General features: G+C 73.2%; 39 protein-coding genes (2 of these 39 only partly in view). 16 read left to right on the forward strand and 23 right to left on the reverse strand.

Going from position 1 to position 57,671, the window contains the following annotated elements:
* A protein-coding gene (locus AB0C27_RS14155) for a TetR family transcriptional regulator (protein WP_357842900.1) crosses the window boundary here: on the forward strand, nt 1-566 show its 3' portion. The gene continues 37 nt to the left of window position 1, outside the view; only the last 566 of its 603 coding nucleotides appear in the window; the start codon falls outside the window, past its left edge; it ends in the stop codon at nt 564-566.
* A gap of 154 nt (nt 567-720) precedes the next feature.
* Here AB0C27_RS14155 and AB0C27_RS14160 read toward each other — a convergent pair whose 3' ends face one another.
* Nucleotides 721-1,485 carry an SDR family oxidoreductase gene (locus tag AB0C27_RS14160; RefSeq protein ID WP_357842903.1) on the reverse strand — a complete coding sequence of 255 codons (765 nt, stop codon included), beginning with the start codon at nt 1,483-1,485 and terminating at the stop codon, nt 721-723.
* 52 nt (nt 1,486-1,537) lie between these two features.
* Nucleotides 1,538-2,506 (reverse strand): NADP-dependent oxidoreductase, encoded by a 969-nt coding sequence (locus tag AB0C27_RS14165; protein WP_357842906.1) that lies wholly within the window; start codon nt 2,504-2,506, stop codon nt 1,538-1,540.
* 158 nt (nt 2,507-2,664) lie between these two features.
* Here AB0C27_RS14165 and AB0C27_RS14170 point away from each other — a divergent pair, with 158 nt between their 5' ends.
* From AB0C27_RS14170 to AB0C27_RS14180, 3 genes are all read left to right on the forward strand, one after another.
* The gene (locus AB0C27_RS14170) at nt 2,665-3,048 is read left to right on the forward strand and encodes a helix-turn-helix domain-containing protein (RefSeq protein WP_357842910.1); all 384 of its coding nucleotides are present in this window, start codon (nt 2,665-2,667) and stop codon (nt 3,046-3,048) included.
* A 144-nt stretch (nt 3,049-3,192) separates the two neighbouring features.
* Complete coding sequence (locus AB0C27_RS14175) at nt 3,193-4,194, forward strand: NADPH:quinone reductase (RefSeq protein WP_357842914.1); 1,002 nt, start codon at nt 3,193-3,195, stop codon at nt 4,192-4,194.
* Nucleotides 4,151-4,756, forward strand: a complete 606-nt coding sequence (locus tag AB0C27_RS14180) for a hypothetical protein (protein ID WP_357842917.1) — start codon at nt 4,151-4,153, stop codon at nt 4,754-4,756. The genes AB0C27_RS14175 and AB0C27_RS14180 overlap by 44 nt, the downstream gene beginning before the upstream one ends.
* Before the next feature lie 76 nt (nt 4,757-4,832).
* Here the strand turns inward: AB0C27_RS14180 and AB0C27_RS14185 are convergent, their stop codons facing one another.
* The gene (locus AB0C27_RS14185; RefSeq protein WP_357842920.1) at nt 4,833-5,432 is read right to left on the reverse strand and encodes a histidine phosphatase family protein; all 600 of its coding nucleotides are present in this window, start codon (nt 5,430-5,432) and stop codon (nt 4,833-4,835) included.
* A 193-nt stretch (nt 5,433-5,625) separates the two neighbouring features.
* Here AB0C27_RS14185 and AB0C27_RS14190 point away from each other — a divergent pair, with 193 nt between their 5' ends.
* A complete protein-coding gene (locus AB0C27_RS14190; protein WP_357842923.1) occupies nt 5,626-6,354 on the forward strand; it encodes a VOC family protein in 729 nt (242 codons plus the stop codon).
* Here the strand turns inward: AB0C27_RS14190 and AB0C27_RS14195 are convergent.
* Entirely contained in the window at nt 6,276-7,385 is a 1,110-nt protein-coding gene (locus AB0C27_RS14195; RefSeq protein WP_357842927.1) for a radical SAM protein, read from the reverse strand. The genes AB0C27_RS14190 and AB0C27_RS14195 overlap by 79 nt on opposite strands.
* Entirely contained in the window at nt 7,382-7,588 is a 207-nt protein-coding gene (locus AB0C27_RS14200) for a hypothetical protein (protein ID WP_357842930.1), read from the reverse strand. The genes AB0C27_RS14195 and AB0C27_RS14200 overlap by 4 nt, the downstream gene beginning before the upstream one ends.
* A gap of 208 nt (nt 7,589-7,796) precedes the next feature.
* Here AB0C27_RS14200 and AB0C27_RS14205 point away from each other — a divergent pair, with 208 nt between their 5' ends.
* Nucleotides 7,797-8,123, forward strand: coding sequence for a sensory rhodopsin transducer (locus AB0C27_RS14205; RefSeq protein WP_357842933.1), 327 nt, complete (start codon nt 7,797-7,799; stop codon nt 8,121-8,123).
* Between the two features lie 84 nt (nt 8,124-8,207).
* Nucleotides 8,208-8,762: a helix-turn-helix domain-containing protein gene (locus tag AB0C27_RS14210; RefSeq protein WP_357842935.1), complete on the forward strand. Its 555-nt coding sequence runs from the start codon at nt 8,208-8,210 to the stop codon at nt 8,760-8,762.
* A 27-nt stretch (nt 8,763-8,789) separates the two neighbouring features.
* On the opposite strand, the gene hutU is transcribed toward AB0C27_RS14210, so the two are convergent.
* Both hutU and AB0C27_RS14220 read right to left on the reverse strand, forming a co-directional pair.
* Nucleotides 8,790-10,463 (reverse strand): urocanate hydratase, encoded by a 1,674-nt coding sequence (gene hutU, locus AB0C27_RS14215; RefSeq protein WP_357842938.1) that lies wholly within the window; start codon nt 10,461-10,463, stop codon nt 8,790-8,792.
* Between the two features lie 18 nt (nt 10,464-10,481).
* A complete protein-coding gene (locus AB0C27_RS14220; protein ID WP_357842941.1) occupies nt 10,482-11,909 on the reverse strand; it encodes a cytosine permease in 1,428 nt (475 codons plus the stop codon).
* Nucleotides 11,910-12,080: 171 nt separating this feature from the next.
* On the opposite strand from AB0C27_RS14220, the gene hutC reads away from it, so the two are divergent.
* On the forward strand, nt 12,081-12,842 hold the full coding sequence (hutC, locus tag AB0C27_RS14225) for a histidine utilization repressor (RefSeq protein WP_357842944.1): 762 nt from the start codon (nt 12,081-12,083) through the stop codon (nt 12,840-12,842).
* Nucleotides 12,843-12,860: 18 nt separating this feature from the next.
* On the opposite strand, the gene AB0C27_RS14230 is transcribed toward hutC, so the two are convergent.
* A complete protein-coding gene (locus AB0C27_RS14230) occupies nt 12,861-14,009 on the reverse strand; it encodes a macrolide family glycosyltransferase (protein ID WP_357843103.1) in 1,149 nt (382 codons plus the stop codon).
* Between the two features lie 108 nt (nt 14,010-14,117).
* A complete protein-coding gene (locus tag AB0C27_RS14235) occupies nt 14,118-15,122 on the reverse strand; it encodes an ABC transporter permease (protein WP_357842947.1) in 1,005 nt (334 codons plus the stop codon).
* Nucleotides 15,123-15,258: 136 nt separating this feature from the next.
* Here AB0C27_RS14235 and AB0C27_RS14240 point away from each other — a divergent pair, with 136 nt between their 5' ends.
* Nucleotides 15,259-15,735 carry a MarR family winged helix-turn-helix transcriptional regulator gene (locus AB0C27_RS14240; protein WP_357842950.1) on the forward strand — a complete coding sequence of 159 codons (477 nt, stop codon included), beginning with the start codon at nt 15,259-15,261 and terminating at the stop codon, nt 15,733-15,735.
* Between the two features lie 75 nt (nt 15,736-15,810).
* Nucleotides 15,811-16,479: a nitroreductase gene (locus AB0C27_RS14245; protein ID WP_357842952.1), complete on the forward strand. Its 669-nt coding sequence runs from the start codon at nt 15,811-15,813 to the stop codon at nt 16,477-16,479.
* On the opposite strand, the gene AB0C27_RS14250 is transcribed toward AB0C27_RS14245, so the two are convergent.
* Nucleotides 16,457-18,403 carry a BTAD domain-containing putative transcriptional regulator gene (locus tag AB0C27_RS14250; protein WP_357842955.1) on the reverse strand — a complete coding sequence of 649 codons (1,947 nt, stop codon included), beginning with the start codon at nt 18,401-18,403 and terminating at the stop codon, nt 16,457-16,459. The two genes, AB0C27_RS14245 and AB0C27_RS14250, sit on opposite strands and share 23 nt — an antisense overlap.
* Nucleotides 18,404-18,650: 247 nt before the next feature.
* Here AB0C27_RS14250 and AB0C27_RS14255 point away from each other — a divergent pair, with 247 nt between their 5' ends.
* From AB0C27_RS14255 to AB0C27_RS14265, 3 genes are all read left to right on the forward strand, one after another.
* Nucleotides 18,651-19,052, forward strand: a complete 402-nt coding sequence (locus tag AB0C27_RS14255) for a peptidase inhibitor family I36 protein (protein ID WP_357842958.1) — start codon at nt 18,651-18,653, stop codon at nt 19,050-19,052.
* A gap of 62 nt (nt 19,053-19,114) precedes the next feature.
* A complete protein-coding gene (locus AB0C27_RS14260; RefSeq protein WP_357842961.1) occupies nt 19,115-20,143 on the forward strand; it encodes a MarR family transcriptional regulator in 1,029 nt (342 codons plus the stop codon).
* 29 nt (nt 20,144-20,172) lie between these two features.
* Entirely contained in the window at nt 20,173-21,210 is a 1,038-nt protein-coding gene (locus tag AB0C27_RS14265; protein ID WP_357842963.1) for an LLM class flavin-dependent oxidoreductase, read from the forward strand.
* Here AB0C27_RS14265 and AB0C27_RS14270 read toward each other — a convergent pair.
* Nucleotides 21,200-22,258, reverse strand: coding sequence for a YafY family protein (locus tag AB0C27_RS14270; protein WP_357842966.1), 1,059 nt, complete (start codon nt 22,256-22,258; stop codon nt 21,200-21,202). The two genes, AB0C27_RS14265 and AB0C27_RS14270, sit on opposite strands and share 11 nt — an antisense overlap.
* 92 nt (nt 22,259-22,350) lie before the next feature.
* Here AB0C27_RS14270 and AB0C27_RS14275 point away from each other — a divergent pair, with 92 nt between their 5' ends.
* Nucleotides 22,351-22,749 carry a VOC family protein gene (locus AB0C27_RS14275; protein ID WP_357842969.1) on the forward strand — a complete coding sequence of 133 codons (399 nt, stop codon included), beginning with the start codon at nt 22,351-22,353 and terminating at the stop codon, nt 22,747-22,749.
* 17 nt (nt 22,750-22,766) lie between these two features.
* Here the strand turns inward: AB0C27_RS14275 and AB0C27_RS14280 are convergent, their stop codons facing one another.
* The 10 genes from AB0C27_RS14280 to rfbB all read right to left on the reverse strand — a co-directional run bounded on the left by AB0C27_RS14280 (nt 22,767) and on the right by rfbB (nt 53,281).
* Nucleotides 22,767-24,062, reverse strand: coding sequence for an MFS transporter (locus AB0C27_RS14280; protein WP_357842972.1), 1,296 nt, complete (start codon nt 24,060-24,062; stop codon nt 22,767-22,769).
* Nucleotides 24,040-28,095 (reverse strand): amino acid adenylation domain-containing protein, encoded by a 4,056-nt coding sequence (locus AB0C27_RS14285; protein ID WP_357842975.1) that lies wholly within the window; start codon nt 28,093-28,095, stop codon nt 24,040-24,042. The genes AB0C27_RS14280 and AB0C27_RS14285 overlap by 23 nt, the downstream gene beginning before the upstream one ends.
* The gene (locus tag AB0C27_RS14290) at nt 28,095-34,724 is read right to left on the reverse strand and encodes an amino acid adenylation domain-containing protein (protein WP_357842978.1); all 6,630 of its coding nucleotides are present in this window, start codon (nt 34,722-34,724) and stop codon (nt 28,095-28,097) included. Before AB0C27_RS14290 ends, AB0C27_RS14285 begins: the two co-directional genes overlap by 1 nt.
* Nucleotides 34,721-37,855 (reverse strand): amino acid adenylation domain-containing protein, encoded by a 3,135-nt coding sequence (locus AB0C27_RS14295; RefSeq protein ID WP_357842981.1) that lies wholly within the window; start codon nt 37,853-37,855, stop codon nt 34,721-34,723. The genes AB0C27_RS14290 and AB0C27_RS14295 overlap by 4 nt, the downstream gene beginning before the upstream one ends.
* 12 nt (nt 37,856-37,867) lie before the next feature.
* On the reverse strand, nt 37,868-38,062 hold the full coding sequence (locus AB0C27_RS14300; RefSeq protein ID WP_346111874.1) for an MbtH family NRPS accessory protein: 195 nt from the start codon (nt 38,060-38,062) through the stop codon (nt 37,868-37,870).
* A gap of 1 nt (nt 38,063) precedes the next feature.
* Nucleotides 38,064-43,625: an SDR family NAD(P)-dependent oxidoreductase gene (locus AB0C27_RS14305; RefSeq protein WP_357842984.1), complete on the reverse strand. Its 5,562-nt coding sequence runs from the start codon at nt 43,623-43,625 to the stop codon at nt 38,064-38,066.
* Nucleotides 43,622-48,730: an amino acid adenylation domain-containing protein gene (locus AB0C27_RS14310; protein WP_357842987.1), complete on the reverse strand. Its 5,109-nt coding sequence runs from the start codon at nt 48,728-48,730 to the stop codon at nt 43,622-43,624. The genes AB0C27_RS14305 and AB0C27_RS14310 overlap by 4 nt, the downstream gene beginning before the upstream one ends.
* A 14-nt stretch (nt 48,731-48,744) precedes the next feature.
* Nucleotides 48,745-50,205 (reverse strand): thioesterase domain-containing protein, encoded by a 1,461-nt coding sequence (locus AB0C27_RS14315; protein WP_357842990.1) that lies wholly within the window; start codon nt 50,203-50,205, stop codon nt 48,745-48,747.
* Between the two features lie 957 nt (nt 50,206-51,162).
* Complete coding sequence (locus AB0C27_RS14320; RefSeq protein ID WP_357842993.1) at nt 51,163-52,155, reverse strand: linear amide C-N hydrolase; 993 nt, start codon at nt 52,153-52,155, stop codon at nt 51,163-51,165.
* Between the two features lie 157 nt (nt 52,156-52,312).
* Nucleotides 52,313-53,281 carry a dTDP-glucose 4,6-dehydratase gene (rfbB, locus tag AB0C27_RS14325; protein ID WP_357842996.1) on the reverse strand — a complete coding sequence of 323 codons (969 nt, stop codon included), beginning with the start codon at nt 53,279-53,281 and terminating at the stop codon, nt 52,313-52,315.
* Between the two features lie 176 nt (nt 53,282-53,457).
* On the opposite strand from rfbB, the gene rfbA reads away from it, so the two are divergent.
* Entirely contained in the window at nt 53,458-54,342 is an 885-nt protein-coding gene (gene rfbA / locus AB0C27_RS14330) for a glucose-1-phosphate thymidylyltransferase RfbA (RefSeq protein ID WP_346111865.1), read from the forward strand.
* A gap of 7 nt (nt 54,343-54,349) precedes the next feature.
* On the opposite strand, the gene AB0C27_RS14335 is transcribed toward rfbA, so the two are convergent.
* Nucleotides 54,350-55,135: a TetR/AcrR family transcriptional regulator gene (locus AB0C27_RS14335; RefSeq protein ID WP_357842999.1), complete on the reverse strand. Its 786-nt coding sequence runs from the start codon at nt 55,133-55,135 to the stop codon at nt 54,350-54,352.
* Nucleotides 55,136-55,503: 368 nt separating this feature from the next.
* On the opposite strand from AB0C27_RS14335, the gene AB0C27_RS14340 reads away from it, so the two are divergent.
* Nucleotides 55,504-57,048, forward strand: coding sequence for an MFS transporter (locus tag AB0C27_RS14340; RefSeq protein ID WP_357843002.1), 1,545 nt, complete (start codon nt 55,504-55,506; stop codon nt 57,046-57,048).
* A gap of 233 nt (nt 57,049-57,281) precedes the next feature.
* On the opposite strand, the gene AB0C27_RS14345 is transcribed toward AB0C27_RS14340, so the two are convergent.
* Nucleotides 57,282-57,671 carry the end of an AAA family ATPase gene (locus AB0C27_RS14345; RefSeq protein WP_357843005.1) on the reverse strand. The gene runs 2,538 nt beyond the window's last position, so only the last 390 of its 2,928 coding nucleotides appear in the window; its start codon lies off the right edge, out of view; it ends in the stop codon at nt 57,282-57,284.

A 57,671-nucleotide genomic window follows, 5' to 3' on the forward strand; every position in this document is an offset into this window, starting at 1 on the left:
ACGCCGCCGCCACCCGGCAGGCCATCCTCGACGCGGCGGTCGTCGCCTTCACCCGGCACGGCTACGACGGGGTGGGGGTCCGCGACATCGCCGGGAACGCGGGGGTGACCGCGATGCTCATCAACCGCTACTTCGGCTCGAAGGAGCAGCTGTTCGCCGAGGCGGTCGACGTGGCCTTCGCGCCGCGCACCGTCATCACCGGCACGGGACCGGAACTGGCCGCGAGCACCGCCCGCACGCTCGTGGCACGGACGGCGCCTGAGGCCGAGGAACTGGGTCCGTTCCTGCTCATGCTCCGATCGGCCGCCAACCCGCGGGCGGCGGAGATCATGCGCGAGGCGATCGCCCGCCACGCCGGCCGCCACCTCACCGAGGAGTTGTCCGGCGCCGGGGCCGAGGTGCGGGCGGAGCTGATGCTCGCGGTGCAGGCGGGGGTGTGGCTGCTGCGCCGCGTCATCGGCACCCCGGCACTCGCCGAAGCCCACTCCGACGACCTCGCCCAGCTCATCACCACCCTGTTCCGGTCCCTGAACCCCACCCCAGCCGACCCCGTCCCACAGGCGTAGCCGGCCGCGGGCTGACGTCGGGTGCTGGACGTGGACGGGTGCAGGCTGATGTCGTGCGCCCGGCCTGGATGGACGCGGGCTGATGTCGCGTACCCCGTCTGGACGGGCGCGGCGCTGACGTCGCGTACCCGGCCCTGGCCTGGACGGGGTGTCGTCAGCCGGCGGTCACGCCGCCGTCGATCGCGAGTGCGGCGCCGGTGATGAAGCCGGCCTCGTCGCTGAGCAGGAACGCCACGAACGCCGCCACCTCCTCCGCCCGGCCGACCCGCCCGATCGGGTGCATCGCCGCCCCCACCCGCAGCGCCTCCTCCGGCGTCGGGCCCATGCCGGCCCGCAGCAGCGGGGTGTCGATGCCGCCGGTGACCAGGGCGTTGACCCGTACGCCCGCCGGGGCCGCGTCGAGCGCCGCCGAGCGGGTGAGACCGATGACGCCGTGCTTGGCGGTGCTGTAGGCGGCCATGCCCGCCTGCCCGGTCACGCCCAGGATGGAGGCGTTGTTCACGATCGCGCCCCCGCCGCTCGCACTCAGCGCGGGGATCTGGTGCTTCAGTCCGAAGAAGACGCTGTTGAGGTTGAGCGCGAGGTCCCCTTGCCAGGCGTCGCCGTCGATCTCGGTCACCGCTCCGATCGCCGTAGCGGCGCCGACGTTGTTGAACACGCCGTCGAGCCGGCCGTACCGTTCGACCGCCTGCCGGACCAGCTCCGCCACCTGCCCTTCCTCGCGTACGTCGGTGGGGACGAAGGTGGCCTCCTGGCCGGCGAGCCGAAGGCCGGCCACCAGCGCCTCGCCCGCTTCCTTGCCTCGGGCGGCGAGAACGACCTTGGCGCCCTCACCCGCCAGCCGCTCGGCGGCAGCGCGGCCCATGCCGGAGGTGGCGCCGGTGATCAGGATGACTTTGCCGGTGAAACGCGTGGACATGATGATTCCTCAGTTCAGTGTTGTCGGGGTGATGTCGATGGCCAGATCAGGCTCAGAAGGTGAGGACGATGCGGCCGCGGACGCCGCCGGCTTCGAGTCGCCGATGTGCTTCTGCCGCCGCGGCCGCGGGGAGGGTCGCCGCGACGCGCGGGGTGAGCACGTCCTGCTCGGCGAGGTCGCGGATCTGGCGCAGTTTGTCCGTCCGGCCCGCGTAGTCCGGGACGAACGGCGTCAGCACAGTGACCCGGCCGCCGTCGTTCGACGTGTGGCCGCCGGGCAGCTTCTCGTCACGGAAGCGGGCGTAGGTCCCGCCGTCGCGGACGGCGTCGAGCAGCCCGGGCCCACCCAGCGCGGCATCGGCGAGGGCATCCACACCGTCCGGATACAACTCCCGAATCCGAGCTGCGGCGTTCGCTGTGGCGCCGTCGCGGGGGACGACGTCGGTCGCGCCCAGGTCACGGACCAACGCCTCGTCGGCGGGGGCGGCGTCGGCGACCACCGTGAGGCCCGCGTGTTTGCCGAGCTGCACCAAGTACCCGCCGACGGCCCCGGCGGCCCCGATCACCGCCAGGACCGAGCCGGGCGCGAGTGCCAGCTGGTCGAAGGCCAGCAGGGCGGTGAGGCCGTTCATCGGCAGTGTCGCCGCCGCCACGTGATCCAGGCCGACGGGCGCGGGAACGACCCAGCCGGCCGGCAGCACCACGTGCTCGGCGTAGCCGCCGGCGGCCTGGCCGACCGGGATCACCATCGCCATCACCGCATCGCCCACGGTGAGGCCGGTCTCGGTGTCTGGGCCGAGCTCGTCGATCACGCCGGCGATGTCCATCCCGGGCACGTACGGCCCCGGCACCCCGGCGAGCACCTGGGCGTTCACGCCGGAGCGCAGCAGCGTGTCGGCCGGGTTCACGGCCGCCGCGTGCACCCGCACCCGGACCTCGCCCGGCCCGGCATGCGGATCCGGCCACTCCATGACCCGCAGCACGTCCGGCCCGCCGAAGTCGGAAAAGCCGATGACTCGCATTGTCGCAGCTCCCGTACGGTTCTCTTTAGTTACCTGGTACGACGTTCGTACCCTCGCATTTCGGGATAAAGGCGACAAGAGAGCACTTTTATGTGCCCAGGTATCACCGAGAGAACCGTTCCGGAACGGAACCAGGTATCGTCCGTATACTTAGCCCTATGGCGGAACCGCTCCCGATCCTCGACGACGACGGCCTGTGCGAGGAAGGCCGCGACCTCATCCGCGGCGTGCTCGAACGCATCGGTGACAAGTGGTCCGTGATCGTCATCTGCCAGCTCGCCGACACCACCCGCCGCTTCAACGAGCTGCGCCGCATGAGCGCCCCCATCACGCAACGCATGCTCAGCGCGACCCTGCGCGGGCTGGAACGCGACGGCCTGGTGACGCGGACCGTCCACGACACCAAACCCCCGAGGGTCGACTACGCGCTCACCCCGCGCGGCACCAGCCTGCTCGAAGTCGTCCGCGCCCTGGCCGGCTGGGCGGAGCGCAACGCCACCGGCATCCTGGACTCCAGAACCGCCTTCGACGCCGCCGGGTGAGTCGAGGCTCGGCTGATGCCGGTCAGGGGCCGGTTCGCCGTGGGTTTCGGCGGGCGCGATCCGCGCTTGACCTGCGCGGACTTCGCCGCCGAACGGCACGTCCCTGCGGTTTCGCGGCCGGGCCTCGTGGACAGGAACGTTCGGATGGAGAACGTCCCTGCGGTCATGACGGCCGCGTACATCACCGGCCTCGGCCCGGCCGACCGGATCACGATCGGTGAGCTGCCGGTCCCGGCGCCCGGCCCGACGGACGTGCTCGTACGCACGGAAGCGCTGGCCGCCAACCAGGTCGACACGTTCGTCCGCTCAGGCGCCTATCGCACCCACACCCCGTTCCCGTTCGTCATCGGCCGCGACCTGGTCGGCGTCGTCGCCGCGCACGGCACCGGGGTCTCGGGGTTCCGGCCGGGGGAGCGGGTGTGGTGCAACAGCCTCGGTCACGGCGGCCGGCAGGGGTCGTTCGCCCAGTACGCGGTGGTGCCCGCCGACCGGCTGTACCGGCTGCCGCCCGATGTGCCGCCGGACCTCGCCGTGAGCGTCCTGCACACCGCCGCCACCGCCTGTATCGGGCTGTTCCGCGAGGGCGGGCTGCGGGTCGGCCAGACCGTCCTCGTCAACGGGGCCGCCGGCGGGGTCGGCAGCGCGGTCGTCCAGCTCGCCGTGGCCGCGGGCGCGCGAGTCGTCGCCACCGCCTCCGCGCGGGACGCCGACTGGTGCCTGTCCCTCGGCGCGAGCGCCGTCGTCGACTACCGCGACCCGCACGCGCTCGAACGGGTCAGGGACGCGGCTCAGGACGGCGTGCACCTCGTCTGGGACAACTCCGGCGTCAACGACCTCGAAACCACGCTGCCGCTGCTGGCCCAGGGAGGGCGCGTCATCGTCATGGCGGGGCTGCGCTCTCGCCCGGTGCTGCCGGCGGGCGACCTCTACCCGCGTGACCTGAGCATCCGCGGCTTCGCCATCAGCAACGCGTCGATCGCCGACCTCCGGTCCGCCGCGACGACGATCAACAGCCTGCTCGCCCAGGGCCGGCTCCGGGCCCGCATCGGGGCGCGGCTGCCGCTGCCGGACGCCGCCGAGACCCACCGCCTCCTGGAACGCCATGGGCCCGACCGGGTCAGGGGACGCGTCGTCGTCCTGCCGTGACTACCACTGCGGTCAGCGGGCTTCAGCGGGCCGCCCCGACGAAGCCGCCGCCTACGTCATCGAGGCCCTGACCGAAACCCTGGAGACGGGTTCAGTACCGTTTGAACGGCGCGCCCGCATGCTGGCCGGCTACCTCGCCGGTGAGCTGACCGAGCGGGCCTGCGAACACCCGCTGCGCGTCCACGTCGCCGCCGAACCGGGCGGCACCCCGCTCGACGACGAGCTGCACCTCCTCGTACGCGATCACGATGGTGAAACGTGCCGCCTGTCCGTGGCCCCGGCCACCACAGTGCCGCCGGCCGGGCCGGACGAGCGGATCGCCTGGGTCACGACGCTGCTCAGCGAGTTTCTCTGGATGAGCAACAACGACGCGGTCCGCTTCGAGGTGTCCGTCGAGCCCCACGGGGACACCGACGCCGCTTCCCGCACGTGGAGAGGTGACGACCTGCGACCGCTGGACAGCGCGGCGCTGGCCGCTGTGCTCGCGGAGACCGAGGAGACCGCCGCCCTCATCGTCGGCCCCGAACGGGCCGCCGTGATCGACGTCCACGACTACTGCTGACGGTCGCCTTGCCGGGCGTCGCGGAACTGCCGCGCGCATCACGCCGCGTCGCGCGCGTTCCAGCGAGCTGAGGGGCTCACACGTGCTGGTCGGGTGGGAAACCGGTCCAGCGGAGGTCCGGCGGCAGGTGGCTCATGTCGTTGAAGTACGCGACCGAGGCGGGCCGGTCCGAGTCGTAGCGGATCACGGTCAGGGCGGCGTTGGCGTGGTTGAGGCCGAGCCAGCGCCACTTCGGCGCGTCGAGCGCGGCGCGAACGAGCCAGCCGATCAGGAAGTTGTGCGTCACGACCAGCTCACGGCGGGTCCCCTCGTCCGCCGGGCCGGTGAACTCGGCGAGGGCCCGCGCGGCGAGGGCGTCGCCGCCGTCGGCGGGAAAATGCTCCAGGAAGGACAGGTAGCGGGCGGCGTGCTCCGGCGGCAGTTCGTCCGCGGTGGGGCGGTACGGGACGTAGTCGCCGGCGGCCTCCGACAGCCGCAGCGGAACGCCGGGCAGGTGTTCGCCGATGAGCGCGGCGGTCTGCGCCGCCCGGGGAAGCGGGCCGTGGTGGACGGCGGACAGGGGGACGTCGCGCAGCCGCTTCCCGAGCAGGCCGGCCTGGCGGCGGCCGTTCGCGGTGAGGCCGCTCTCGTCCGGCGTGGCCTCGCCGTGACGGGTGAGATACAGGTAACGGGTCATGATTCGGTCATTCATAGCAGAAGACCGCCACGGGGCCACCGGGAATGCTGCCAGGAAGGTCGCGTGGAGGTGTTGCGGGAACGCCGCCAGGACGTGAGGCCGTGCGAAAACGGTTGGCGGCGGCGCCGGCGGGCGGGCTAGCGTGGCCTCGGTCCCCGCGCCCAGAGGGGCCGTGGCGGATGGGAGATCCGGGATGCCTGCTCAGCTCATCGCACTCTGCTTCGACGCGAACGACCCCAAGGGGCTGGCCCGGTTCTGGGCCGGAGTGCTGGGCTGGGAGACGGCCGACGATCCGCACGACGGCATCACGCTGCTGCCGGACGACGACACCGGGTTCCGTGTCCGGTTCGTCCCGTCCGATGCGGAGAAGATCGGCCAGAACCAGATGCACTTCGACCTGACCAGCACGTCCCGGGAGGATCAGGAGCAGACGGTGGCCAGGGCGCTCGCGCTCGGCGGGCGGCACATCGACGTCGGGCAGCGCCCGGAAGAGGACCACATCGTGCTGGCCGACCCCGAGGGCAACGAGTTCTGCGTCATCGGCCCCGACAACAAGTTCCTTGCCGACTGCGGGTTCGTCGGAGCCCTGGCGAGCGACGGCACGCAGCGGGTCGGCTACTTCTGGAGCGAGGTGCTGGGCTGGCCGCTGGTCTGGGACCAGGACGAGGAGACCGCGATCCGCTCGCCGCACGGCGGCCCCAAGATCACCTGGGGTGGCCCGCCGGTGGCGGCGAAGCCTGGGAAGAACCGGTTGCACTTCGACCTCGTCCCCTCCGCCGGCCAGGACCGGCAGGCGGAGGTCGACCGCCTCGTCTCGCTCGGGGCGAGGCGGGTGGACATCGGTCAGGGCGAGGTCGGCTGGGTCGTCATGGCCGACCCCGACGGCAACGAGTTCTGCGTGTACGACCGCCCGGAGGCCTGATCGGCTGAGCGCGCCGGCCGTTCCGTCAGCTGCAGCAGCTTCGGGCCCTTCTTCGTGAACGCCTCGTACGGGCAGGCGGTCAGCTCGGGGTCGCGCGACTCCCACCCCTGCAGCCACAGGCGCAGACGCGGGTTGTCGACCTTGAGCGTGCCGTCGGGCAGTAGCCGGCCGACGGTGTTGGCCGGCTCCGACAGCCCGACGGTGCACTTGCCGAGCCGCCCGTCCGCCCGGACCATCAGCGAGTTGGCGCGGGCGGCGTAGCAGACCTCTTCCGGCTGGAACAGGCTCTCCTCCGCGTGGACGATCTGCTCCAGCGCGGCGAGCCGCGCGTCCGCCTCGTCGAGCACCTCCATGGAGGCGTCGCCAGGGCCGCCGAGCCGTACCACCCGCTTGAGGAACACCCGGAACCGAGGATCGGCGAGGAACGTGTCGCGCACCCGGGTGAGGAACTCCGGCATCACCGCCAGGTTCCCCGGCGTGAGATGGACCCGCAGCAGCATCCGCACGTCCGCCGCGCCGTCGCGGATCGACGTCAGGTTCCGCCAGATGCGCTCGAACGTCCCCTGCCCGTCAGCACGGACCCGCGTGTGGTCGTGGTGCCCGGCGGGCCCGTCCAGCGACACCTGGAAGCTGCGGATCCCCAGCTCGGCCAGGCGCCGCGCGGCCGCGTCGTCGAGCAGGTAGCCGTTCGTGGTCATGTCGCTGTCGTAATCGAGGCCGGGCGTGCGCCGCCGGGCCTCGGTCGCGTGGGCGGCGACCTCCTCGACGATCGGCCGGGCCAGCATCGGCTCCCCGCCGAACCACGAGAGCTGCAGGTGCGTCAGGTCGCCGCGGCGCCGGTCGATGAGGTTCTTCACGCCCTCGACGACCTCGGGACGCATCCGCCCGATGGCGAAGTCCTCGTAGCAGTACGTGCACCGGAAGTTGCACTGCTCGGTCGGGAAGAGGATGAGGTGGAGCCGGTCACTGCGGAACGAGGTGACCAGCTCCCGATCGAACGCGGAGACGCCCGCCGGCGCGGCCGTGCTCACTTGGGCGCGCAGCCGGCTGAGCAGTTGCCGCCGTGGCAGTTGTTGGTGACGTGACCCCCGTGTCCCGGGTTCGGGGTCAGTCGCGCTTGGAGGGCGAGGTCCTGGAGCGCCTTGGCGGTCTGCGGGTCGGCGATCGTGACTCGGCCCTCGTCGTCGACACTCACGTGCTCGGCGCGGACGGGCACGGCGGATTCATCGGCCATCGTGAACTCCTGAAGTCATTCCCCGCCGGTGCCGCGTGACGGCTGGGGGGACGGCCGGATGTGCGTGGCGCGGCGGTGGTTGCCTGCGGCTACGCCGAGCATCTACCCGAGCCGGTTCGCGGCGATAGCAAAGCCGGCGCCAACTCCTCTGATAGATCCCGCCCGGCCGGGGTAGCGGGACGGCCGGCGCGGCAGACGGGAGTCACGGATGAGCACGATGGCGGGAGACCGGAAGATGACGATCGTCGACGGGTGCCTGCCCGGCGACCAGCTCAGCCTGCTCAACGTCAGCGCGGGCACCGCCCGGGTCGAGCTGACGCTGTGCTCGGAGGGCGGCCGGCCGCTGGGGCCGTTCCGCCTGGTCATCCCGCCCCGGCGGACCCGCTCCTCCGTCCTGGCGGACCTGGCCGCCGGGCTTCCCGTACGGGACGACCGGCGGTACTCGGTGGTGGTCGTGGCGGACGCGCCCGTCCTCGTCCAGCCGCACCCGGCGGACCTGGACGAACCGGACACGGTACGACGGCCGGCGGCTTGACGGAGCCCTTCCGCAGAGGGTTCTGCAAGTAATCCTCTGCAGAGTCGTTCTGCACAATTGTCTCGGCATCGGTAGGCTGGGCGGATGTCAACCGACCCGGTCACGCACTCCCCGGCGGCGATGAAGGCGCTGGCCAGCCCGCTACGGCGGGAGATCCTGCGCCACCTGGCCAGCCACGGGCCCGCCAACTCGACCACGCTGGCCAAGGCCATGGGGCAGAACACCGGGACCACCAGCTACCACCTGCGGCTGCTCGCCGACACCGGCTTCGTGACCGAGCTGCGCGAGCGGGCCAAGGGGCGCGAACGCTGGTGGGACGTCGTCAAGGCCGACCGGCGGATGCCCGCCCGCGAAGACCTGACCGACGCCGAGCAGGACCTCGCCGAGCGGCTGGGAGACTCCCGGCTGGCCGAGGACCTGCGCATGCTGGCGGCCTTCGTCCGCGACCGGGACGAGGACAGCGACTGGCAGCAGGGCTCACGCGCCAGCACCTTCATGACCAAGGAGCGGCTCAAGGAGTTCCATGAGGAATACCTCAAGCTGGTGCACCGCTTCGGCTCCGACCGCGACGACGCGCCGGAGGGCGCCCGGATGATCCTGCTGCGCTGGATGGGCTTCCCCGGCCCCCGCGGCTCCTGACAACGGCCTCGGGGGCCGGCGGGCTGCTCAGGAAGCCTGCGGGTTGGAGGACTCGCGCATGGGCACGCGTACGCCGCTGGCCTGGGCGACCTCCGCGGCGTGATCGTAGCCGGCGTCCACGTGCCGGATGACGCCCATGCCCGGGTCGTTGGTGAGCACCCGGCGGATCTTCTCCCCGGCCAGCGCGGTGCCGTCGGCCACGGTCACCTGGCCCGCGTGGATCGAGCGCCCGATGCCGACCCCGCCGCCGTGGTGGATCGACACCCACGAGGCCCCCGAGGCCACGTTCACCATCGCGTTGAGCAGCGGCCAGTCGGCGATCGCGTCGGAGCCGTCCAGCATGCCCTCGGTCTCCCGGTACGGCGAGGCCACCGACCCGCAGTCGAGGTGGTCGCGGCCGATCACGATCGGGGCGCGCAGCTCGCCGCTCGCCACCATGTCGTTGAACCGCTCGCCGGCCCGGTCGCGTTCGCCGTAGCCGAGCCAGCAGATGCGTGCGGGCAGGCCCTGGAAGTGCACCTTCTCGCCGGCCAGGCGGATCCAGCGGGCCAGCTGCTCGTTGCCGGGGAACAGCTCCAGGATCGCGCGGTCGGTGGCGGCGATGTCGGCCGGGTCGCCCGACAGGGCCGCCCACCGGAACGGGCCCTTGCCCTCGCAGAACAGCGGCCTGATGTACGCGGGCACGAACCCGGGGAAGTCGAAGGCGCGCGCGTACCCGGCCAGCTGGGCCTCGCCCCTGATGGAGTTGCCGTAGTCGAACACCTCCGCCCCCGCGTCCATGAACCCGACCATGGCCTCGACGTGCCGGGCCATCGACGCGCGGGCCCGCTCGGTGAAGCCGGCCGGATCCTTCTCGCGCTCGAACGTCATGTCCTCGAACGCCATCCCGGCCGGCAGGTACGCGAGCGGGTCGTGGGCGCTGGTCTGGTCGGTGACGACGTCGACCGGGGCGCCTTCGGCCAGCATGCGCGGCAGCACCTCGGCGGCGTTGCCGAGCAGGCCGATCGACAGTGGGCGTCGGGCGTCCCTCGCCTCGGTGGCCAGCCGCAGCGCGTGCGCCAGGTCGTCGGCGCGCACGTCGAGGTAGCCGTGGTCCAGGCGGCGCTGGATGCGCGACGGGTCGCACTCGACGCAGATCACCACGCCGCCGTTCATGGTGACGGCCAGCGGCTGGGCGCCGCCCATCCCGCCGAGCCCGGCGGTGAGCGTGATCGTCCCGGCCAGCGAGCCGCCGAACCTCTTGGCCGCGACCGCGGCGAACGTCTCGTACGTGCCCTGGAGGATGCCCTGGGTGCCGATGTAGATCCACGAACCGGCCGTCATCTGGCCGTACATGGTCAGCCCGGCGGCTTCGAGGCGCCGGAACTCCTCCCAGTTGGCCCAGTCGCCGACCAGGTTGGAGTTGGCGATCAGCACGCGCGGCGCCCACTCGTGGGTGGTCATGACACCGACCGGCCGGCCCGACTGCACCAGCATCGTCTCGTCGGCCTTGAGCGTGCGCAGCGTGCGCTCGATCGCGTCGAACGAGCGCCAGTCGCGGGCGGCCCGCCCGGTGCCGCCGTAGACCACCAGCTCGTCGGGATGCTCGGCCACCTCGGGGTCGAGGTTGTTCTGCAACATCCGCAGCGCGGCCTCCTGCTGCCAGCCGAGGGCCGTCAGCGTGCTGCCGCGGGCGGCCCGGACCGGGCGTGCGCCTTCCATGATGTTCGGTTCCTTTCGTCAGCGGGCCGGTACGGCCTCGGCGGCGGGGTAGATCATCTCGGCGGGCGGGTTCGAGGTGCGCCTGGCCCAGGGGTAGTAGAGCACGGCGGTCGCCACCAGCCCGACGATCCACGAGATGTCGGCGCCGCCGAGCAGCTCGGTCACGGGCCCGGTGTAGAGCTTCTGAGCCAGGAACGGGATCTGGATCACCACGCCGAAGGCGTAGCAGACCAGCGCGGGCACGTTCCAGCGGCCGTAGCGGCCGGCCGGGTCGTACAGGGCGGGGATGTCCACCCGCTCCTTGGAGATCCGGTAGTAGTCGGTGAGGTTGATGGCGCTCCACGGCGTGAACACCATGAGCAGCACCAGCACGAAGTTCTTGAAGTTGTTCAGGAAGTCGGCGCTGGCCATGATCGCCACCGCGACCGACACGGCCGTGAAGCCGGCGATGTAGAGCGCGCGGGCCACCGGCGAGATCCGCGTGCGGCCGTTGAACGCGGTCACGGTCGTCAGCAGGCACATGAAGCCGCCGTAGGCGTTGAGCGTGTTGACGGTCAGCTTCCCGACCACGATCACGAGGTAGATCAGCAGCGCGACGGCCGCCGGCCCGGCCAGCTGACCGACGAACCCGACCTGGTCGCCGACGAACGCGTCACCGGAGACGGCCGCGATCAGCGCGCCCAGCGTCATCGCCCACTGCGAGCCGATCACGCTGCCCGCGAACGTGCCCCAGAACGTGGCCGACTCGGGGGTGCTGCGGGGCAGGTAGCGCGAGTAGTCGGCGACGTACGGGCCGAATGTCAGCTGCCAGGCCGCCCCGAGCCCCACGGCCAGCAGGAACGTCGGAGCCTCGAACGGCTTGACGCCGATGACCGCGCCCACGTCGTACGTGGTGAACACGGCGACCAGCAGGTAGCCGAGGCCGCAGACGCCGACCACGGTCGCGATCCTGCCGACGGTGTGGATGAGCCGGTAGCCGGTCACCGCGACGATCACCGTCAGCGCGCCGAAGACCAGGATGCCGGCGGTGGCGGGCACGTGCAGGATCCGCCCGAGCGCCTGCCCGGCCAGCACGCTGCCGGTCGCGGCGAAGCCCAGGTACATCAGCACGACCAGGACGAGCGGCACGACCGCGCCGAACACGCCGAACTGGGCCCGGCTGGAGATCATCTGGGGCAGGCCGAGCCGCGGCCCCTGGGCGGAGTGCAGCGCCATCACCACGCCGCCCAGCACGTTGCCGATGAGCAGGGCGATGATCGCCCAGAGGGCGTCGGCGCCGAAGACGACGGCGAGCGCGCCGTCCACGATCGCCGTGATCTGCATGTTGGCGCCGAACCAGAGGGTGAACTGGCTGCGCGGCGTGCCGTGCCGTTCGGCGTCGGGGATCACGTCGATCGTCCGGCGCTCCACGGCGGGGGCCGCGCCCGGGGGTCGGTCGTGCTGCATGTGGCGGTCCGCCTCTCGCGCGTCTCGCGCCCTGGGGGATACAGGGGATGGGGGAAATGTACAGTCCTGTATATACAGCTCGCTACCCTGGGGAGGAAGATAAACTTCCGGCCATCGGCCAGGAGAGCTCCTCCGTCCCGCCGTCCCCCGAGCCCTGAGGATCGCCAGGCCATGGTGCCCATCACGGTGGTCGAGTCCGAACTCGCCGCCCAGTTCCAGCAGGTCGGGCCCGCCTCCGCGCCCGCGTACGAACGGGTCAAGACCCTCATCGCGACCGGCGTGCGGTCCGGGCGGTGGACTCACGGCCAGCAGCTCCCGTCGGAGCACCAGCTCGTCAGCGCGCTCGGCCTGTCCCGGATGACGATCAACCGGGCGCTGCGCGAGCTGACCCACGAGGGCCTCGTCGTGCGGCGGGCGGGGGTGGGCACGTTCGTCGCCGCGCCCAAGGCCGCCTCGGCCCTGCTCCAGGTCAGGAACATCGCCGACGACGTACGGCGGCACGGCCACCGGCACCGCACCGAGGTCGTCTACGCGCGCGAGGAGCCGTCGGGCGCGGCCGACCCCGAGCTCCGCGCGGCGGCCGGGCCGACCGTGTTCCGCACGCTCATCGTGCACTTCGAGGACGACACCCCCATCCAGCTGGAGGATCGCCTGGTCAACCCGGCCGGCGCGCCCCACTACCTGGAGCGCGACTTCACCCTGCAGACCCCGCACGCGTACCTGAACGAGGTGGCCCCGCTCACCCGCGGCGAGCACATCGTCGAGGCGGTGCTCGCCGACGCGGCCGAGCGCCGCCTGCTGCGCATCGGCCGCCACGAGCCGTGCCTGCTCGTCCGCCGCCGCACCTGGTCGGGCGACGTGCTGGTGAGCACGGCCCGCCTGCTCCACCCGGGCTCCCGCCACCGCCTCGAAGGCACCTTCGGCAACGAGTGAACGGCCGGTGCCGCCCGGTCAGGTCAGCATGGCCTCGATGAGGTCGGCGGCGCGGGTGGTGCCGCCCTCGGCCAGCGCCTCGGCCCGCAGCCGGGCCGAGCGGCGGGCGACCTCGGGATCGGTGACGAGCTCGTGCAGCGCGGTCCGCAGCCTCTCGGCCGTGGCGTCCTCGGTGTCGATCCGGCGGGCGATCCCCAGCTCCACGAGCCGGTCGGCGTTCGTGAACTGCTCGGCGCCCTGCGGAACGGCGATCATCGGAACGCCCGCCAGCAGCCCCTCGCCGCACCCGCCCATGCCCGCGTGGGTGACGAAGGCGTCGGCCTGCTCCAGGATCGCCCGCTGCGGCACCCAGGGGTGCACCTCGACGTTGGCCGGGATGTCGCCCAGCTCGGCCGCGTCGGTGTGCCGGCCGATCTGCAGCACGACGTGCCAGCCGGGCAGGTCGCCGAAGGCCGCCAGGCACTGGCGGTAGAACTCCGGCCGGCGCGTGTACGCCGAGCCCAGCGAGATCAGCAGCACCTTGCCGGCATCGGCCGGCCTCGTCCAGGTGTCACCCTCGCCCGACAGGTCGAAGCAGGGGCCGACGAACGTCACCGCGCCGGTGTCGACCTGGTCCGCGTACGGCTGCATCGCCCGGGAGATCAGGGCCAGGGCCCGCGCGGGCCGGCCGGAGAAGGCGTCCACGTCGAGGGTGGTCGCCCCGCAGCCGGCCAGCCAGTCCGCGAACTTCGCGCGGTAGGCGCCGGCGCCCGGCAGCTGCCACAGCTGCGCCGCCACGTCCTCCTCGTACCCCTTCCAGGCCACGAACGTCGGCGACAGCTGCAGCAGCGGGCGGCCCTGCCGTTCGGCGAGTGCGCGGGCGGCGTAGCCGGCGATGTCGTACAGGTAGAGGTCCGCGGGATCGTCGTCGTAGGTGGCGCGCAGCTGCGGCAGGGACTGGACGGCGTTGTCGAGGAACAGGCCCATCGCGGCGATCGGGTCGTCGGGCCAGGTGTTGTCCGCGACCGGGAGCGTGGAGGTGCAGGTGACCAGTTCGGCGCCGGCGCCGGTGACCAGCTCGGCCACGGCCGGGTCGTTGGCGTAGGTCACCCGGTGGCCGCGGGCCGCCAGCTCGCGGATGATCTCCAAGCTGGGCAGGACGTGGCTGACGGCGGGAATGCCGACCATGGAGATGTGGGCACGACGACGGGACACACAAATCACTCATTTCAGTACTCAGGATGAAACGTCCATGCTGCCCCAGCGCGTACGATCACGCGAAGCGCAGGACGACGGTCATGGGGGGTCCTGCGGCGCGCGCCGGCGCCGGACCAGGAAGACGGCGGACGACACCAGCCCCCAGGCGGCCAGCACCAGGAACGGCAGCACCCGCTGATGGCCGCCGAAGTAGACCGCGGTGTGCTGGGCGTTGACCGAGGCCCCCGGCGGCAGCCAGCGCCCGATGGTCCCCAGCGGCGAGGGCAGCAGCGGCCAGGACACCGCCCCGCCCGACGACGGGTTGCCGAGCAGCACCATCAGCCCCCACGTGGGCACCATCGCCCAGCGCCCGACGATGGTGTGGAACATGGCGAACACCATCCCCGAGGCGAACATGGTCAGCGCCAGGATGAACCACGACTCCAGCAGCGGCAGATTCAGCGCGCCGAGCCCCCAGTCCACGACGGCCACGATGGACAGCGCGCCGAGCGCCGCGTACGCCACCGTGAAGCCGATCTGTTGCCACGCCGACAGGCCCGCGGCGTTGACGTTGAGCTGGACGGCCCCGATGAAGCCGATGACGACCGCCGCGAGCGTGATGTAGAACAGCGCCAGCCCGCGCGGGTCGCCCCGCTGCAGCGGGTTGATGTCGCGCACCGTCAGCCGCACGCCGACCCGGGGCGCGACCCGCGGCGCCGCCTCGCTGAGCAGCAGCGCCACCGACGCGCCCGACGCGCTGGACACGTTCAGCGTGACGTCGTCGCCGCGCACCACGATGACGGCGAAGACGCGCTGCTCCTCGACCGCCTGCCAGGCCTGCTCGTACGAGCGCTCGAAGGACAGCGCGAGCGAGGCGTCGAGCGCCCGCTCCAGACCGGCGGCGAACGCCTTGCCGCGCACGGTCTGGTGGCTGACCCCGACCACGGCGACCGGGACGCGGTGCGGGGCCGGGTTGGCCATGGCGTAGGTGTACGAACCGGCGAAGAGCCCCGCGCCGGCGGAGAGGATCAGCACGATCACGGTCGCGGGAAGGAACGGCGACTCCTTGAAGGCCTCCCAGCGGCGGCCGATCCGGTCGTCCATGCGCACACGCTAGGGGCGCGACCTGCGGGGCCCGCCCGGTGACACGCGTCGCTGCCGCAGGCTTGGCCTCGTGATGACGGACAGTTGTTTCATTTGATACCGTATCGAGTGAGAGGGTGCTGGTAGGATTACGTTCATGAGCGCCGACGTACCTTCCGCGGTTCCGCCGCGGGCGACCGACCGCCCGGGGGACGCCTCGCCCTTCGCCCTCGGCCTGCTGCTGCGCCAGGCCCACTGGCGGGCGGCCGCGGTGATGACGGAGGCGCTGCGGCCGCTCGGCATCGAGCTGCGGCACTTCGCCGTGCTGATCGTGCTGACCGATCGGGGGCCCACGGTGCAGCGCGACCTGGCGGCGGCGACGGGGTCGGACAAGGCCGGGATCATGCGGGTCGTGGACGACCTGGAGCGCAAGGGGCTGGCCGTGCGCAAGGCCGTGCCGGGGGACCGGCGGGTGCGCGCGGTGGAGATCACGCCGCGCGGCGTCGAGCTGTTCGACGCGGCGCACGTCGCGGCCGAGCCGATGGCCGAGCGCCTGGTCGCCGGCCTCGGGCCGGGAGAGGCCGAGCAGTTGCGGGATCTGCTGACCAGGTTCGCCTATCCCGTGGGCGGGTAGGTAGGCCGGATTCGCCGCCCGTCCCCCCGGAAAGCTTCACATACCGTCACGAAAGTGCGGGGGAGATGGTGATTCATGGACGTCTACGAGGCCGTCACCAGCCGGCGGGCGGTGCGCGGGTTCACGGGACGGCCTGTTCCGCGAAAGGTGCTGCAGCGGGTGCTGTCCGCCGCGGCCTGGGCGCCGTCCGGGTCGAATCTGCAGCCCTGGCACATCTACGTGGTGACCGGTGAGCCGCTGGCCGAGATCAAACGCCGGGCCGGAGCGCGGCTGGCCGCCGGCGAGCCGTGGGACGAGCGCGAGTACGAGATGTATCCGGCCGAGCTGAAGCCGCCGTACCAGGAGCGCCGGGCCGCCTTCGGCAGAGAGCGCTACAGCGCGCTCGGCGTCGCCCGTGAGGACTGGGAGGCGCGCCAGCGGGCCGCCTCCGGCAACTGGGAGTGCTTCGGCGCGACCACCGCCCTGTTCTGCTACATCGACCGCGGCCTGGGCCGGCCGCAGTGGTCCGACCTCGGCATGTACCTGCAGACCGTCATGCTGCTGCTGCGCGCGGAAGGGCTGCACAGCTGCCCGCAGATGGCGTGGTCGGTCTACCGGAGGACCGTCGCGGAGATCGTGCGCCCGCCGGAGGAGCTCATGCTGTTCTGCGGCATGTCGATCGGGTTCGAGGACGCCGCCGAGCAGTACATCCGCACGGGCCGGGCGCCGCTCGACGAGACGGTCACGTTCGTCGAAGGCCGATAGGGTCCTCCGATCGCGTGCCCTCGGCGGCCAGGCCGGCGTGGTGGGCGAGCAGGCGGGCCAGAGCGGCCCTGCGCTCGCTCGCGTTCACCGTCGAGGCCGCCTGGGTGGCGTGGGCCCGGACGAGCTGGTGGAAACGGTAGCGGCCGGGCGCGGGCTCCTCGATGAGGTGCGCGTCGAGCAGCTGCTCCAGCAGCCGCTCGGTCCTGACGGGGTGGGTGTTCAGCAGCGCGGCGGCGGCGCCGACGGCGTGGTCGGCGGCCGGATCCAGGCCGAGCAGCCGGTACGCCTGCCGCTGCGGCTCGTCGAGGTTGCGGTAGGACAGGTCGAGGGCCGCCGTGACGCTGCGCTGCCCCGCGCGCAGCGGCTGGCGGGGGTCGCCGAGGCGGTCGAGCAGGTGGGTCAGGCGCCAGGTGGGGTGGGAGCGCAGGCGGGCGGCCGTCACGCGGATGGCCAGGGGCAGCCGGCCGCAGTGCTCGACGACGGCGGCCAGGAGGTGCCGGGGCGAGCCCGCCACCCGGCCGGCTCCGGCGGTGCGGGTGAACAGGGCGATCGCGTCGGCGGCGGGAAGCGGGTCCAGCGACACGGCATGGGTGACGTCCAGCCCCGACAGGCGGCGCCGGCTGGTGATCAGCACGTGGCAGCCGCCGCCGCCCGGCAGCAGCGGCCGGACCTGGGCCTCGCCGGCGGCGTCGTCCAGGACGAGCAGGACGCGCCGCTCGGCCAGCAGGCTGCGGTAGAGCGCGGCACGGTCGTCCAGCCGCTCGGGGACGTGCTCGCCGGGCAGGCCCAGGGCGCGCAGCAGGCGGTCGAGGGCGTCGGCGGGGTCGAGCGGGGGGTCGTCCTGGCTGTGGGCGCGCAGGTCGAGGAAGAGCTGGCCGCCGGGGTGGTGCGGGGCCAGCAGGTGCGCGGCGTGCACGGCCAGCGCGGTCTTGCCGACGCCCGGCATGCCGTCGATCGCGGTGACCGTCACCCCGGCGGTGCCCGTTCCGGCGGCGGCATCCGTGACCGCGGCGTCACCCGTCCCTGAGATGGCACCCGTCCCTGCGGCGGCATCCGTGATCGTCGCGGCGCCCGCTCCGGCGGTGAGGGCGGACAGTTCGTCCGTCCGCCCGACGAACGCCGGCACGCCGGCCGGCAGCTGCCTGGGCGGGACGGGCGCGGGCGGCTCGCCCGCGTCGTCCGTGACCTCCACCGGTGACTGCGCGAGCATGGCCTGGTGCAGGCGGCGCAGCTCGGCATTGGGGAGGATGCCGAGCTCGTCCTGCAGCAGCCGGAAGACGGTCCGGTACGTCTCCAGCGCCTCGGCCTGCCGGCCGGTGCGGTAGAGGGCGGTCATGAGCTGGGCCCAGAGCCGTTCCCTGAAGGGATGCTCGGCGGTCAGGGCCCGCAGCTCCGCGACGAGCGAGGCGTGCTCGCCGAGACCGGCGTCGAGCTCGATGCGCCGTTCGAGGGTGTGCACGTGAAGCTCGGCGAGCGGCGGCACGTCGATCTGCTGGAGCGTCTCCGACGCGACGCCGGCGCACACGGGGCCGCACCACAGGGCCAGCGCCTCGTGCAGGAGCCGCCGCTCCGTCAGCGGGTCCGCGGCCCGGCCGGCCTCCTGGAGCAGGGCGCGGAACCGCAGCAGGTCGAGCTGGTCGGTCCGCAGCCGGGCGAGGTAGCCGTCCGGCATGGTGACGATCACGTCCCTCGCGCCCAGGGCCTGACGCAGGCGTACGACGTACGTGCGCAGGACCTTGCGCGGGTTGACCGGGACCCGGCGGCCCCACAGCCGCTCGGCGAGCAGGTCGGCCGGGACGACCTCGTTCGGGCGCAGCAGCAGGGTGGCGAGCAGGACGCGCAGCTTGCCGACCGTGACAGGGACCTGAGCCCCGTCCTGGACCGCCGTCAGGGGACCCAGCACCGAGAACCGCACACTGGTCACCGGCCTCGCTCCTCGCTCTCGTCTCCGCCTCCGGCCGCTCCGGGCACCTCCGTAGTGTGCGGCAGGCCGGAACGCGTGATCGAGGACATGGGGCGGGCATTGTCCGGACATTCCGCCGGGCCCCGGCCGTCGATCGCGCCTCTTCACGCCTCTGACGTCGGTGTTCCGTTCCTGGGTGGAACACGGCGACACCCCGTCCCCCGGCTCTGTGTACTGGGTGCGCAACGGAGACGGAGAGGAGCGGATCTTGGGAATCAGACGAGCGGTGTCCGCCGGCACGGTCACTCTCATGGCGGCGTTCTGCCTCACCGGGAACGCGGGCGTCGCGTCGGCTCAGGACTGGCTGGGGGACTGCCCCAAGGGCAGCATCTGCGCCTACAGCGGCGTGAGCGGGTCGGGCAAACGGTGCAACTGGGAGGGGAACGACGCCAACTGGGCGGGCGGGGGACGGCCGTGCTCGTTCAGCCACAAGGTGAAGTCGCTGTGGAACAACGGCCGCAAGGGCAACCTGGACGACGTCCATCTCGTCACCTGCGGCGGCGCCCATTGGGCGCTGCTCTACGGCCAGCAGGAGGCCTGGACCAACCCCACAGAAGACCCTGGTAGGGGGCATATCTGTATCAAGTCCCATAAATGGTTCAACAGATAGCGCCGGCGCGTGTCCACCGGGCGTTGATCGCCTGATGATCCGTCCGGGCCAGCATGGGGGGCATGTCCGGCGGAATTTTGCGCATCGTCTTCACCGGTGAGGACCTGGCCCGCGTACGCGTCGCCTCTCGCGTCGACGAGCCGTGGGAGACGGTGATGAGCCTGCACGTGCTGCAGCGGCCCGGCGGCGGGGCGGACCTGACCGCCTGGCGCCGCCGGGCCCGCGCGGACCTGGCCGCCGCCGGCCTGCTGCGGCCCGTCCGGCGCACGCTGGCGCCGCTGATGCCGATCAAGGCGTACTGGCCCGACTTCCTCACCCCGCACGAGGCCCAGGCGGGACGCGAGGCCGGCCTCGACGCGCTGGCCGCCACCTCCTGCGCACGGGTCCGGCGCGAGGTGGACCAGCTGCGCCGGCACACCGCCCTGCCCGGCACCCTCGACGACCTCGCCCGCGGCGACCGGCGCGCCATCGCCGGCCTGGCCCGCCTGGCCGGCCACTACGGCCGGGCCGTCCTCGCCCCCCACCGCACCATGATGGAGCACGCACTCGGACGCGAACGCGCCCGCCTCGCCCGCTTGCTCACCGACCAGGGCGTGGAGGCCATGCTCGGCGCGCTGCCGCCCCGCATGCGGTGGCGGCCACCGGTCCTGGAGGTCGACTACGCCGCCGGCCGCTACGAGATCCCGCTGCGTGGCAGGGGTCTGACCCTCATCCCCTCCTACTTCTGCCGCTACACCCCCGTGGCGCTGGCGGACCCCGGGCTGCCGCCCGTACTGATCTATCCGGTGCCGCGGCGTGCCCCGGAGCCCGACCCCGGCCAGGCGCTGTCGGACCTGCTCGGCGCGACCCGCGCCCGCGTTCTCTGCCACATCGCCGCCACCGCCGGCTGCACCACCAGCGAACTCTCCCGGCGCACCGGCGCCTCGCTGTCCTCGGCCAGCGCGCACGCCCAGGTCCTCCAGCGGGCCGGCCTGATCACCAGCACCCGCCACGCCAACATGGTCATCCACCGCGCCACCGAGCTCGGCGCCACCCTGATCCGTCCGGTCGCCGCCGGCCCTGGTCTCGGCAGGGCTTCTGCGGGAGAGTAAGGACAAGATCGGATCGTGAGGAGGCGGCAGTGCGGCTCGGATTCAGCCTTGGCACCCTCGGCCCCGTGGCGGCCACCCATGAAGCCCAGCTGAGGCTGGCACGTGAGGCGGAGCGGCTCGGATACGACTCGGTGTGGGCCTCTGAGGGCTACGGGGTCGATCCGGCGACCACGCTGGCCTGGCTCGCGGCCGGCACCGAGCGGATCGGGCTGGGCAGCGGCGTGATCCAGGTGACGGGCCGCACGGCGATCTCGGCGGCGATGGCCGCCACCACGATCGACCGGGTGTCGGGCGGCCGGTTCCTGCTCGGGCTCGGCGCCTCAGGCCCGCAGGTGGCCGAGGGGTGGCACGGTCAGCGGTACGAGCGGCCGCTGGCCCACCTGCGCGACTACGTGGCCGTGGTACGGACGGCGCTGGACGGCCGGCCGGTCGAGCACGACGGCCCCGAGATCGTGCTGCCTCTGCCCGACAGCCGCGGCAAGGCGCTGAGCATGACCGTCGCCCCCGTACGCAAGCCGCTGCCCGTCCACCTGGCGGCCATGGGGCCGAAGGCGGTGGCGCTGGCCGGGGAGATCGCCGACGGCTGGCTGCCGATCCACTTCCCGCCCGAGCACGTGGCCCAGAGCATGGAGCACCTGCGGGCCGGGGCCGCCCTGGCCGGGCGCGACGCGGCCACGGTGGAGGTCTCGCCGATGGTCATGGCCATGGTGGACGACGACGCCGACTACGCCCGCGACCTGATCCGGCCGATGCTGGCCCTCTACCTGGGCGGCATGGGCACCCGGGGGGTCAACTTCTACAACCGGCTCGCCCACCGCCTCGGGTTCGGCCCGGCGGCGGCGCGCGTCCAGGACGCGTACTTCGACGGCGACCTGGGCGAGGCGATGGAGGAGGTGCCCGACGACCTGGTGGACGCCCTCGCCCTGTGCGGCACGCCCGCGCGGGTGCGCGAGCGGCTGGAGGCCTACCGCAAGGCGGGCGCGACCCGGGTGATCGTCGGACTGAACGCCCCCACCGTGGAGGACCGCGCCGAGCAGCTCGGCTGGCTGGCCGAGCTCAACGCGTGACCCCGTCGCTCCCGTCATTGCCCCCGTCATTGCCCCCGTCATTGCCTTCGCCGCCCGCCGGGCTTCGCCGGGCCGATCGGGTGAGCCGGTCGGCGAACGCGACGACGAGGTCGCGGAGCTCGTCCGGCCGTTCGATGACGAACGGCAGGTTCATGGAGGCGAGCATGGCCGGCACCCAGTCGAGCCGTTCGGCCCGCAACTCGACGCGGGACCAACGCATGACGTCCTGACCCGAACCGCTCACCGGTGCTGATTCCGTCACGAGCGCGATGCCGGCGGGGAGCCGGGTGCGGATCTGTTCGGCGCTGCCCTGGACCAGCAGCGTCACCTCGTGCCGGTACGGCGCGGTGGCGAGCCCCGTCAGCACCCGCTCCGCCGGGCCGGGCCCGCCGGGCGGGTCGAACGAGCCGGGCAGGGTCCGCGCGCCGGCGATGCGATCCAGCCGGAACGTCCGGTCCTCGCCGATCGCGGGATCGGCGCCCGTCACGTACCACCGGCCCGAGTGGGCGACGAGCCCGTACGGGTGCAGCGTGCGCTCGCTGCGCCGCCCGCCGGCGTCGGTGTACCGGATCGAGACCGGCCGGTGGTGACTCACCGCGTCGGCGATCGCGAGCAGCACCGCCGTCTCCGGGACGGCCGGCTCACCGGCGGGAGCGGTGAAGGCGAGGGAGCCGAGCACGGCGTCGAGCCGGCGGCCGAGCCGCTCGGGCAGCACCCGCCGGATCTTCGCCGCGGCCGTCTCGCTCGCCGTGCCCGCGGCCGTCAGCAGGCCGGTCCTGCGCCCCGCGACCAGGCCGAGCAGCACGGCGAGCGCCTCGTCGTCGCCCAGCATGAGCGGCGGCATGCGGTAACCGGGGGCGAGCCGGTAGCCGCCGTAGCGGCCCCGCACCGATTCGACGGGCACGTCGAGGTCGATGAGGTGGCCGACGTAGCGCCGTACCGTGCGCTCGTCCACGCCGAGCCGGTCGGCGAGCTCGGCCACGGTCCGCAACCCTCCCGACTGCAGGAGCTCCAGCAGGGTGAGCACGCGAGCGGTGGGTCGGGTCATACCGAAAGTCTGCCGCAGATACCGGGCGGGTTTCGCCCGGTATCCGGCGTAGCGTGCGGTCGTACCCAAGGAACGACCAGGGAGAACCACCCGTGAACTTCGTCTCGATCCGCATCATCACCGCCGACGTCGCCCGCCTCGTCGGCTTCTACGAGGCCGCCACCGGAGTGGAGGCGAGCTGGGCCAACGACGACTTCGCCGAGCTGCGGACCGCCTCCGCCACGCTCGCCATCGGCAGCACCCGCACCGTCCCGCTGTTCGCGCCCGGCTCCGCGGAACCGGGCGCGAACCGCAGCGTCATCGTCGAGTTCCTGGTCGACGACGTGGACAGCGTCTACAAGAACCTGACCGACCTCGTGCGGGACTTCGTCAACGAGCCCACCACGATGCCGTGGGGCAACCGGGCGCTGCTCTTCCGCGACCCCGACGGCAACCTGGTCAACTTCTTCACCCCCGTGACCCCGGAGGCCATCGAGAAGTTCGGACGCTGACCGGCCCCTGGAAAAGCTCAGGTGGCCGGGGCCTGGGGCATCTCGCGCATCCGGGGGATCGGCGACAGCGCCAGCACGATCATCGGCACCACCGCGCCGATCACCGCCGCCGTCAGGACCACCGGCCACATGCCGATCGCCTCGCCGACCAGCCCGGCCACCAGCGCGCCGATCGGCGCGGGCACCAGCCCCATCGCCCAGATGGTGGCGATGACCCGGCCGACCAGCTCGCGCGGCGTCGCCGACTGCAGCACGGTGATGTTGTTCACCACGAACACCTGCGTGCACAGCCCGACCAGCAGCTGCGAGACGGCCAGCACGCCGATCGCCAGCCAGAGCGGCCCTCCGGCCAGCGGCACCAGGATGAGCGCGCTGTTGCCGATCACCGTGGACCAGAACATGGTCGGCCCGGGGCCCACCCCCTTCATGAGCCGCACCGACAGCCACGCGCCGGCCACGGCGCCGACTCCGCCGACCGCGAGCACGGCCCCGACCCAGCCGGCCGGCACGCCGGCGCCGTCGATCACGTACGGGATGTAGAGGGTCTGCAGGATGCCGATGTCGAAGAAGGAGTAGACGGCACTGGCGATGGCCAGCGGGCGGACGACCGGGTGGGACATCACCCAGCCGAAGCCCGCGCGGATGGCGCCGATCATGCTGCCGCCGCTGTCCGGCGGCGGCGGGTCCTCCCGCTTGCGGATGGAGATCAGGAACGCCGCCGACAGCACGTAGCTGACCGCGTCCACCAGGATGACCAGCGGCGCCGAGCGGGTCGCGATGAGGAACCCGGCCAGGCTGGGCCCGACCGCCTTGGAGACCGAGTCGCTGAGCTGCAGCTTGCTGTTGCCGTCACCGAGGTGCTCGGGGGCCACCAGGGCCGGCAGGTACGACCGGTAGGCGATCTCGAACAGCACCCCGAAGACGCCCATCACGAACACGACCGCGTACAGCCACCACAGCGTCAGCAGGTCCATCACGAACAGCAGCGGCACGGTGGCCAGCATGAACGCCCGGATGACGTCGCTCCAGATGAGCACGGGCCGGCGGCGCATCCGGTCCACCCACACGCCCACCACGAAGAACAGCACCATCGGCAGCCTGGACAGCGCGCCGAGCACGCCCATCTCCGCGACCGAGGCGTTCAGCCACAGGTAGGCGACGATCGGCATGGCGAGCACGGTCACCTGGGAGCCGACCAGCGACAGGCTCTCGCCGCTCCACAGCTTGAGGAAGTCGCGGTTCTTCCACAGCGTGGGCGGTTCCGCCGCGGCGGGGCCGGGCGTGGGGGGCTCAGTCGTCGGAGGTGAGGCCATGGTCGATGCTGCTCCTCAGTTCGGCGGCCGCGAGGGCGACCCGGGGTTCGTACATGACGGTGAAACGCTCGCCGTGGATGGGCGAGATGCGCAGGCGGCCGGTGACGACGTCCCGCCAGCCCATGTCGTCGGGCGGTACGCCCTCGGCGGCGGGCGAGTACAGCAGGACGTCCCCGTCGTACGGGGCGTGCCGGTAGTGGCCGACGGCGTGCGCGTTGGCGCGGAACACGTCCACGAAGCGGCGGGCCTGGCGCAGGTCGGCGGTGTCGGGCTGCAGCGTGTCGGCGCGGGCGGCGGCGTCGATCACGGCCAGCAGCCGCTCGTCCGGGCTCATCCGGTGCAGGTCGTCCAGGTTCACCTGGACCTTGCCGCCGGCCAGGGCGTGGGTGAGCAGGACGGCGTCGTCCTCCAGCGAGGCGCGCAGCACCGGCTCGTTCGCGTCGGAGTAGAACAGCACGACGAGCGGCACCTCCTCACCCAGCTCGCGCAGCCGGCGGGCGGTCTCCAGGGCGATGTTGCCGCCGATGCAGTAGCCGCCCAGCACGTACGGGCCGTGGGGGCGGAGGTCGAGCAGGTGGGCGGTGTAGTCGTCCACCATCTCCGCCAGCGTGGCGTGCGGTTGCTCACCGGGGGCCAGACCGGCCGCCTGGATCGCGTACACGGGCTGGTCGGGGCCGAGATGGCGGGTCAGCGGCAGATAGCGGAAGACCTGGCCGCCGAGCGCGTGGAACAGGAAGACGGGAGCGCGGTCGCCGGTGGGCCGCAGCGGCACGATCCGGCGCGGCGCGCCGTCGTTGTCCTGCGGGCGGCGCAGCTCGGCGGCGAGCCCCGCGACGGTCGGCGCGGTCAGCACCGACGACAGCGGCACGTCGCGGCCCAGCTCCTTGCGCAGCCGCATCGTCAGGCGCAGGGCCAGCAGGGAGTGGCCGCCGAGGGCGAAGAAGTCGTCGTGCACGCCGATGGCGTCCACGCCGAGCGTCTCCTCCCACAGCGTGGCCAGCCTGGCCTCGAACGGGTCGCGCGGCGGCAGGTACGGGGCGCGGGCGGCGTCGCCGGGGTCGGGCAGGGCGGCGCGGTCGAGCTTGCCGTTGGCGGTGACGGGCAGGGCGTCCAGGGGTACCCAGGCGGCGGGGATCATGTGCTCGGGCAGCCGCTTGCGCAGCGCGGCGGCCAGATCGGGCATCCGCCCGGCCGCGCCGACATGGCCGTCGCCACCGTCGTTGCCGCCGGCGTCGGTGCTCGGCGCGCCGCCTTCGCCGGCGGCGTCGTTCTCGGCGTCGTTCCCTGGGCCGTTCGCAGCGTCGTTCTCGGGGACGACGTAGGCGACGAGGCGTTCGCCGCGCAGCACGACGACGGCGGCGCGGACGGCGGGCTCGGCGGCCAGCAGCGCCTCGATCTCGCCGAGCTCGACCCGCTGGCCGCGGATCTTGACCTGGAAGTCGGTCCTGCCGAGGTACTGGACCTCGCCGGTCGGCAGCCGGCGGGCCAGGTCGCCGGTGCGGTAGAGCCGGGCGCCGGGCGGGCCGTACGGGTCGGGCACGAACCGCTCGGCGGTGAGCCCGGGCCGGCTGACGTAACCGCGGGCCAGTTGGACGCCGCCCAGGCAGAGCTCGCCCAGGGTGCCGACGGGGACCCGCCGGCCGCCGGCGTCCAGGATCTCCAGGCGGGTGTTGGCCACGGGCCGGCCGATGGGCACCAGGGGCTCGCCAGGCTCGCAGGAGTGCCAGGTGACGTCCACGGCCGCCTCGGTCGGGCCGTACAGGTTGTGCAGCTCGGTCTGCGGGAGACGGTCGTGGCAGCGGGCGGCCAGCTCGGCGCCCAGCGCCTCGCCCGAGCAGATGACGCGGCGCAGCGCCGGCAGGGCCGGCTCGTCGAGGAAGAGCTCCAGCATGGACGGGACGAAGTGCATGGTGGTGACGTCATGGGCGGTGGCCAGGGCGGCCAGGCGGGCGCCGTCGCGGTGGGCGTCCGGCTCGGCGACCACCAGCCCGGCACCGGTGATGAGCGGCCAGAACAGCTCCCACACCGACACGTCGAACGACAGCGGCGTCTTGTGCAGCACCCGCTCGTCCGGGGCGAGCCCGAACGTGTCCTGCATCCACAGCAGCCGGTTGACGATCGCCCGGTGCGAGACGCCGACCCCCTTGGGGCGGCCGGTGGAGCCGGAGGTGAAGATCACGTACGCCAGCGAGTCGGGATGCACGCGCGTCGGCGCGCCGGGCACGTCCGGGACGCTGTCGGCGGGATCCGGGGCGAGGCCGGAAACGGCGAGGGCGGCGGGATCCGGTTCGGAGTCGGCCAGGGGGAGTGCGACGCCGTCCGGGAGGACCGTCGTGCCCTCCGGGCCGGTCAGCACCGTGCGCGCCCGCGCGTCCTCGATCATGTACGCCAGCCGCTCCGGCGGCAGCTCCGGCTCAAGGGGCAGGTAGGCGGCCCCCGCCCCGAGCACGCCGAGCAGGGCGGGCAGCAGGTCGGGGCCGCGTTCGAGGCAGACACCGACGACGTCGCCCGGCCGCGTGCCGGCCGCCGTGAGCCGGGCGGTGACGGCCCCGGCCCGCTCGCTCAGCTCGCGGTAGCTGATCCAGGTCCCGTCGTAGCAGACGGCGGGCGCGGCGGGCGTGCGCGCGGCCTGCTCGGCGATCAGCTCGTGCAGGGTCGTGTCCGGGTAGGTCCTGGCGGTGGCGTTCCAGCCGTCGATCGCGGCGGCGTCGCGCTCCAGGTAGGGGCCCTCGGGCCGAGGGTCGTTGCCGGGCTCGGCGGCCTGCCGCAGCGCGATGAGATACAGCTCGCCGAACCGAGCGATCTGGCCGGCGTCGAACTGGGCCCGGTCGTACGTGATCGTCAGGTCGAAGCCGCCGTGCTCGCGCGAGCGGCCGAACGCGGCGGCGAACGGCACGTCGGTCTGCTCGAAGAAGTCCTGGCCGACGATCTCGACGCCGGGCAGGCCCCGGTAGACGTGGAAGTCGCGGAAGTCGAACAGCACGTCCAGCAGCGGAGAACGTCCGGCCGCCCGCTGGATCTCGAACAGCGGATAACGCCGGTGCGGCAGCAGCGCCACCTCCGCCTCGAACACCTCGCGCACCAGCTCCGCCCAGGTCGGGGCGGCGGACACGTCCAGGCGCAGCGGCACGGTGTTCAGGAACAGGCCCAGCACCTCCTCGCCGGCCTCGCTCTCCGGCCGGCTGTGCGTGACCAGGCCGGTCATCACCTCGCTCTCGCCGGTGACCAGGGCGAGCACGCGCAGGTGGGCGGCCAGCAGCAGGGTGCGCAGCGGCACCGCCAGCCCTCTGGCCGCCGCGCCGAGCCGTTCGAGCAGCTCGGCCGGCAGCGGCAGCCGCAGCACCTCCGCCCCCGGCTCGCCGTGCGGCCCCGGCAGGCGGGGCAGCTTCGTGCCGGGCGCGTCGGCCATCCTGGCCTGCCAGAAGTCGCGCGTCTCCGGCGCGGCCACCGCCGCGCGTTCCGCCGCCACCAGCTCGCGGAAGGCCGCGCCCGGGCGGGTGAGCGGCACAGGTTCACCGGTGAGGTGCCCGTGGTAGCGCCGTAACAGCTCGGTGACCAGCGCCGCCACGCTCCAACCGTCGAGGATCGCGTGGTGGAAGCTCAGGCTGAACGCGAACGTCTCGCCGGGCAGCACGTGCACGTGCGCGCGAGCCAGCGGCGGCGACGCCCAGTCGAACGGCCGCCGCTTCTCCGCCTCCGACCACTCCGCCAGCCGCCGCCCGGCCGCCTCCGAGTCGCCCGACAGGTCCGTCACCTCCAGCGGCAGCGTCGCCGCGCGGTGCACGATCTGCAGCGGCTCGCTGAACCCGGTCAGGTCGATCGAGGTGCGCAGGACGGGATGCCGGGCGGTCACCTCGGCCAGCGCCGCCTCGAACGCCCCCGCGTCGAACCGGCCGCGCAGGGTGATCGTGGTCAGGTCGTGGTAGGTGGCCACGTCCGGCTCGTACGCGCTGTGGTAGAGCATCCCGGCCTGCAGCGCGGCCAGAGGATAGGCGTCCTCCAGGCCGCGCGCGGCTCCCGTCGTCACGGTCATCACGCCTCGCCTTCCAGCAGTCGTGCCAAATCGTCGGGATTGAGCAGGCCGAACGGCGTCTGTGGCGCCTCGGGTGGTTCCTCCGCCGGGGCGGGCACCAGCCGTTCGGCCAGCTCCCTGACCGTCTGGTGGCGGAAGAGCTGCTCCAGCCGTACGGCGTAACCGGCCTCGCGCAGGCGGGAGACCACCTTGAGACTGCGGATGGAGTCGCCGCCGGCGGCGAAGAAGTTGTCGTGAGCCGAAACCCGCTCCAGCCCCAGCACCCCCCGCCAGGCCTCGGCGACGGCCACCTCGGCCGCCCCTTCCGGCTCGGCGTGCCCGGCTGTTTCGCGGGCGCGCGGGTCGGGCAGAGCGTTCCGGTCGAGCTTGCCGCTGCGGTTGAGGGGCAGCTCGGGGAGAACGGTCCAGGTGCTGGGGATCAGGTGATCGGGGAGGGTGTCACGCAACCTCCGCTCCCACCCACCCATCACGTCCGCACCGACCGCTGGGGGGTCGTCCATCGCGAGGTCGGTCGGGACCACGTAGGCGGCCAGGCGTAGGCCGGCGCCGTCCTCGATGGCGCGGACGGCGGCGGCGCGGACGCCTGGCAGGGCCGCCAGGGCCGCCTCGATCTCGCCCGGCTCCACCCGCATGCCGCGGATCTTGACCTGGTGATCGGAGCGGCCCAGGTACTCGATCTCGCCGTCCGGTCGCCACCGGGCCAGGTCGCCGGTGTCGTACAGCCGCCCGCCCGGAGGGCCGTAGGGGTCGGGGACGAAACGTTCGGCCGTCAGCGCGGGACGGGCCGCGTACCCCTGCGCGAGCTGCACGCCGCCGATCCACAGGTCGCCGGGCACGCCGACGGGGACGCGGTTCATCCTGGCGTCGAGGATCTCCAGGCGGGTGTTCGCGACCGGCCGCCCGATCGGGACCGTGGCCTCGCCGGGCCGGCACGCGTGCCACGACACGTCCACCGCCGCCTCGGTCGGCCCGTACAGGTTGTGCAGGCCCGCCCCTGGCAGCGCGGCGGCGAACCGGGCGGCCAGTTCGACGCCGAGCGCCTCCCCTGAGCAGACCACGGTACGCAGCGCGCCCAGCCGCCTGCCCAGGTCGGGCTCGGACAGGAAGGCGTCCAGCATGGACGGGACGAAATGCACGGTGCTGACCGACTCGCGCTCCAGCAGATCGGCCAGGTAGGAGGGGTCGGCGTGCCCACCGTGCCGGGCCACGACCAGCCCCGCCCCGGTGATCAGCGGCCAGAACAGCTCCCACACCGACACGTCGAACGAGAACGGCGTCTTGTGCAGCACCCGGTCGTCCCCGGTCAGCCGGAACGCGTCCTGCATCCAGCGCAGCCGGTTCACGATCGCCCGATGCGAGATCCCGACCCCCTTGGGGCGGCCGGTGGAGCCGGAGGTGAAGATCACGTACGCGAGGGAGTCGGGGTGCGGCCGGATTCCGAGCGGCCCGCCGTCCTCGCCGGCCACGGCCGCGGCGTCGCGATCGAGCAGCACCGTCACGACCCCGGCCGTGGGGCCGGGTAGGTGGGTGGCGAAGCGTTCGGTCGAGATGGCCAAGTGTGCGCCCGCATCGGTCATCATGCCCGCCAGGCGCTCGGACGGATGGTCAGGTTCCAGCGGCAGGTAGGCCGCGCCGGTGGCGACGACGGCGTGCACGGCGACGACCAGGTCGGCGCTCCGCTCCAAGCACACGCCCACGACCTCGCCGGGCCCGGCTCCGAGCGCACGCAGGCGCCTGGCCAGGCGGTTCACCCGGCCGCCGAACTCCGCATAGGTGAGCCACGCCCGGCTCCCGTCCGCGGCCTCGAACCCCAGGGCGGGCGCGTCCGGAGTACGGGCGATCTGCTCGGTCACCAGGGCGAGCAGCGTGGTGGATGCGTCAGGTCCGAGTGTCTCCGTCTGCTCGGCCGCAAGCGCGGGCAGCGTGGCCGACGCGTCGAGAGTGGGTGTGGCCGTGTCGTTGGCTCGCTGGATGATGTCCAGCTCGGCCGGGGTGAGCAGTGGCAGGTCGGTCACCGGCCGGTCCGGTTCGGCTGCGGCGGCGGCCAGGAGCGAGCGGAAGTGGTCGGCGAAGCGCTCCATGCGGTCGTGCTCGAACAGGTCCTTCGCGTAGTGCAGCACCCCCGTGAGCGTGTCGCCGGACTCCTCGATCACCAGGTGCAGGTCCGCCTGCGTCACCCCCGGGTCGACGTCGAGGGTGCGCAGGGCGATCCCCGCCACCTCCGGCGGCGCCGGCGGCACGTTCTGGTAGGCGAGCATCACCTGGAACAGCGGGTTGCGGGCCAGGTCGCGCTCCTCGGCCAGCTCCTGCACCAGCACCTCGAACGGCAGCTCCGCGTGGTCGTGCCCGTCCAGGACGCGCTCGCGGGTGCGGGCCAGCAGTTCGGCGAAGGACGGCTCGCCGGACAGGTCGCCGCGCAGGACGAGCGTGTTCAGGAAGAGACCCGCCATCTCCTCCACGTCGGGGTGGGCCCGCCCGGAGACCGGGGTGCCGACGGGGATGTCGGTGCCGCCCGTGTAGCGGGCCAGCACCGCCTGGAACGCGGCCAGCAGCACCATGAACGGCGTCACCTGCCGTTCCCGCGCGAGCGCGCGCACCGCCGTCACGGTGGCGGAGTCGATCGGGAACGTCAGCCGCCGGCCCTCCATGCTCGCCGGCCCCTGCCGGTGCCGGTCCGCGGGCAGGTCCAGGGCGGGAGGCAGACCGGCGAGGGCTTCCTTCCAGTACGCGAGATCGTCCGCCCGCCCGGCCACCCGGGCCCGGTGCCAGGCGGCGAAGTCCCGGTAGCCGGTGGCGAGCGCGGGCAGGCCGGCGGGGGTGCCGGTGACGCGGGCCCGGTAGAGCTCCATGAGGTCGCGCAGCAGGATCGACAGGCTCCACCGGTCGGTGACGACGTGGTGCAGGGTGAGGTACAGGTCGTGCTCGGTGTCGCCACGCCGCACCAGGACGGCCCGGACCAGCGGCCCGCCGGCCAGGTCGAACCGGTGCCGAGCCTCCTCCACCCCCACGACCGCCGCCGGGTCCGCCCCGTCCGGTTCCGCCGGTCCCACGGCCGTCGGCAGGTCCGCCCTGGCGGGTTGTGCCAGATCCGCGTCCGCCTGCACGGTCAGGCGTGGTCTGTTGGGGCCCTCCTGGAGCGTCGGCTCGCCGTCGTCGGTGACGATGACCAGGCGCAGGGCCTCGTGCCGGGTCACCAGGTCGTCGAAGGCGGCCCTCAGCGCGACAACGTCGAGCGGGCCGATCAGCCGTTCCGCCCAGGCGACGTTGTACGCGGGATTACCGGGGTCGAGCTGGTCGAGGAACCACAGGCGGGCCTGGGCGTGCGAGGGCCGGGCGGGGCCGTCCGGCAGGGGCGGGATGGGTCGCGCGGCGGCGCTGGGCAGGAGGGGGGCGAGGCCGGCGACGGTCGGGGTGGTGAAGCAGCGGCGCAGGGTCACCTCGGCCCCGTACGTCTCCCGAAGCCTGACCACCAGGCGCATCGCCAGCAGGGAGTGCCCGCCGAGGGCGAAGAAGTCGTCCTCGACCCCGAAATCGTCCCGTTCGAGCAACTCGGCCCAGACACCGTGCAGCACGCGCTCGGCAGGAGTGCGCGGCGGCACCGAGACAGCGGTCCCGGCGGCGGCCCGCGGCGGTGGCAGGGCGGCGCGGTCGAGCTTGCCGCTGGGCAGGACGGGCAGGTCGGCGACGGTGACGAACGCGGCGGGGATCATCGCCTCCGGCAGGCGGGCGCGCAGGTGGGCGCGGAGGTCGCTCTCCTGCGCGGTGCCGATGGTGTACGCGACCAGGCCGCGCCCTCCGGGGGCGTCGTCGCGGACGGTCACGACCGCTCGTTGGACGGACGGGTGTTCGCCGAGCACGGCGGCCACCTCGTCCGGCTCGATGCGGACGCCGCGCACCTTGACCTGGTGGTCGAGACGGCCGAGGTATTCGAGAGTCCCGTCGGAGTGCCGGCGGGCCAGGTCCCCGGTGCGGTACAGGCGTCCGCCGGGCGGCCCGAACGGGTCGGGGACGAAGCGTTCTGCGGTCAGGGCGGCCCGGCCGTGGTAGCCGCGGGTGACGCCGTCCCCGCCGATCAGCAGTTCGCCGGGAATGCCCACCGGCACCGGACGCAGGTCGCCGTCCACCACGTAGACCGCGGTGTTGGCGACCGGCCGGCCGATCGAGCCGCCCCGTCCGTCGGTGACGTGCCGCCTGGTGGACCACACGGTGGTCTCCGTGGGCCCGTACAGGTCCCACAACTCGTCGGTGACGGCGAGCAGGCGGGCGGCGAGCGGGCCGGGCAGCGCCTCGCCCGTGCTGATCACGCGCGGCACCCGGTGGGCCAGCGCGGGCAGCAGCCCTTCGAGGACGGAGGGGGTGGCCTGGACGGTGTGCAGGTCACCGCTCCTGATGAGGTCGTGGACGCGTTCGATGGCGGAGGCGGAGGCGAGGACGACCGTGCCGCCGCTGACGAGCGGGCCGAACATCTCGATCATCGCGATGTCGAACGACACCGACGTCAGGAACAGCGACCGCGCGCCGGCCGCCAGCCCCGGCCGTTCGCGTACGTCGCAGAGCAGGCTGACCAGGCCCCGGTGCGGCACCACCACGCCCTTGGCCCGGCCGGTGGAGCCGGAGGTGTAGATCAGGTAGGCGGCCTGGTCCTGGTGGAAGGCGGGCTCGGGAGCGGGACCTGCGGCAGCCGGGGGATCGTCGAGCAGGAAGAGGCGGGCGGTCGCCGGCAGCCGGTCCCGCAGGGAGTCCACGGTGACGACCACGCCGGCGCCGGAGTCGGCGATGATCTGCCTCAGCCGCTCAGCCGGATATTCCGGGTCAAGGGGGACGAAGCAGCCGCCGGCCTTGAGCACGGCCAGCAGCGCCGCGATGAGGTCCGGCTGCCGGGGTACGCAGACGGCGACCCTGCTCTCCCCGCCGACCCCGAGCGTGCGCAGCCCGGCGGCCAGGTCGTTCGCGCGTGACTCCAGCTCGGCGTACGTCAGCGACGTGCCGTCGTCGCCCTCGACGGCGCCCTCGACGGTGCCCTCGACAGCGATCGCCTCCGGCGAGCGGGCGGCCTGCTCGGTGACCAGGTGGTGGATGCCACGGCCTGGGTACGGCATCGCGGTGTCGTTGCGGGCGTGCAGCGTGTCGCGCAGCTCGGCCGGGTCCATGAGCGGCAGCTCGGACAGCCGCAGCCCCGGATCGGCGACGGCGGCGCGCAGGAGTGTGCGCAGGTGCGCGGCCAGGCGGTGCACGCGGTCGTCGTCGAACAGGTCGGTGGCGTGGTCGAGCACGCACAGCAGCGACCCGTCCGCGCGCTCCTCGACGATGAGGTCCAGGTCGAACATGGCGGTGCCGGGCCGCACGTCCAGGCGCTCCAGGCGCAGGCCGGGCAGGTCTGCGGGCAGGCCGGGGGTGTTCTGGTAGGCGAGCATGACCTGGAAGAGCGGGTTGCGGGACAGGTCCCGGCCGCTGGACAGCTCCTCCACCAGCGTCTCGAACGGCAGCCCCGCGTGGTCGAACGCGGCCAGCGCCCGCTCCCTGGTACGCCGGACCAGCTCGGTGAAGGACGGATCGCCCGACAGGTCGCCGCGCAGCACCACGGTGTTGAGGAACAGGCCGACGGTCTGGTCCAGCGACGGATGCGGGCGAGCGGACATCGGCGTGCCGATCGGGATGTCGTCCTGGCCGGTGTAGCGGGCGAGCAGCGCCTGCAGCGCGCCGGCCAGCACCATGAAGGGGGTGGCGCGCAGGCCGGCGGCCAGGTCGCGCAGCCCGGCGGCGAGTGCGGCGTCCAGCTCGAACAGCAGGCGGTGCCCCCGGTTCGACTGCATGGGCGGGCGCGGCCGGTCGGCGGGCAGGTCGAGCGTGTCGGGCAGGCCGTCGAGGGCCTTGCGCCAGTAGTCCAGGTCGCGTTCCGGGGACGGGCCCGCCTGCTGCCAGGCCACGTAGTCGGCGTACGCCACCGGCCGGTCGGATGGCGGCTCGCCGGCGTAGAGCCGGAAGAGGTCACTGAACAGGATCGCCACCGACCAGCGGTCGGCCAGGATGTGGTGCAGGGTCAGGATCAGACGGTGTTCGGCGGCCTCGGGCGTCTCGCGCGCGGGCCGCCCCGCCGAGGCGCCGGTCTCGGGCATGACCCGGATCAGGCGGGCCCTGGTCAGGGGGCCGGTGGTCAGGTCGAAGGCGAAGCGGGCCTCCTCCTGAGCTGCGGCGTCGGCCTCGCCGGCGGTCATCGTCTCGATCCGCAGCGCGGGACGCACCCGGCCGGGCGCCTGGCGGGGCTCTCCGTCGCGGGTCTCGACCACGTACCCGAGGATCGGGTGCCGCTCCACGAGCGCGTCGAACGCGGCGGCCAGCGCGGCGGCGTCCAGGTCGCCCTCGATCCGGTACGCCCATGACAGGGTGTAGGCGGGATTGCCCGGATCGAGCTGGTCGACCACCCACAGGCGGCGCTGCGCGTCGGACAGCGCCCCGCCCTCCCCGGCCCGGTTCCCCTGGATGGGCCCAGTGAAGGGCTGGGCGAAGGGCCCGGAGAAGGGCCCCGACTTCCGCGCGGCCCGGGTGCGCTGCAGGCGGGCCTCCAGCGCGGCGCGCTGTTGCGGGCTGAGCCCGGCCAGTCGCGCGCGTACCCCGTTCGGGTCGCTCAACGCTCCTCCTCCAGCAGGTCCAGCAGGTCGGCATCGGTCAGTCCCGCTTCGAGCACCGCCAGCGCCTGCTCGGCGACGGTCGTGGCGTCGAAGCAGCGGCGCAGCGGCAGCTCGACGCCGAACTCGTCGTCGATCCGGCCGATCAGGCGGACCACCAGCAGCGAGTGGCCGCCGAGGGCGAAGAAGTCGTCGTTCACCCCGATGCGCTCCCGGCCGAGCAGCTCGGCCCAGATGGCGGCCAGGGTCTCCTCCATCGGGGTACGCGGCGGCACGAAGACGGCGACCCGGTCACCGCCGCGCGGCGGCGGGAGCGCGGCGCGGTCGAGCTTGCCGCTGGGCAGGACGGGCAGGTCGGTGACGGCGACGAAGGCGGCGGGGATCATCGCCTCAGGCAGGCGGATACGCAGATGGGCGCGCAGGGCGGCCTCCTCGGCGTCGCCCACGATGTAGGCGACCAGGCCGCGCCCGCCGGGGGCGTCGTCGCGTACGGTCACGACCGCCCGCCGGACGGACGGGTGCTCGCCGAGCACGGCGGCCACCTCGTCCGGCTCGATCCGGACGCCGCGCACCTTCACCTGGTCGTCCAGGCGGCCCAGGCATTCGAGGGTCCCGTCGGGATGCCACCGGGCCAGGTCCCCGGTGCGGTAGAGACGCCCGCCCGGCGGCCCGAACGGGTCGGGGACGAACCGCTCCGCCGTCAGCCCGGCGCGGCCGTGGTAGCCGCGGGTGACGCCGTCCCCGCCGATCAGCAGCTCGCCCGGCACGCCCACCGGCACCGGCCGCAGACCGCCGTCCACCACGTACACGGTCGTGTTCGCCACCGGCCGGCCGATGCGCATCGTCTCGGGGGAGCCCGGCACCCGGTACGCGGTCGACCAGATCGTCGTCTCGGTGGGCCCGTAGAAGTTCCACAGCTCGTCGGTGACCGTCAGCAGGCGGGCGGCCAGGTCGAGGGGCAGCGGCTCGCCGCCGAGGATGGCGCGCGGCAGCCCGGCCGGCAGGTGCTCCAGCGCCACGCTCGCGACGGACGGGGTGAGCTGGACCAGGTCCGCGTCCTCCGCGGCCCGCCGGATCTCCTTCGGCGTGCGGGCGGCGTCCTCGGGAGCGATCACGAGCGTGCCGCCGGACAGCAGCGGCGTGAAGATCTCCAGCGCCGCGATGTCGAACGAGAGCGAGGTCATGAACAGCGCGCTGCCGCCACCCAGCCGCCGGATCACATCGGTGACCAGGTTGACCACGCCCCGATGCGGGACCTGCACCCCCTTGGGGCGGCCGGTGGAGCCGGAGGTGTAGATGAGGTACGCCAGATTGTCGGGCCCCACCGGCGGCGGCTGCGAAGGCCCGTCCACGTCGGGGCCTGGCACGTCCAGCAGCAGCTCAGCAGGACGCGCGGCCGGCAGCCGGTCGAGGCAGGCCGAGTCCGTGAGCAGCAGCTCCGCCCCCGAGTCGGCCATCAGGTACGCCAGCCGCTCCGTCGGATACGCCACGTCCAGCGGCAGATAGCACCCGCCCGCCCTGAGCACCGCGAGCAGCGCCACGATCTGGTGCACCCCGCGCGGCAGGCACAACGCCACGCACGACTCCGCCCCCACCCCCCTGGCCGCCAGGCGCGCGGCCAGGGCCGCCGTACGGGCGTCGAGCTCGGTGTAGGTGAGCTCCACTCCGTCCTGCGCCCGCACCGCCACCGCGTCGGGGGTGCGCACCGCCTGCTCGGCGACGAGCTCGTGCAGGGTGAGCTCAGGGTACGGCGCGGCGGTGTCGTTCCAGCCGGTCAGCAGCTCGCGCCGCCGCTCGGCGGTCATCAGCGGCAGCTCCGACAGCCGGGTGCCCGGGTCCGCTACGGCGGCCTCCAGGATCAGCCGGTACGCGCCCGCCAGCCGGGCGATCGTGCCGGCGTCGAACAGGTCGGTGCTGTACTCCAGGTAGACGCCGGCCCCGTCGGCCGTCCTGACCACGTCCACGTTCAGGTCGAGCTGGGCGGTGCCGTTCGGGAACTGCCCCCGCGACGCCATCGGCAGCAGGTTGAACCCCACCTGGAAGAGCGGCGTGCGGCTGGTGTCGCGCACCGGCTGCAGCGCCTCGACCAGCCGGTCGAAGGGCACCTCCGCGTGGTCGAGCGCGTCGAGCACGCTCTCCCGCACCCGCTCCACCAGCTCGCCGAACGCCGGGTCGCCGCCCAGGTCCGTACGGAGCACCAGCGTGTTGATGAACACCCCGAGCAGCGGCTCGAACTCGGGCAGATCGCGCCCGGCCACCGGCGTGCCCACCGCCACGTCCTCGCGGCCCGCGTACCGGGACAGCAGCGCCTTCAGCCCGGCCAGCAGCACCATGAACAGCGTCGCCCCGTGCCGCCTGCCCAGCGCTTCGAGCTCGCCGACCAGGCCGGCGGGCAGCGCGAGATGATGCTCGGCCCCCGCGTGCCCGCGCACGGCGGGCCTGGGCCGGTCGGTGGGCAGCCCGAGGTCGGGCGGCAGGCCGGCCAGCCGCTCCCGCCAGTGGCCGAGCTGCGCGTCGAGCACCCCGCCGCCCAGGTGCTCGCGCTGCCAGGCGGCGTAGTCGGCGTACTGGACGGGCAGGTCCGGCAGCCGCGGCGGGCGGCCCTCGTCGAGCGCCGCGTTCAGCTCCCGCAGCTCCTCGGCGAAGTTGACGCCCGAACGGGCGTCGAACACGGCGTGGTGCACCACGAACACCAGCCGCTGCACCGGCCGGCCCTTCTCCCCGCCAGGCATCCGCACCAGATGCGCCCGCCACAGCGGGGCCCGGTCCAGCGTGAACGGCTGCCGCGCCGTCGCCAGGGCCAGCTCGCGGAACTCCCGCTCGGCCTGCTCCGGCGGCAGCGCGCGCAGGTCCGTCACGGGCAGGGTGACCGGCAGCTCGATCTGGACGATCTGGACGAGCCGCCCGTCCTCGATCGCCAGCGCGGTGCGCAGCGTCTCGTGCCGCCGGACCAGCTCGCCCAGCATCCGCTCGCACCGGCCCCCGTCATCGCTCTCGTCATCGCTCTCGTCGCCGCTCTCTGGCAGGTCGAGGACGGCGTTGATGTGGTACGCGGGCGCGCCGGGGTCGAGCCGCGCCAGGAACCACAGCCGTTCCTGGGCGAACGAGGCGGGAAAGACGTACGTGCCGGTCACCGAGCCGCTCCTCTACTGCCGGGACATGGCCTCGCGCAGGCTGCGCGGGCGCATATCGGTCCAGACCTGCTCGATGTGGTCGAGGCAGCTCTGCTTGGCCCCTTCGAATCCGGCCTCCCGCCAGCCCGCGGGCACGGGCCGGTCGGCGAACCAGATGGAGTACTGCTCCTCGTCGTTGACCACGACCTTGTACTGACCGTCCCGCATGTCAGCGCCTTTCCTCCCGGGGCAGCCGGGTGATCGTCGTTGCCTGTGCCTGTGCCTGTGCCTGTGATTGGGCTTGCGACTGTGACTGGGCGTCCTGGCCGCGCAGCTCCTCCACCAGCGCGGCCATCCCGGCCACGGTGGGCACCTGGAAGAGGCTGCGCATGGGCAGCCGGACGCCGACCTTCTTCCTGATCAGCGCGATCAGCTGGACCGCCACCAGCGAGTTGCCGCCCAGCTCGAAGAAGTCCTGCTCGACGCTGACCCGGCGGGCGCCGAGCACCTCGCCCCACAGACCGGCGAGCACGCCCTCCAGCTCGGTGCGCGGGGCGACGTGATCCTCGTCGTCCGTCTCGCCCTGCCCGGCGGCCGAGGCGGCGGCCAGGTCGCCGGCCACCGTGTCCTGGGTCAGCTCGCGCACCCCGGCCACGAACTCGGGCAGCGCGGTGGCGTTCACCACGACCTGGACGCCCAGGTCGGCGGCGAGCAGGCGGCGGAACGCCTCGGCGCCGTCCGCCGGCGCGATGCCGCGTCTGGCCCCGTCGAGGTCCAGGGCGACGCCCGCGGTCGCGGACTCCTCCTTCACCGCCACCTCCTCGGCGCTCTGCCTGGCCTCCTCGCCGACGGTGCGGGTCATCGCGTCCCGGTCGACGCGCCGCAGCACGAAGTCGGTGATGCTCACCACCGGCTCGCCGGCGTCGTCATACAGGACGAGGTCGGCGGCCAGCACCTCGCCGCCGCCGGTGTCACGCAGACGGGCGTGGCTCCACAGCGTGGCGGGCAGCGGACCGCGCACGGTGACGCGGCCGTAGCCGAGCGGCAGGAAGCTGTGCTCGCCCGAGACGGCGATGAACGCGGTCGCCTCGTCCAGCAGCGCCGGATGCAGCGGCAGCGCGCCCAGCTCGGCGGCCACCAGTGGCCCCGCCTCCAGCTGGGCCAGCTGCTCGTCCTGGCCGAGCCGCACGTCGCGCAGGCTGCTCCACCGCGGCCCGAACGTGACCAGCCCGGACGCCGAGGCGAACAGATCGGCCCGGCCGCCGCCGTGCACGCAGCGGGCCCGCGCCCCGGCCAGCCCGCCGGCGGGCTCGCCCGCGCCTGTCTCCGCGAGCACCCAGGCCGCCGAGCCACGGGCGTGCTGGGCCGGCTCACCGCCGGTGACGCTGACCACCTCGAAGTCCACGCCGTCGCCCGCCGGGGTGAGCAGCACCCGCAGCTCGGCACTCGCCCCCTCGGCGACCGGCAGCGGCGCGACGAAGGCGACGTCACGCAGCTCGATCACGTGCTCGGGGCCAGGGCGCGGCACCGCCGCCTCGAACGCGGCCCGGGCCGTCTCCAGGTAGCCGGTGCCGGGCAGCACCGGCACCCCGGCCACCCGGTGCTCGTCCAGGACCCAGTGCGTCGCGGGCGACAGCGTCGCGGCGTACCAGGGGCGGCGGCCGGCGCTCTCGTGCCGGTGGCTGAGCACGGGGTGCTCCAGCCGGGTCACCCGGTCGCCGCGCTGCAGGGCGCGGAACGCCACCGGGGCGGCGACCTCGGCGGCCATGCCGACCTCCAGCCACGCCCCCCAGTTCACCGACAGGACCCGGCCCGGCCAGACGTGCGCGTACGCGTCCATGAAGGCGTTGGCCCCGCAGTAGTCGACCTGGCCGAACCCGCCAGCGACGGCGGTCACCGAGGAGCAGAGCAGCACGAAGTCGAGCGGCAGGTCGCCGAACACCTCGCGCAGCGCCAGCGTGCCGGCGATCTTGGGGGCCATGACGTCGTCGGCCGCGCGGCGCTCCTTGACCTCGGCCATGCCGCCGCCGGGGACCCCGGCCGCGTGCAGGACGCCGTCCACCCGGCCGAACCGGGTCAGCGCCTCCTCCCTGACCCGGCGCAGCGACCCGGGATCGGTCACGTCGGCGGACAGCACGATCACCTCGGCGCCCGCCCGCTCCATCCGGCGCACGGCCGCCACGGCCCGCCGCACCCGCTCCGGCGCCCCGTCGAGCGTGTCCCATTCGTCCCTCGGGGGCAGGCCTGTACGCCCGAGCAGGACCAGCCTGGCCTGGACGCGCTGGGCCAGGTCCTCGGCCAGGGTGAGCCCGATGCCGCCGAGCCCGCCGGTGATCACGTACACGCCGTGCCGACGCAGCGGGTCGTCCTGCGGCGGCAGCGGCACCGACTCGAAGCCGCGCACCCAGCGGCGGCCGGCGCGCAGCGCGACGGGCGACGGCGGCACGCCCTCGTCCGGCTCGTCCGGTTCCGCGGCCAGCTCGGCCAGCACCCGGTCCAGGTAGGGGCCCGGCCGGTACGGGCCCGGCTCCAGGTCGAGATGGCGGGCCGTCAGCCAGCGCGCCTCCAGCGGGACCACGCCGGTGAACCCGGCGACCGTGGCGTGCTCGGGCCTGTGCACGTCCTGGCCGGTCACGCCCTGCGTGCCCGCGGTCACGACGTCGAGCCGCACCCCGGCCTCCCGCTCGGCCCCGGCCAGCGCCTGCACCAGGGCCAGCAGGCTGTGGAAGCCGAGCTCCTGGGCCGCGACGGCCTCACCGGGCGTGCTCGCCGGGTCGCCGTCCAGCGCCCAGGCGTGAATGACGCGCTCCGGCACACCGGTCGCGGCCAGCAGCGCCTCGTAGTCGTCGCGGGCGGCCGGGCGGACGGTGATCGTGCCGTCGGGGGCGGTGCCGTACGCGCTGCCCGGGACCACCCGGACAGTGTCGGCCCCCGCCGCGCGCAGCCCGTCCAGCAGGGGCTCGGCGGCGGGCCCGGCGAACACCAGGCAGCGCACGCCGGCCAGCGCGCCCCGCCCGGCCGGGGTGACGGGCGCCTGCCGCCAGGCCGGCACCGAGAACCACTCCTCCAGCGGCAGCGCGCCCGCGCGCGGCGGCCGGGTGAAGACCAGCTCGGGATCGAAGTCGGTGTGCACCCAGTGCTCGGCCCGCTCGTACGGGTAGGCGGGCAGCGGCACCCGGCGGCCCGGCTCGGCCAGCACGTCGGTGTCCAGCGGCACGCCCGCCGTCCACAGGGCACCGGCCGTCGCGTACAGGACCTCCAGGTCGGTCTTGCCGTCGGCGGGTCCTGGCAGGCTGGTCAGCGGGCGCGGCGCGGTCCTGGGCAGCTGGGTCCTGGCCAGGCCGGCGAGCTGGCGGCCCGGGCCGCACTCCACCAGCCGCCACTCGCCCTCGGCGGCCAGCGTCGCCACGCAGTCGCCGAACCTGACCGCCTCACGCAGGTGGCGCGTCCAGTAGGCGGGGTCCACGGCCTGCTCGGCGGTGATCCAGCCGCCGGTGACGTTCGACAGGAACGGCAGGCTCGGCGCGTTCCTGGCCGCCGCCGCGACGGCCGCGTGGAAGTCGCCCAGGATCGGGTCCATCATCGCCGAGTGGAAGGCGTGCGAGGTGCGCAGCGCGGTGGTCTGGATCCCGCTCTCGCCCAGCCGGGCCGCGTAGGCGGCGATCAGCTCGCCCGGGCCGGCGACCACGCAGGTGCCGGGGCCGTTCACGGTGGCGATCGACAGCCCCTCCGGCAGGTCCGCGCGCACCTCCTCGTGATCGCGGCGCAGGGCCAGCATCGCGCCGGGCGGCATGCTCTGCATGAGCCGGCCTCTGGCGGCCACCAGGCGCAGCGCGTCGGGCAGGGAGAAGACGCCGGCAACGGTCGCGGCCACGTACTCGCCGATGCTGTGCCCGATCATCGCGGCCGGCTCCACGCCCCACGAGCGCCACAGGCGGGCCAGCGCCCACTCCACCGTGAACAGGGCCGGCTGGGTGATTGCCGTCTGCCGCAGCCGCTCGTCGGCCGCCTCGCGCTCGTCGTCGCGGCCGTCATCGGGGGGAAAGAGCAGGGTGCGCAGGTCCAGGCCCAGCTCCTCGTGCAGGATCGCGGCGCACTCGTCGACCGCGGCGGCGAAGACCGGCTCCGTGCGGTAGAGCTGCGCGCCCATGCCCGCGTACTGCGCGCCCTGGCCGGAGAACAGCCAGGCCACCTTGGGCGTGCCCGCCTTGCCCTTGACCAGCCGGCGCGGGGTGGTCAGCGCCGCGACCGCGTCGGCCGCGTCGGTGGCCACCACGGCGGCCCGGTGCGCGTACGTCCGCCGCCCCGCCCGCAGCGTGTGGGCCACGTCCGCGAGATCGGCCTCCCCGCCCTCCAGGTGCCCGGCCAGCCGGGACACGGCGGCGTCCAGCGCCGACGACGTACGGGCCGACAGCAGCAGCAGGTGCGCGTCACGCGGCTGGGCGGTCGGCAGCGGCGCGGGCGGCGCCTGCTCGACCAGCACGTGCGCGTTCGTGCCGCCGATGCCGAAGGAGCTGACGCCTGCGCGGCGCGGGAAGCCGTTCGTCTCCCACTTGGTCAGCGACGAGACGACTTTGAAGGGGTTCGTGCCGAAGTCGATGCGCGGGTTCGGCGACTCGTAGTTGAGGCTCGGCGGGATCATGCCGTGCTCCACCGCGAGCACCGTCTTGATGAACCCCGCGATGCCGGCGGCCGGGCCCAGGTGGCCGATGTTGGTCTTGACCGAGCCGAGGCCGCACCAGCCCGCCTCGTCCGTGCCGGCGCCCAGCACGCTGGACAGCGCCGCCACCTCGATCGGGTCGCCCAGCGAGGTGCCGGTGCCGTGCGCCTCGACGTACGTGACCGTGCGCGGGTCGATCTGGGCGACGCCCAGCGCCTGCGAGACCGCCGCCGCCTGGCCCTCGGCGCTCGGCGCGGAGAAGCCCATCTTGGTGGCGCCGTCGTTGTTGATCGCGTTGCCGATCACCACCGCGCGGATGTGGTCGCCGTCGGCGACGGCGTCCGACAGCCGCTTCAGCACGGCCATGCCGCCGCCCCCGCCCCAGATCGTGCCGGCCGCCGAGGCGTCGAACGCGCGGCAGTGCCCGTCGGGCGAGTAGATGCCGTCCTGGTGGTACTGGTACCCCCACTCGGCGGGCAGCTCCAGCGAGGCGCCGCCGGTCAGCGCCATGTCGCACTCGCCGGTGCGCAGCGCCTCGCACGCCACGTGCAGGGCGACGAGCGAGGAGGAGCAGGCGGTGTGCAGGGTCAGGCTGGGGCCGCGCAGGTCCAGCTTGTACGACACCATCGTGGCCAGGTAGTCGGGGTGGTTGCCGGTGTAGACGGCGAGGTTCCCCACCGACGCGAACACCTTCTTGTTCGGCCGGATATACAGCCATTGGTACTCATCCGAGCCGATCGCCCCGTAGACCCCGATCTCCCCGGCGTAGCGCGCGGGATCGTACCCGGCGTCGTCCAGCGCGGTGCTGGCCAGCTCCAGGAACATCCGCTGCTGCGGGTCACGCAGCTCCGCCTCACGCGGCGACATGCCGAAGAAGGCCGCGTCGAGAGCGCCGTAGCCCTCCGCGATCGAGCACGCGGGCACGAACGTCGGATCGTCCAGCAGGTAGTCGGGAACGCCGAGCGCCTCCTGCTCCTCCCGCGTGTAGAAGCGCACCGACTCCACGCCCCCGACCAGGTTGCGCCAGAAGGCCGGCACGTCCTCGGCGCCGGGCAGACGGCAGGCCAGGCCGACGACCGCGATCGGCTCGACCCCGGACCCCTCTTCCTCGTGGTTCAGCGCAGCGGTCATTCCTTACTCTCCCGTCTGGCCCGGTGAGGCCGAGTTGAGGGTCGTGCCCGGCGCGCCGCGACCCGCCGGGCGGCGCGCTCCGATCCGGCGGTGCGCCGCTCGCCGTCGAGGTGCGCCGCGAGCGTGCGTACGGTGGGGAAGCGGAACAGGTCCACGATCGGCACCTCACGCCCGAGCGCGGCGGCGAGGCGGGCCTGGACCTGAGCGGTGGCGAGCGAATGCCCGCCGATCTCGAAGAAGTTCGCGTCGGCGGAGACCCGCGGCAGGCCGAGCACCTCCCGCCACACGCCCGCGACCAGGCGCTCGGTCGCGGTGGACGGCTCCTGCCCCGGCCCGGCCGCGGCCCGCTGGGGTGGTGGTGGCAGCGCGGCCCGGTCCACCTTGCCGTTCGGCGTCAGCGGCAGCGCCGGGAGGAGCACCAGTTCGGAGGGGACGGCGTAGTCGGGCAGGCGGGCCGCGAGATGGCGGCGCAGCTCGCCCGCCTGGACGGCCGCGCTCTCCGGAACCGCGTACGCGTGCAGCACCCGGCCCCCTGGCTGCTCGGCCGCTCGGACGGCGGCGGCCACGACACCGGGGTGTGCGGCCAGGGCCGCCTCGACCTCGCCGAGCTCGACCCGGTGACCCCGGATCTTCACCTGCCCGTCCGCCCGGCCGGCCGGCACCACGCGGCCGTCCGGGTCGTGACGGCCCAGGTCGCCGGTCCGGTAGCGGCGCGTCTCGCTCGCCTTGCCGCCCGGCCCGTTGTCCGTCGCGCCGCCCGGCCCGTTGTTCGTCTCACCGTTCGTCGCGCCGCTCGGCTCGTCGTCCGGGTCGCGGGTGAAGCGCTGGCGGGTGAGCTCGTCGTCTAGGTACGCCTCCGCCAGCCGCCGGCTCCTGATCACCACCTCGCCCAGTTCCCCCACCGCCGCGGGGGAGCCGTTCGCGTCGAGCACCAGCAGCTCCGCCCCGTCCACGCCGTGGCCGAGCGGGACCGGGTCGCCGGTGCCCGGCACCGGGCCGGTGATCTCGCAGACGGCCTGCGCCTGCGGGGTCTCGGTGGTGCCGTACGTGTTGACCAGCCGGGCCTTCGGCGCCACCACCGCGAACCTGGCCGCCTCGGCGTAGGTCAGCCGGTCCCCGCCGAACAGCACCAGCCGCAGATCAGGCAGCTCCACCCCGGCGGCGGCGATCAGCGTGGCCAGCTGCGGGGTCAGGTGCGCCACCGTGACGGCCCGCTCACGCAGCCATGCCGCCAGCCGCGCCGGGTCCCGCACCCGCTCCTGGTCCGGCACGTGCAGCGTCGCACCCAGGGTCAGCGGGGTGAAGACGTCCCTGAGCAGCGGGTCGTGCGCCAACCCTGCCAGCAGCGCGAACCGGTCGTCCGCGGTCAGCCCGAACTCGGCGGCGTACCAGGTGAGGAAGCGGGCCAGCGGCCGCTCGGCGGCCCGCACCGGCTTCGGCTCACCGGTGGTGCCGGAGGTGAACGACAGATACCCACGCCGCCCGAACACCACCGGGAACGGCGCGTCCCCGTCGGGACCGGCCGGGGCCGGCTGTGCGGCCGGTCCGGTTTGCGCGGCCGGCTGGGTGTGTGCGGCCGGTTCGGGGAGCGGGGTCGGCTGGGGGAGCCAGGCCAGCTCGGCGGGAACCGGCACGCCGGGGCAGGCGATCAGCGCGCGGGCGTCGGCCGAGCGGGCCTGGGCGGCCAGGCGGGCGGGCGGTAAGGCTGAGTCGAGCACGGCCCAGCGGGCCCCGGCGCCCAGGACGCCGAGCATCAGGGCAGGCAGTTCGCACGTGCGGGCGGCCAGGATCGCCACCGCGTCGCCCGGATGCACCGCCGCGGACACAGCGGCACCGGTCGCCTCCGCGAGCCGCACCAGCTCGGCATAGCTCAGCGCGCCGTCCTCCCCGGCCACCGCCACCCGCTCACTGCCGACCACCGCCACGCGCTCACCGTCGGCCACGGCCACCCGCTCTTCGCCGGGCCGTATGGGAACGGCCTGGGCGAGGACGCGTTCGACCACGCCGGGTCCGTCCCAGGCGGGCAGTGGGGCGGTGCCGTCGGGCAGGTTCGATCGGCGCGGACCGCGCGAACGCAAGGACGCCTTCATGACCGGCCGTTCAGGAGCGGTGACCAGGTCGCCGAGGATCTGGAGGTAGCCGGCCAGCAGTTCCTCGATCCGCTCCGCCCGGAAGAGCCGCGGGTTGTAGACGGCCTGCAGCACGTACCGGCCGTCCCGTTCCCCGACGTACAGGGTCAGGTCGAACAGCGCGCCCGGCAGCCCCGGCGGCAGCGGGACGGCCGTGACGCCGGGCAGGTCCAGGCGCGGCTCGGCGAAGTCGTACATGTTGAACAGCACCTGCACCAGCGGGTTCCTGGACAGGTCGCGGCCGGGGCCGAGCCGGTCGACCAGCCGTTCCAGGTGCACGTCCAGATGCGCGAGCGCGCCGGACAACGTCTCCTGGCAGCGCGTCACGTGCGCCGCGAAGCTCCCGGCGTCGTCGACGCGCAGCCGTACCGGCAGCACCTGCACCAGGCAGCCGGTCAGCGGGTGGAAGGACGGGTCGCGGCGGTCGGCGACCGGCGCCCCGACGATCAGGTCGTGCTGCCCGGTCAGCCGCCGCAGCACCTGCCCGAAGGCCGTCAGCATCACCGCGTACGGCGTCCCGCCCAGGCGGGCGGCCAGCGCGCGGACCCCGTCACTGACGGAGGCGTCGGCCTCGGCGGAGGCGCCGGCCCCCTCGAACGTCTGTACGGCCGGGCGCGGATGGTCGCGGGGCAGGTCGAGCACGCTGGGCGCGCCCTCCAGGTGGTCCCGCCACCACTCCAGGCTCGCCTCCTTGTCCCGCCCGTCGAGGAAGGCCACGTACCCGCCGAACGACGTGCGCAGCGGCGGCAGCGCCGCCCGGCGGTAGGCGCGCCCGAGGTCGTCGTAGAGCACCCGCTGCGACCAGCCGTCGAAGACGAGGTGGTGCGCCGTGATGGCGAGCACGTGCTCCCCGTCGGCGATCCGCAGCAGCCGGGCCCGCCACAGCGGCCCCGCCGCCAGGTCGAAGGGCAGCCGGGCCTCGGCCTCCAGTCGCTCGCCCACCTGCTCCTCGCGCACGTCCTCCACCGGCAGCGGCACCGGGCCGGGCGGCGACACGGCGACGGACGGCACCCCGTCCGACTGCGGGACACGCCAGCGCAGCACCTCGTGCCGCTCGGCCACCACCGCTAGCGCGGCGCGCAGGGCTTCGACGTCCAGCGGCCCCGACAGGCGCTGCGCCATCGCGATGTTGTGCGCGGGCGTGCCGGGCGCGAGCCGTTCCACGAACCACATCCGCCGCTGCACCGCCGACAGCGCTGTCGGGGCCGCACCCGCCGGCGGCTCGTCCCGCACCGGCGGGGCGAGCGCGGCCAGGCGGGCGATGCCGGCCACGGTACGGCCAGCGAGCACGTCGCCGACCCCGATCTCCCTGCCCAGCCCGGTGCGCAGCAGCGCGCTCAGGCGCATGGCGACCAGGGAGTGGCCGCCGCAGGCCAGGAAGTCGTCCTCCGGTCCCGGCTCCCCGGTGCCGAACGCCTCGGCCCAGGCCGCCGCGACGCCGCGTTCGGTCTCGTTCGCGGCCCATTGCCGTGAGCGCACCTCCTGCGGCGGCGCGGCGCGGCGGGCGCGCAGGGCTGACACGTCGACCTTGCCGGCCGCCGTCAGCGGCAGCACGGGCAGCCGGACCACCCGGGTCGGCACCATGTACGCGGGCATGCTCTCCAGGCAGTGGGCCCGCACGCCGTCGATGCCCGGCGCATCCTGCGGCGTCAGGTAGGCGGTCAGCTCCTTCAGCCCGGCCGGGCCGTCCGCCACGTCCGCCACCGCCTGCCGCACCCCGGGCAGCGCACGCAGCACCGCCTCCACCTCGCCGATCTCGACCCGCTGGCCCTGTACCTTGACCTGCCGGTCCAGCCGCCCGATGAAGCGGATGCGGCCGTCGTCCTCCGGCACGACCTGGTCCCCGGTGCGGTACATGCGCGCACCCGGCTCGCCGTACGGGTCCGGCACGAACCGCTCCGCCGACAGCCCAGGCCGGTCCAGGTAGCCGCGCGCGAGCTGCGGGCCGCCGATGCACAGCTCTCCCGGCGTGCCGGGCGGGCACGGGCGGAGCAGGTCGTCCAGGATGTACGCCCGGCAGCCGGGCAGCGCGAACCCGATCGGCAGCGGCCGGTCCCAGACGCCCTCAAGTTCGGTGCCGACGACGCACACCGTGGTCTCGGTGGGGCCGTACCAGTTGTGAAAGCGCCGCCCGCCCGTCGCCCACCGGGCCACCTGCTCGGGCCCGGCCGGCTCGCCCGCCGTGAGCAGATCGCGCAGCCACGGCAGCCGCTCCGGCTCCAGCAGGGGGAGCAGGGCGGGCGGGATCGTGCCCCAGGTGACCTGGTGCTGTTCCAGGAAGCGCTGGAGCAGCACGGGATCGACCCTGGCCTCGTCGGGGATGAACATCACGGACCCGCCACGGGCCAGCGGGGCGAACACGTCCAGCACCGACACGTCGAACCCGAGCGCGGCGAACCCGATGGACCGGCACCCGGCGTCGAGCCCGAACACCTCGCCCGCCATCGTCACGAACGCCACCGCCGAGGCGTGACTCACCACGACCCCCTTGGGCCGCCCGGTCGAACCGGAGGTGTAGAGCACATAGGCCGCCGTACCGGGCGGCGGACCCGGCTCGGGCGCTGCGATGTCCATGGGTGGTTCGGTGGCCGGGCGGGGCGGGGTTTCCAGCCGGATGGGGAGTCCGGTGAGGAGGTCGGTGCCCGTCTCGTCCGCAATGACCGTGGTGATGCCGGCGTCCTCGATGATCCCGGCCAGCCGTCGGCGCGGGTGCGAGGAGTCCAGCGGCACGTACGCGCCCCCGGACATGAGCACGCCGAGCACGCACACCAGCAGGTCGGGCGTACGGCGATGGCAGATGCCGATCCTGACCTCGGGCCCGGCCCCGAGAGCGCGCAGCCGGTGGGCCAGCTCCGCCGCCGCCGTGACCAGCTCGCGGTAGGTCAGATCGCGATCCCCCTGCCGCACGGCGGTCGCGTCGGGCGTGCGGCCGGCCTGCGCCAGGACGAGGTCATGAAGAAGCGCCCTCTTGATCACCCTGTGTCCCCCCGTTACCCTGCCTGCTCCGCTGCCGGCATGTCGAATCTCAGCCGCACCCTGTCGTGCGATACGGCGACCGCTCCCAGCGCCTCTCCCCGTGAGGTGTGCAGCGGCAGGTGCACGACCTGCCACCGGGCCAGCCGGTCCAGCCCCGGATCGCACCCCGGATCAGACTGGGCCCGCCAGGGACCGGGATCGGCCAGGTCGGGGAAGCCGACGCGGGTGGGATCGGCTCCGCGGCCGTCGGCGGCCATCAGCGCCCGCTTCGCCGTGACGGCGCGCAGCGCCAGCCACCCCCGGTCCTCCTCGGCGGCGTCCTCGATCTGCTCGCGCTCGTCCTCGCTCAGCTCATCCCCGCTCACCTTGTCCCCGCTCACCTTGTCCCCGCTCACCTTGTCCGCGCTCACCTGGTACGGGCTCATCTGGCCTGCGGTCATCTGGCTTGCGTTCGCCTGGCTTGCGTTCGCCTGATTTGGGCTCGTTTGGCCCGCGCTCACTTGGTAGGGGTTCGCCTGGCCCGCGCACGCCTGGTCCGGAACGTTGTCCGGGCCGCCGCCGTCAAGCGTGCGCAGCAGCGACACCCCGATCCCGGCCCCGTCCACGGCGCCCACCAAGGTCAGGCCGTCGGCGTGGCTCAGACCGGTCGCGGCCCGGCCGGCGTAACGGCGCAGGACCTCGGCATGCCCGGCGGCCTGCCCCAGCCAGAGGTGGATCTCGTCCGGCTCGGGCAGAGCGTGCACGTTCGACGCGGGTCCGGCGGGCTCGGTCGTCAGATCGGCGGCGATGAGTGAGGCCAGTTCGGCCGGGCGGTCCTTGACGAACAGGTGGCCGCCGCGCAGGGTGCGCAGGCGGAAGCCGGCGGTGGTGTGGCGGGCCCAGCCGAGCATGTCGGTCGCGCCGACCTCTCCGTCGTCCAGCCCGGTGAAGGCCACGACGGGGCAGTCGATCGCGGGCTCGGGGACGAACGAGTAGTTCTTGATCCAGGTGAAGTCCGAGCGCAGCACGGGCATCATCAGCTCCCGCAGCTCCGGCAGGTGCTTGAGCTCCGGCAGCGCGCCCGACCTGCGGATGAGCTGGTCGATGAAGGCGTCGTCGGGCAGGTCCACGGCGGCGGCCAGCGGCACCCGGCGATCCGGCGGATGCGCCCCGCCGACGTAGAGCCGCGACGGGCCGCGCAGGCCGCGCCGGCGCAGCTCCCTGACCACCTCGAAGGCCAGCCGGGCGCCCATGCTGTGGCCGTACAGGGCGTACGGCTCGTGCGTGGCGGGCGCCACCTCGTCGGCGACCTCGGCGATCGTGAAAGCGGGCGGCTCGGCGATGCGGTTCTCCCGGCCGGGAAGCTGAACGGGGACCACGGTGAGTCCGGGAAGTCCGGGGACCGCGGAGAGCGCGCGCAGGAGCCCGGTGTAGGCGCCGGCTCCTCCTCCCGCGTACGGCAGACAGAACAGGGTGCGTACGGTGCCGGGATCCATGGGGTGCGGATCCTGCGCCGCCGCGGCTAGCTGGCCGCTAATCGCCCAGCACCTCCCCTGAGGGGAGCGACCGTCCGCGACACGCGCGGGCCGGATGAGGAGGTCGAAGGGATGATTCGTCGCTGAATACAGAGGTCGTCAACCGCCATGTTACGGCGCTCCTGGACAATGCCTCGAAACAACATCGAAATAGGGAGATTGCCTACAGTCCTGACATAGCGTGTGATCTCACGCCGTTGCACGACATTAACTCTTATATCGATGTTGCCGGAAGGAGTCAACGGCGCGATAAGCGGTTCTGGGTGCCTGACGGAGGTCAAGGAAATTGAACCCTGACGACCTCTTGCAGCGCCGGACACCCGATGATAGATGGGCGACCCGCAGTGTGTCCGTAACCGGAATTCGGGCATCCGAAACCGGCCCATAGTGGTTCGACCCGTCGTTTAGCGGGGTTTGTCCAGGTTTGTACGATCGTCGGCAATCGCCCGAGGGGTAGGGCAGTCGCTGCCGAAGTGCGGCGTCGCCTGCTGTCGTTCCTTGACAGCAGCTCGAAACAGGCTCGGAGCAGTGGAGTTAGATCCGTCCCCGGCCGGCCCGCCGCGCACGGCCATCCACTAGGCTCTGCACAACTTTGTCGGATCGCCTGTCAAGCTACGGTGAAACTCTTCACATATCGGACGGTCCGATTGTCGAGTCTCCCTAACCCGCGCTCAGGTCGCCCCGAAACTCCGGCTCGACGTGCGAGGTTGGGGGTGTGTGCGGGCCTGCTCGGGCGCCCGCCATGGCATTGTCCGCTTATTCACCCGGAAAAGAATTCATTAATTCATTTCCCGATGACCGTTCCGGGGTGATGCGCGGAAGGGAAATGAACGAGTGGCGGATCATGGTACGGGTAATGCGGCGTACCCGTTGATCGGCCCGGACGGCCGCGCCGGATCACTCGCCCGTGGAGCCGGATCAGCCGCCCGTGGAAAGGCGTAAGTCGCGCACGCGCTTCCACCGCTGCGCCGTCACGATCTCGGCGGTCAGGCTCTCCTGGTCGTACACGATCGACCACCGGGTGTGGTACTGGGCGACCCGTTCGAGCAGCTTCATCGCGTCCGTGCCCGCGCCCTCGGCGAGCAGCCGGTAACGGCGGTCGGTCAGCTTGGTGTCCCGGTCGGCGCCGGTCATCGTGATGTTGGTGAGGTAGCGGTCGTCGATGACGTTCATGCGCCCGTCGGCGTACTCGACGACCGCGGACCTGCCCTCACGGTCGGCGATCAGATAGTGGAGCTGCGGGCCGCCGGTGAAGTCGAGGTCGTAGCGGCGCATCAGCTCGATCGCCTCGGGCACGGTCGCGGCCCGGTCGAGCATCAGCCGGATGATCCGCACGCCGCTCACCACGGCGCGGCCCGGCGTGCGCGCGGGCAGCTCCGCGTCGGGCGCCTGGGCCAGGCCGACGGCCAGCCCCTTCTCGTTCATGCCGTCGAACGGGGTCAGCACCGCGTGCGCCAGCCGCCGCCGGTCCTGGGCGGTGTTCAGGTCGGGCTTGGCCCCCGGCGGGAACAGGTAGGAGACGTCGGCCACGGAGAGCGAGGCGTAGCCGTCGGGCGGGTCGGAGTGGATGACCATGGCCGGGTTGGGATCCCAGTCGAAGTTCCTGCCGAACTCGCCCGGGCGGTGGAACAGCGAGCACGCCCAGCCGTCGCCGCGCCTGGCCAGCTCCTCGTCCGTGAGCGGCGCCTCGGCGTTGTAGGAGCCGTGGTAGGTCATCTCGTACAGCGGCATGTCGTCCAGCCGCCGCAGGCTCGCCGACGTGCGGGCGATCTGGTCCTCCGTCTGCCTGAGCAGCCCGGGAGGTGACGCCGAGGGGGAGGAGGACGCCGGTGGCGGCGCGGCGGCCGGAGCGCACGCGGCGAGCGCCGCCAGGGTCAGAGCCGACAACACCGCCACGGCAGGGGTCCGCATGACAGTAGTCTGCCTGCCGCGCCCCTACGATGTCACCCCGCCCGGCATCGGGAACCTCACGCCACCCGCCCGGCTCCGGCGGCGAGGATCTCGGGGGTCAGGGCTCGGCGTCCGGGACGCGATCAGGAGTCCGACGCCCACGCGGGCGGCTGGGAGGTCAGCGGTGGCGGGCCGCCAGGGGTTCCCACCAGGCGCGGTTGTCGCGGTACCAGGCCACCGTCTCCGCCAGACCCGTGGTGAAGTCCTTGGCCGGCCGGTAACCCAGCTCGGCGGTGATCTTGCCGTGGTCCAGGGAGTACCGCAGATCGTGCCCCTTGCGGTCCTCCACGTACGTGACCATGTCCCAGTCGTGCCCGCACGCCTCCAGCAGCAGCCCGGTCAGCTCCGCGTTGGTCAGTTCCCGGCCGCCGCCGATGTGGTAGACCTCGCCCGGCCGCCCGCCGAGCCGCACCAGTTCGATGCCCGCCACGTGGTCGTCGATGTGCAGCCAGTCGCGTACGTTCCCGCCCGTCCCATACAGCGGCACCGGAATCCCGTCCAGCAGATTCGTGATGAAAAGCGGGATCAATTTCTCCGGGTAATGATGGTGCCCGTAGTTGTTGGAACAGCGGGTGATCCGCACGTCCAGCCCGTGCGTACGGTGGAAGGACAGCGCCAGCAGATCGGCGGCGGCCTTGGTGGCCGAGTAAGGCGAATTCGGCCGCAGCGGCTCCGACTCCCGCCATGACCCTTCGGCGATGGAGCCGTACACCTCGTCCGTGGAGATATGCACAAACGTGCGGATGCCCTGCCGCACGGCGGCGTCCAGAAGGGTGAACGTTCCGGTGACATTGGTGCGGACGAATTCGCCCGCGGCGGCGATCGACCGGTCGACGTGCGATTCGGCGGCGAAGTGCACGATCTGGTCGTGCTCGGCGGCGAGGTCGTCCACCAGGCCGGGGTCACAGATGTCGCCCTTGACGAAGGCGAAGCGCGGATGGTCGCTCACCTCGTCGAGGTTGGCCAGGTTGCCGGCGTAGGTGAGCGAGTCGAGCACCGTCACCTGCTCCGCTCCGCCGGCGGTCAGCAGCGTGCGGGCGTAGTGGGAGCCGATGAACCCGGCGCCACCGGTCACGAGCACTCTCATGGCTGCCTCCTTTCGCTCGATTTTCCGGGGCGCGCGGCCGTGGCGGAAGACGCGGCGAATGAAATAGGGGGCGGCCCGAGAATGGGCCGCGAGGATAGGGGGGAGGCGGGGTTGCCGCCGGACATGGACGGGGTCAGGCTTGCCGACAATGTGTTCACACGCGAAAGGATTTTCCGGTGAAAGGCATTGTTCTGGCCGGTGGGCACGGCACGCGCCTGTATCCGGTGACGCTCGGCATATCCAAACAACTGCTGCCGATCAATGACAAGCCGCTGATTTACTATCCGCTGTCGGTGCTGATGCTGGCGGGCATCAGGGAGATCCTGGTGATCTCCACGCCGGCCGATCTGCCCAACCTGCAGCGCCTGCTGGGCGACGGCGGGCACCTCGGCCTCGACATCGGCTACGCCCGGCAGGACGAGCCGGTCGGGCTGGCCGACGCGTTCATCATCGGCGCCGACCACGTCGGGGACGACTCCGTCGCCCTGGTGCTGGGCGACAACGTCTTTCACGGCAACGCCTTCTACGACCTGCTCCAGCGCAACGTCCAGAACGTGGACGGCTGCGTGCTGTTCGGCTACCCCGTCTCCGACCCGCACCGGTACGGCGTCGCCGAGACCGACGCGCAGGGCCGGCTCGTCTCCCTGGAGGAGAAGCCCGCCCGCCCTCGCTCCGACCGCGCCGTCGTGGGCCTCTACCTGTACGACAAGGACGTCGTCGACATCGCCAAGAACCTCAGCCCCTCGGCCAGGGGCGAACTGGAGATCACCGACGTCAACCGCGTCTACATGGAACGAGGCAAGGCACGGCTGGTGGACCTGGGGCGGGGATTCGCGTGGATGGACGCAGGAACACCCGAGTCGATGCTGCAGGCCAGCCAGTACGTGCAGACACTGGAGAAGCGGCAGGGGGTGCGGATCGCCTGCGTGGAGGAGGTCGCCCTGCGGATGGGCTTCATCGACCCGGCCGCGTGCCACCGGCTGGGGGAGAAGCTGGCCCCCTCCGACTACGGCAAGTACGTCTGCGCGGTGGCGGAGGAGCTCGGACACCGCCCCGGCTGAGCCCCGTTCAGACGGTGGCGTCGGCGCCCGCCCGCCCGGCCACGCCGGCTCGTCCGGCCTGCCCGGCCACGCCGGCCCGGCCGGTCGCATCGGCCCGGCCGTCCACGAAGACCTCCAGGCCGTCGAGGAGCCGCCCCAGACTGAACTCGAACCAGGCGTTGATGTCGGCGACGTCCTCCTGCTCCTCGAACAGCCGCGTCAGCATCGGGAACTGGCCCGAGTCGAGCAGTTCCCTGATGGCGGGCGACTTGTCGCTGCGCCACTGCTGGGTCGTACGGCCGGTGCGCCGTTTCGTCTCCAGCTCGTTGACCAGCAGCAGCGCGGCGCCCTGCACCTGGGCGCCGACCGCGATGGCCACCCAGTGCATGGTCACCGCGTCGAGCCCGAGCCCGTCCATGGCCCGCATCAGCCGCTCGACGTCGGCCAGCACGTTGGGCCCGACCGGCGGCTGCGGTGTGGCCACGATCCGCAGGACCCACGGATGCCGGGAGTAGATCCCCCACTCGCGGCGGGCGGCGAACTCCAGACGGGTGCGCCAGCCCGCCTCCACGGGCGCGGCGCCGCCGTTGTCTCCGTGCACCGCGTGCACGGCGTCCACCATCAGGTCGATCAGCGCGTCCTTGCCGGAGACGAACCGGTAGAGCGACATCGTGGCGAGCCCGAGCTGCGTCGCGATCCGGCGCATGGAGACGGCGTCGAGGCCCTCGCGGTCGGCGATCTCGATGGCGGCCTGCACGATCTGCTGCACGCTCATGCCCTCGGGCGGCCGGGCGGGCGGGGTGCGCGGCGGCATCTCCCCGTTGGCGGCGGGCCGAGGGGGAGAGCCCTTCCTGACGGCCGCCCGCGCCCGGTAAGCGCGAGCCTGACACGAGCGGGAGCAATATCGGGGCCGCCGCCCGCGGGGTGGGGCGTCGATGGGCTTACTACATTGCGCGCAGGTCAGCATGGCGTCCTCCGGTCACGAATTCTAACACAGGAGGTGTGTGACGAAAGCGTTCCGGCTCCGTGACGTAATTATGTGACGCGGTGCCTCTGTACGACTACAGAATCGCAATCTACCGTGGTGTCAAGGTCCACTCATAGCTGTACCGGCCGAGTGGTCGCCAGGAGCGGGTACGCTGTATACCGCTAGTGATGTACGCCGTACATAGGAGCGCCAACGTGAACGGAGCCCCACCCAAGGCCGGGCGCAGGGAATGGCTCGGGCTGGCCGTCCTGGTCCTGCCCGTGCTCCTCGTCTCCATCACCGTGACCGTCCTCTACTTCGCCGTGCCCTTCCTCAGCCTCGACCTGCGGCCGACCGGCACGGAGCTGCTGTGGATCGTGGACATCTACGCCTTCCTGCTGGCCGGCCTGCTCATCGCCATGGGGTCCCTCGGCGACCGGATCGGCCGCAGGAAGCTTCTTCTGTGGGGCGCGGCGGCGTTCGGGCTGACCTCGGCCGCGGCCGCCTACGCGCCCAGCGCCGAGCTGCTCATCGTCGCCCGCGCCCTGCAAGGAGCCGCCGCCGCCACGCTCATGCCGCCCACGCTGGCGCTGATCCGCAACATGTTCCACGACCCGGCCCAGCGGCGCACCGCCGTCGCGCTCTGGGCGGCGAGCTTCGCGGGCGGGAGCGTGCTCGGCCCGATCGTCGGCGGCTGGCTGCTCGAACAGGCGTGGTGGGGCGTCGTGTTCCTGATGAACGTGCCGATCATGCTGCTGCTCCTCGCGCTCGGCCCACTCCTGCTGCCGGAATATCGCGACCCACGGCCCGGCCGGTTCGACCTGTGGAGCGCGGTGATGTCGCTGGCGGCCGTGCTCCCCGTCGTGTACGCGATCAAGCAACTGGCCGGAGGCGGCGCGGTGCTGGAGGTCACCGGCGCCATGGCCCTCGGCCTGCTCTTCGGGCTCGCGTTCGTCCGGCGCCAGCGCCGGCTGGCCAGCCCGATGCTGGACCTGAGCCTCTTCCGCGACCGCGGCTTCGGTATCTCCCTGCTGACCGACACCCTGGCGATCTTCGCCCTGGTCGGCGTGTTCTACTTCGTCTCCCAATACCTGCAGATGGTGCTCGGGCTGCGGCCCTTCGTGGCCGGCCTGCTCACCCTGCCCGCCGCCGGCATGGCGCTCGTCGGCGCGCTGGTGGGGGCGGCACTGGTGTCCAAGTTCCGTCCAGGGCCGACCATCGCCGCGGGCATGCTCGTCGCCTGCGCCGGCTTCGTCGCGCTCTCCCAGGTCGGTCCCGGCAGCGGCGACGCGCTCCTCATCACCGGGCTGGCACTGCTCGGCGGCGGCATCGGCGTCGTCCAGGCGCTCGCCTCCGACCTGGTGGTGGCCGTGGCCCCGCCCGAGCGGGCCGGCTCCGCCTCGGCCGTGCTGGAGGCGGCCACCGAGCTGGGCGGTGCCCTGGGGGTGGCGGTGCTGGGCAGCATGGGGCTGGCGGTCTACCGTTCGGCGTTCGTCGCACCCGAAGGGCTGGCGCCCGAGGTGGCACGGGTCGCGGGGGAGACGCTCGGCGGTGCCGCCGGGGTGGCCGTGGACCTGCCCGGCCACCTGGCCGACGCCGTGCTCGGCTCCGCCCGCGCCGCCTTCACCGAGGGCATGCAGCTCTCGGCGGTGGTGGCCGCGGGCATGCTCGGCCTGGCCGCGCTGCTGACCGCGGTGACCCTGCGGCGGCTGGAGGCCGGCGTGGTGTCCGGCGAGGACAGCGGGCGCGTGCACCCATGACCCGCGACCTGGAACGCGCGACACGAAACCCGCGCCCCGGAACTCGCGACCTGGAACCCGGCCGGATTTCCGCTCGTCGCCGCGCGGAAATGCGCGGGGGACAATTCCACACACTTCAGAGCGGAAATCCGGGCCGGGCGGCACGCGGTTCCCGCCGGATGAGGGGAGTTCCGGCGAGTGGCGGGCGGGTGCTGCCGGGTGCGGGAGCACGTCCCGGCGCGTGGCGGGGGTCGTTATCGCATCTGCAGGCGGCGGAACTGGTCGGGCAGGTCTCTGCGGCCCTTCACGTCCAATTTCCGGTAGATGCGGGTGAGATGCTGCTCGACCGTGCTGACGGTGATGTAGATCTTCTTGGAGATCTCCCTGTTCGTGTACCCCAGGGCCGCCAGTGACGCCACCCGTTGCTCGGCGTCGCTCAGCAGGCTCATCGACTCCTCCTCCCCGTTCCCGGCCGGCTCCTCCACCGGGCCGACCGCCTTGCGCAGCGGCTCCGCCTGGACCTCGTCGGCGATCTTGCCCGCCTGCCGGCCCACCAGCCGCGCCTTGTTCGACTCGCCCAGCTCGTTCAGCGCGTGGGTCAGGTCCACCAGCGCGTACGTCAGCTCCAGCCTGTCCCCGCCGGT

The organism is Nonomuraea sp. NPDC048882 (genome assembly GCF_040649755.1).
Classification (GTDB): Bacteria; Actinomycetota; Actinomycetes; order Streptosporangiales; family Streptosporangiaceae; genus Nonomuraea; species Nonomuraea maheshkhaliensis.

Bases quoted from the DNA above. Each gene is read 5' to 3' on its own strand.
- AB0C27_RS14160 (WP_357842903.1), bottom strand. From the start codon at position 1,485: ATGTCCACGCGTTTCACCGGCAAAGTCATCCTGATCACCGGCGCCACC.
- AB0C27_RS14285 (WP_357842975.1), bottom strand. From the start codon at position 28,095: ATGACCGTGACGACGGGAGCCGCGCGCGGCCTGGAGGACGCCTATCCT.
- AB0C27_RS14175 (WP_357842914.1), top strand. From the start codon at position 3,193: ATGGAGAACGTCCCTGCGGTCATGACGGCCGCGTACATCACCGGCCTC.
- AB0C27_RS14165 (WP_357842906.1), bottom strand. From the start codon at position 2,506: ATGCGAGTCATCGGCTTTTCCGACTTCGGCGGGCCGGACGTGCTGCGG.
- AB0C27_RS14180 (WP_357842917.1), top strand. From the start codon at position 4,151: ATGGGCCCGACCGGGTCAGGGGACGCGTCGTCGTCCTGCCGTGACTAC.
- AB0C27_RS14185 (WP_357842920.1), bottom strand. From the start codon at position 5,432: ATGACCCGTTACCTGTATCTCACCCGTCACGGCGAGGCCACGCCGGAC.
- AB0C27_RS14235 (WP_357842947.1), bottom strand. From the start codon at position 15,122: ATGGACGACCGGATCGGCCGCCGCTGGGAGGCCTTCAAGGAGTCGCCG.
- AB0C27_RS14305 (WP_357842984.1), bottom strand. From the start codon at position 43,625: ATGACCGCTGCGCTGAACCACGAGGAAGAGGGGTCCGGGGTCGAGCCG.
- AB0C27_RS14205 (WP_357842933.1), top strand. From the start codon at position 7,797: ATGAGCACGATGGCGGGAGACCGGAAGATGACGATCGTCGACGGGTGC.
- AB0C27_RS14245 (WP_357842952.1), top strand. From the start codon at position 15,811: ATGGACGTCTACGAGGCCGTCACCAGCCGGCGGGCGGTGCGCGGGTTC.
- AB0C27_RS14260 (WP_357842961.1), top strand. From the start codon at position 19,115: ATGTCCGGCGGAATTTTGCGCATCGTCTTCACCGGTGAGGACCTGGCC.
- hutC (WP_357842944.1), top strand. From the start codon at position 12,081: ATGGTGCCCATCACGGTGGTCGAGTCCGAACTCGCCGCCCAGTTCCAG.
- AB0C27_RS14280 (WP_357842972.1), bottom strand. From the start codon at position 24,062: ATGGCCTCACCTCCGACGACTGAGCCCCCCACGCCCGGCCCCGCCGCG.
- AB0C27_RS14230 (WP_357843103.1), bottom strand. From the start codon at position 14,009: ATGGTCGGCATTCCCGCCGTCAGCCACGTCCTGCCCAGCTTGGAGATC.
- AB0C27_RS14335 (WP_357842999.1), bottom strand. From the start codon at position 55,135: ATGCCGCCGCGCACCCCGCCCGCCCGGCCGCCCGAGGGCATGAGCGTG.
- AB0C27_RS14320 (WP_357842993.1), bottom strand. From the start codon at position 52,155: ATGCGGACCCCTGCCGTGGCGGTGTTGTCGGCTCTGACCCTGGCGGCG.
- AB0C27_RS14200 (WP_357842930.1), bottom strand. From the start codon at position 7,588: ATGGCCGATGAATCCGCCGTGCCCGTCCGCGCCGAGCACGTGAGTGTC.
- AB0C27_RS14270 (WP_357842966.1), bottom strand. From the start codon at position 22,258: ATGACCCGACCCACCGCTCGCGTGCTCACCCTGCTGGAGCTCCTGCAG.
- AB0C27_RS14170 (WP_357842910.1), top strand. From the start codon at position 2,665: ATGGCGGAACCGCTCCCGATCCTCGACGACGACGGCCTGTGCGAGGAA.
- AB0C27_RS14240 (WP_357842950.1), top strand. From the start codon at position 15,259: ATGAGCGCCGACGTACCTTCCGCGGTTCCGCCGCGGGCGACCGACCGC.
- AB0C27_RS14210 (WP_357842935.1), top strand. From the start codon at position 8,208: ATGTCAACCGACCCGGTCACGCACTCCCCGGCGGCGATGAAGGCGCTG.
- AB0C27_RS14190 (WP_357842923.1), top strand. From the start codon at position 5,626: ATGCCTGCTCAGCTCATCGCACTCTGCTTCGACGCGAACGACCCCAAG.
- hutU (WP_357842938.1), bottom strand. From the start codon at position 10,463: ATGGAAGGCGCACGCCCGGTCCGGGCCGCCCGCGGCAGCACGCTGACG.
- AB0C27_RS14315 (WP_357842990.1), bottom strand. From the start codon at position 50,205: ATGGATCCCGGCACCGTACGCACCCTGTTCTGTCTGCCGTACGCGGGA.
- AB0C27_RS14220 (WP_357842941.1), bottom strand. From the start codon at position 11,909: ATGCAGCACGACCGACCCCCGGGCGCGGCCCCCGCCGTGGAGCGCCGG.
- AB0C27_RS14300 (WP_346111874.1), bottom strand. From the start codon at position 38,062: ATGCGGGACGGTCAGTACAAGGTCGTGGTCAACGACGAGGAGCAGTAC.
- rfbB (WP_357842996.1), bottom strand. From the start codon at position 53,281: ATGAGAGTGCTCGTGACCGGTGGCGCCGGGTTCATCGGCTCCCACTAC.